The 57,350-nt window shown below is 49.5% G+C and carries 55 protein-coding genes and 1 pseudogene (2 of these 56 cut by a window edge); 29 read left to right on the top strand and 27 right to left on the bottom strand.

Annotated features, from left to right (window positions below):
- The 3 genes from AB3G37_RS13645 to AB3G37_RS13635 all read right to left on the bottom strand — a co-directional run.
- On the bottom strand, positions 1-853 hold the start of the coding sequence (locus AB3G37_RS13645) for a hydantoinase B/oxoprolinase family protein (protein WP_369788130.1). Its footprint begins 1,160 nt before the window's first position; only the first 853 of its 2,013 coding nucleotides appear in the window; it begins with the start codon at positions 851-853; the stop codon falls past the left edge of the window.
- 14 nt (positions 854-867) lie between these two features.
- Positions 868-2,919 (bottom strand): hydantoinase/oxoprolinase family protein, encoded by a 2,052-nt coding sequence (locus AB3G37_RS13640; RefSeq protein ID WP_009635503.1) that lies wholly within the window; start codon positions 2,917-2,919, stop codon positions 868-870.
- A 63-nt stretch (positions 2,920-2,982) separates the two neighbouring features.
- Positions 2,983-4,323, bottom strand: coding sequence for an FAD-binding oxidoreductase (locus tag AB3G37_RS13635; RefSeq protein ID WP_009635504.1), 1,341 nt, complete (start codon positions 4,321-4,323; stop codon positions 2,983-2,985).
- Positions 4,324-4,542: 219 nt separating this feature from the next.
- On the opposite strand from AB3G37_RS13635, the gene AB3G37_RS13630 reads away from it, so the two are divergent.
- The 9 genes from AB3G37_RS13630 (at position 4,543) to AB3G37_RS13590 (ending at position 14,774) form a co-directional block, all read left to right on the top strand.
- On the top strand, positions 4,543-5,286 hold the full coding sequence (locus AB3G37_RS13630; RefSeq protein WP_037377524.1) for an IclR family transcriptional regulator: 744 nt from the start codon (positions 4,543-4,545) through the stop codon (positions 5,284-5,286).
- Positions 5,287-5,584: 298 nt separating this feature from the next.
- Positions 5,585-6,937, top strand: a complete 1,353-nt coding sequence (locus AB3G37_RS13625; RefSeq protein ID WP_009635506.1) for an MFS transporter — start codon at positions 5,585-5,587, stop codon at positions 6,935-6,937.
- A 431-nt stretch (positions 6,938-7,368) separates the two neighbouring features.
- Positions 7,369-8,028, top strand: a complete 660-nt coding sequence (locus tag AB3G37_RS13620; protein WP_369788129.1) for a GntR family transcriptional regulator — start codon at positions 7,369-7,371, stop codon at positions 8,026-8,028.
- Positions 8,029-8,080: 52 nt separating this feature from the next.
- Positions 8,081-8,782, top strand: coding sequence for a type 1 glutamine amidotransferase (locus AB3G37_RS13615; protein WP_009635508.1), 702 nt, complete (start codon positions 8,081-8,083; stop codon positions 8,780-8,782).
- Between the two features lie 69 nt (positions 8,783-8,851).
- On the top strand, positions 8,852-9,898 hold the full coding sequence (locus AB3G37_RS13610; protein ID WP_369788128.1) for an ABC transporter substrate-binding protein: 1,047 nt from the start codon (positions 8,852-8,854) through the stop codon (positions 9,896-9,898).
- Between the two features lie 23 nt (positions 9,899-9,921).
- Positions 9,922-11,052 carry a M24 family metallopeptidase gene (locus AB3G37_RS13605; protein WP_369788127.1) on the top strand — a complete coding sequence of 377 codons (1,131 nt, stop codon included), beginning with the start codon at positions 9,922-9,924 and terminating at the stop codon, positions 11,050-11,052.
- Between the two features lie 49 nt (positions 11,053-11,101).
- Entirely contained in the window at positions 11,102-12,817 is a 1,716-nt protein-coding gene (locus tag AB3G37_RS13600; protein WP_369788126.1) for an ABC transporter permease subunit, read from the top strand.
- On the top strand, positions 12,795-13,787 hold the full coding sequence (locus tag AB3G37_RS13595; protein WP_369788125.1) for an ABC transporter ATP-binding protein: 993 nt from the start codon (positions 12,795-12,797) through the stop codon (positions 13,785-13,787). Before AB3G37_RS13600 ends, AB3G37_RS13595 begins: the two co-directional genes overlap by 23 nt.
- Before the next feature lie 57 nt (positions 13,788-13,844).
- Positions 13,845-14,774, top strand: a complete 930-nt coding sequence (locus AB3G37_RS13590; RefSeq protein ID WP_369788124.1) for a dihydrodipicolinate synthase family protein — start codon at positions 13,845-13,847, stop codon at positions 14,772-14,774.
- 164 nt (positions 14,775-14,938) lie between these two features.
- On the opposite strand, the gene AB3G37_RS13585 is transcribed toward AB3G37_RS13590, so the two are convergent.
- The gene (locus tag AB3G37_RS13585) at positions 14,939-15,484 is read right to left on the bottom strand and encodes a GNAT family N-acetyltransferase (protein ID WP_369788123.1); all 546 of its coding nucleotides are present in this window, start codon (positions 15,482-15,484) and stop codon (positions 14,939-14,941) included.
- 592 nt (positions 15,485-16,076) lie between these two features.
- On the opposite strand from AB3G37_RS13585, the gene AB3G37_RS13580 reads away from it, so the two are divergent.
- From AB3G37_RS13580 to AB3G37_RS13550, 7 genes are all read left to right on the top strand, one after another.
- Positions 16,077-17,057: a VOC family protein gene (locus AB3G37_RS13580; RefSeq protein ID WP_009635515.1), complete on the top strand. Its 981-nt coding sequence runs from the start codon at positions 16,077-16,079 to the stop codon at positions 17,055-17,057.
- 698 nt (positions 17,058-17,755) lie between these two features.
- Positions 17,756-18,478: a gluconate 2-dehydrogenase subunit 3 family protein gene (locus AB3G37_RS13575; RefSeq protein ID WP_369788122.1), complete on the top strand. Its 723-nt coding sequence runs from the start codon at positions 17,756-17,758 to the stop codon at positions 18,476-18,478.
- Positions 18,479-18,481: 3 nt separating this feature from the next.
- Entirely contained in the window at positions 18,482-20,260 is a 1,779-nt protein-coding gene (locus AB3G37_RS13570) for a GMC family oxidoreductase (protein ID WP_369788121.1), read from the top strand.
- Between the two features lie 15 nt (positions 20,261-20,275).
- Positions 20,276-21,577 carry a cytochrome c gene (locus AB3G37_RS13565; RefSeq protein ID WP_369788120.1) on the top strand — a complete coding sequence of 434 codons (1,302 nt, stop codon included), beginning with the start codon at positions 20,276-20,278 and terminating at the stop codon, positions 21,575-21,577.
- A gap of 507 nt (positions 21,578-22,084) precedes the next feature.
- Positions 22,085-22,585: a sugar dehydrogenase complex small subunit gene (locus AB3G37_RS13560; protein ID WP_369788119.1), complete on the top strand. Its 501-nt coding sequence runs from the start codon at positions 22,085-22,087 to the stop codon at positions 22,583-22,585.
- A 53-nt stretch (positions 22,586-22,638) separates the two neighbouring features.
- Positions 22,639-24,243 (top strand): GMC family oxidoreductase, encoded by a 1,605-nt coding sequence (locus AB3G37_RS13555; RefSeq protein ID WP_369788118.1) that lies wholly within the window; start codon positions 22,639-22,641, stop codon positions 24,241-24,243.
- 11 nt (positions 24,244-24,254) lie between these two features.
- Positions 24,255-25,613, top strand: a complete 1,359-nt coding sequence (locus tag AB3G37_RS13550; RefSeq protein ID WP_369788117.1) for a c-type cytochrome — start codon at positions 24,255-24,257, stop codon at positions 25,611-25,613.
- A 70-nt stretch (positions 25,614-25,683) separates the two neighbouring features.
- Here the strand turns inward: AB3G37_RS13550 and AB3G37_RS13545 are convergent, their stop codons facing one another.
- Positions 25,684-26,034 carry a DUF3147 family protein gene (locus AB3G37_RS13545; protein ID WP_369788116.1) on the bottom strand — a complete coding sequence of 117 codons (351 nt, stop codon included), beginning with the start codon at positions 26,032-26,034 and terminating at the stop codon, positions 25,684-25,686.
- A gap of 292 nt (positions 26,035-26,326) precedes the next feature.
- Between AB3G37_RS13545 and AB3G37_RS13540 the strand changes: the two genes are divergently transcribed.
- The gene (locus AB3G37_RS13540; RefSeq protein WP_369788115.1) at positions 26,327-26,935 is read left to right on the top strand and encodes a dTMP kinase; all 609 of its coding nucleotides are present in this window, start codon (positions 26,327-26,329) and stop codon (positions 26,933-26,935) included.
- A 215-nt stretch (positions 26,936-27,150) separates the two neighbouring features.
- On the opposite strand, the gene AB3G37_RS13535 is transcribed toward AB3G37_RS13540, so the two are convergent.
- The gene (locus AB3G37_RS13535; RefSeq protein WP_369788114.1) at positions 27,151-27,528 is read right to left on the bottom strand and encodes an Ldh family oxidoreductase; all 378 of its coding nucleotides are present in this window, start codon (positions 27,526-27,528) and stop codon (positions 27,151-27,153) included.
- Between AB3G37_RS13535 and AB3G37_RS13530 the strand changes: the two genes are divergently transcribed.
- From AB3G37_RS13530 to AB3G37_RS13520, 3 genes are all read left to right on the top strand, one after another.
- A complete protein-coding gene (locus tag AB3G37_RS13530; RefSeq protein WP_369788113.1) occupies positions 27,455-27,694 on the top strand; it encodes a hypothetical protein in 240 nt (79 codons plus the stop codon). The two genes, AB3G37_RS13535 and AB3G37_RS13530, sit on opposite strands and share 74 nt — an antisense overlap.
- A complete protein-coding gene (locus AB3G37_RS13525; protein ID WP_369788112.1) occupies positions 27,630-28,463 on the top strand; it encodes an amidohydrolase family protein in 834 nt (277 codons plus the stop codon). Before AB3G37_RS13530 ends, AB3G37_RS13525 begins: the two co-directional genes overlap by 65 nt.
- A gap of 206 nt (positions 28,464-28,669) precedes the next feature.
- Positions 28,670-28,909: a hypothetical protein gene (locus AB3G37_RS13520; RefSeq protein ID WP_369788111.1), complete on the top strand. Its 240-nt coding sequence runs from the start codon at positions 28,670-28,672 to the stop codon at positions 28,907-28,909.
- 229 nt (positions 28,910-29,138) lie between these two features.
- On the opposite strand, the gene AB3G37_RS13515 is transcribed toward AB3G37_RS13520, so the two are convergent.
- Positions 29,139-29,900, bottom strand: coding sequence for an SDR family NAD(P)-dependent oxidoreductase (locus AB3G37_RS13515; RefSeq protein ID WP_369788110.1), 762 nt, complete (start codon positions 29,898-29,900; stop codon positions 29,139-29,141).
- Positions 29,901-29,987: 87 nt separating this feature from the next.
- Between AB3G37_RS13515 and AB3G37_RS13510 the strand changes: the two genes are divergently transcribed.
- On the top strand, positions 29,988-30,434 hold the full coding sequence (locus AB3G37_RS13510) for a MarR family winged helix-turn-helix transcriptional regulator (protein WP_009635524.1): 447 nt from the start codon (positions 29,988-29,990) through the stop codon (positions 30,432-30,434).
- An 86-nt stretch (positions 30,435-30,520) separates the two neighbouring features.
- Here the strand turns inward: AB3G37_RS13510 and AB3G37_RS13505 are convergent, their stop codons facing one another.
- From AB3G37_RS13505 to AB3G37_RS13485, 5 genes are all read right to left on the bottom strand, one after another.
- The gene (locus AB3G37_RS13505; RefSeq protein ID WP_369788109.1) at positions 30,521-31,435 is read right to left on the bottom strand and encodes an efflux RND transporter periplasmic adaptor subunit; all 915 of its coding nucleotides are present in this window, start codon (positions 31,433-31,435) and stop codon (positions 30,521-30,523) included.
- 7 nt (positions 31,436-31,442) lie between these two features.
- Positions 31,443-31,655 carry a DUF1656 domain-containing protein gene (locus AB3G37_RS13500; RefSeq protein ID WP_009635526.1) on the bottom strand — a complete coding sequence of 71 codons (213 nt, stop codon included), beginning with the start codon at positions 31,653-31,655 and terminating at the stop codon, positions 31,443-31,445.
- A complete protein-coding gene (locus AB3G37_RS13495; protein WP_369788108.1) occupies positions 31,652-33,583 on the bottom strand; it encodes an FUSC family protein in 1,932 nt (643 codons plus the stop codon). Before AB3G37_RS13495 ends, AB3G37_RS13500 begins: the two co-directional genes overlap by 4 nt.
- Positions 33,580-34,047 (bottom strand): MarR family winged helix-turn-helix transcriptional regulator, encoded by a 468-nt coding sequence (locus AB3G37_RS13490; protein WP_369788107.1) that lies wholly within the window; start codon positions 34,045-34,047, stop codon positions 33,580-33,582. The genes AB3G37_RS13495 and AB3G37_RS13490 overlap by 4 nt, the downstream gene beginning before the upstream one ends.
- Positions 34,048-34,447: 400 nt before the next feature.
- Positions 34,448-35,350 (bottom strand): LysR family transcriptional regulator, encoded by a 903-nt coding sequence (locus tag AB3G37_RS13485; protein WP_369788106.1) that lies wholly within the window; start codon positions 35,348-35,350, stop codon positions 34,448-34,450.
- Positions 35,351-35,478: 128 nt separating this feature from the next.
- Between AB3G37_RS13485 and AB3G37_RS13480 the strand changes: the two genes are divergently transcribed.
- Positions 35,479-35,742 (top strand): DUF2798 domain-containing protein, encoded by a 264-nt coding sequence (locus AB3G37_RS13480; protein WP_369788105.1) that lies wholly within the window; start codon positions 35,479-35,481, stop codon positions 35,740-35,742.
- A 146-nt stretch (positions 35,743-35,888) separates the two neighbouring features.
- On the opposite strand, the gene AB3G37_RS13475 is transcribed toward AB3G37_RS13480, so the two are convergent.
- Positions 35,889-36,620, bottom strand: coding sequence for an SDR family oxidoreductase (locus AB3G37_RS13475; protein WP_369788104.1), 732 nt, complete (start codon positions 36,618-36,620; stop codon positions 35,889-35,891).
- 167 nt (positions 36,621-36,787) lie between these two features.
- On the opposite strand from AB3G37_RS13475, the gene AB3G37_RS13470 reads away from it, so the two are divergent.
- Positions 36,788-37,210, top strand: coding sequence for an AraC family transcriptional regulator (locus AB3G37_RS13470; RefSeq protein ID WP_369788103.1), 423 nt, complete (start codon positions 36,788-36,790; stop codon positions 37,208-37,210).
- A 328-nt stretch (positions 37,211-37,538) separates the two neighbouring features.
- On the opposite strand, the gene AB3G37_RS13465 is transcribed toward AB3G37_RS13470, so the two are convergent.
- The 7 genes from AB3G37_RS13465 to AB3G37_RS13435 form a co-directional block, all read right to left on the bottom strand.
- Complete coding sequence (locus tag AB3G37_RS13465; protein ID WP_369788102.1) at positions 37,539-38,615, bottom strand: porin; 1,077 nt, start codon at positions 38,613-38,615, stop codon at positions 37,539-37,541.
- Positions 38,616-38,722: 107 nt separating this feature from the next.
- Positions 38,723-39,379, bottom strand: a complete 657-nt coding sequence (locus AB3G37_RS13460) for a flavin reductase family protein (RefSeq protein ID WP_369788101.1) — start codon at positions 39,377-39,379, stop codon at positions 38,723-38,725.
- Position 39,380: 1 nt separating this feature from the next.
- Positions 39,381-40,805: a M24 family metallopeptidase gene (locus AB3G37_RS13455; protein WP_369788100.1), complete on the bottom strand. Its 1,425-nt coding sequence runs from the start codon at positions 40,803-40,805 to the stop codon at positions 39,381-39,383.
- Positions 40,806-40,851: 46 nt separating this feature from the next.
- Entirely contained in the window at positions 40,852-41,676 is an 825-nt protein-coding gene (locus tag AB3G37_RS13450) for an ABC transporter permease (RefSeq protein WP_369788099.1), read from the bottom strand.
- Positions 41,669-42,496 (bottom strand): ABC transporter permease, encoded by an 828-nt coding sequence (locus AB3G37_RS13445; protein WP_084983833.1) that lies wholly within the window; start codon positions 42,494-42,496, stop codon positions 41,669-41,671. Before AB3G37_RS13445 ends, AB3G37_RS13450 begins: the two co-directional genes overlap by 8 nt.
- 10 nt (positions 42,497-42,506) lie before the next feature.
- The gene (locus AB3G37_RS13440) at positions 42,507-43,556 is read right to left on the bottom strand and encodes a PotD/PotF family extracellular solute-binding protein (RefSeq protein WP_369788098.1); all 1,050 of its coding nucleotides are present in this window, start codon (positions 43,554-43,556) and stop codon (positions 42,507-42,509) included.
- Between the two features lie 25 nt (positions 43,557-43,581).
- Entirely contained in the window at positions 43,582-44,694 is a 1,113-nt protein-coding gene (locus AB3G37_RS13435) for an ABC transporter ATP-binding protein (protein WP_369788097.1), read from the bottom strand.
- A 633-nt stretch (positions 44,695-45,327) separates the two neighbouring features.
- Here AB3G37_RS13435 and AB3G37_RS13430 point away from each other — a divergent pair.
- From AB3G37_RS13430 to AB3G37_RS13415, 4 genes are all read left to right on the top strand, one after another.
- The gene (locus AB3G37_RS13430) at positions 45,328-46,431 is read left to right on the top strand and encodes a sugar phosphate isomerase/epimerase family protein (RefSeq protein WP_369788096.1); all 1,104 of its coding nucleotides are present in this window, start codon (positions 45,328-45,330) and stop codon (positions 46,429-46,431) included.
- 157 nt (positions 46,432-46,588) lie between these two features.
- A complete protein-coding gene (locus tag AB3G37_RS13425; protein WP_369788095.1) occupies positions 46,589-47,350 on the top strand; it encodes a GntR family transcriptional regulator in 762 nt (253 codons plus the stop codon).
- 164 nt (positions 47,351-47,514) lie between these two features.
- The gene (locus AB3G37_RS13420; RefSeq protein WP_369788094.1) at positions 47,515-48,579 is read left to right on the top strand and encodes a mechanosensitive ion channel family protein; all 1,065 of its coding nucleotides are present in this window, start codon (positions 47,515-47,517) and stop codon (positions 48,577-48,579) included.
- 225 nt (positions 48,580-48,804) lie between these two features.
- Positions 48,805-49,698 (top strand): LysR family transcriptional regulator, encoded by an 894-nt coding sequence (locus AB3G37_RS13415; protein WP_369788093.1) that lies wholly within the window; start codon positions 48,805-48,807, stop codon positions 49,696-49,698.
- A gap of 34 nt (positions 49,699-49,732) precedes the next feature.
- Here AB3G37_RS13415 and AB3G37_RS13410 read toward each other — a convergent pair whose 3' ends face one another.
- Together AB3G37_RS13410 and AB3G37_RS13405 are read right to left on the bottom strand one after the other, a co-directional pair.
- A complete protein-coding gene (locus AB3G37_RS13410) occupies positions 49,733-50,722 on the bottom strand; it encodes an aldo/keto reductase (protein WP_369788092.1) in 990 nt (329 codons plus the stop codon).
- Positions 50,723-50,748: 26 nt separating this feature from the next.
- Positions 50,749-51,600, bottom strand: a complete 852-nt coding sequence (locus tag AB3G37_RS13405; protein ID WP_369788091.1) for an aldo/keto reductase — start codon at positions 51,598-51,600, stop codon at positions 50,749-50,751.
- Positions 51,601-51,847: 247 nt separating this feature from the next.
- Between AB3G37_RS13405 and AB3G37_RS13400 the strand changes: the two genes are divergently transcribed.
- A complete protein-coding gene (locus AB3G37_RS13400; protein WP_369788090.1) occupies positions 51,848-52,243 on the top strand; it encodes a VOC family protein in 396 nt (131 codons plus the stop codon).
- A gap of 139 nt (positions 52,244-52,382) precedes the next feature.
- Here AB3G37_RS13400 and AB3G37_RS13395 read toward each other — a convergent pair.
- From AB3G37_RS13395 to AB3G37_RS13380, 4 genes and pseudogenes are all read right to left on the bottom strand, one after another.
- Positions 52,383-53,543 (bottom strand): annotated as a pseudogene (locus AB3G37_RS13395) (IS30 family transposase).
- Between the two features lie 208 nt (positions 53,544-53,751).
- Positions 53,752-54,372 (bottom strand): NADPH-dependent F420 reductase, encoded by a 621-nt coding sequence (locus tag AB3G37_RS13390; protein WP_369788089.1) that lies wholly within the window; start codon positions 54,370-54,372, stop codon positions 53,752-53,754.
- Between the two features lie 107 nt (positions 54,373-54,479).
- Positions 54,480-55,418, bottom strand: coding sequence for an SDR family oxidoreductase (locus tag AB3G37_RS13385; RefSeq protein ID WP_369788088.1), 939 nt, complete (start codon positions 55,416-55,418; stop codon positions 54,480-54,482).
- 35 nt (positions 55,419-55,453) lie between these two features.
- The gene (locus tag AB3G37_RS13380) at positions 55,454-56,089 is read right to left on the bottom strand and encodes an NADPH-dependent F420 reductase (RefSeq protein ID WP_369788087.1); all 636 of its coding nucleotides are present in this window, start codon (positions 56,087-56,089) and stop codon (positions 55,454-55,456) included.
- A gap of 182 nt (positions 56,090-56,271) precedes the next feature.
- Between AB3G37_RS13380 and AB3G37_RS13375 the strand changes: the two genes are divergently transcribed.
- A complete protein-coding gene (locus tag AB3G37_RS13375; protein ID WP_369788086.1) occupies positions 56,272-56,697 on the top strand; it encodes a winged helix-turn-helix transcriptional regulator in 426 nt (141 codons plus the stop codon).
- Between the two features lie 130 nt (positions 56,698-56,827).
- On the opposite strand, the gene AB3G37_RS13370 is transcribed toward AB3G37_RS13375, so the two are convergent.
- The gene (locus AB3G37_RS13370) for an IS3 family transposase (RefSeq protein ID WP_369788052.1) occupies positions 56,828-57,350 on the bottom strand (it continues 646 nt past the right edge of the window). Within the gene, positions 56,828-57,350 belong to an annotated coding region that runs on past the window's edge; the region does not span the whole gene.

Below are 57,350 nucleotides of genomic sequence, written 5' to 3'. Positions count from 1 at the left end.
CACCGGTTGGCATATTCAGCGAGGAAAGCAACTGAGGATCGCTGCCGGTATAATCCATAATCGCGCTGTCGCCGTTGATTTTCAGCGTTAGCGCCACGCGCATGGGCTTGCCGTTGACGCTGTCTTCATCGGCATATTCGGCAAAGAAATACTCGCCGTCAGGAATGGTTTGCAAGATGCTTTTGGCCTGCAGTTCGGCGTAATCGAGTAGAGCATCGATCCCCTGAGAAAACGCTTCGGCACCAAAATGTTCAATCATTTCAAGCACACGCTTTTCGCCGTTGGCCAGCATCGCTAATTGGGCGTGCATGTCACCAATATTTTGCTCAGGGGCGCGGACGTTGGCGCTCATGATATCCACCAGCCGTTGATCCAAAACGCCTTCATTAACAATTTTGGTCGGCGGGATGCGAATACCTTCCTGCTGAATCTCGGTCAATGTGCGGGACAAAGACGCCGGAACCGCGCCGCCGACATCGGTATTGTGAATGTGTCCACCCACAAAGCAGATAATTTCACCGCGATAAAATACCGGCTTCCACATCACCATGTCCGGGCTGTGGGTCGCGACGTGACCGCTATAGGCATCGTTGGTCATGGCGACGTCACCGGGTTTATAGTGGTCGATCATCGATAACACCGGGCCATAATCGAGGCCGATATACCAGGTTGCACCCAGCGTTTTCGGCGAGGCAAAAGCTTTGCCATCCAGGCTAACCAATGCGCAGGAAAAATCTTCGGTCTCTTTGACGAAAGTCGAATGCGCCGTTCTCACCAGCGTGTAAGCCATGCTTTCAGCTGCTGCCACACAGTAATTGGCAAGAATTTGCAGCGTCGATTTATCAAATGCCATAAGTCATAACTCCTTTAATTTGCCAGTGTGGTGTTGGTTAGAACCAGGTTGCCCCAGTCATCAACTTGTGCGACGAAGCCGGGAAGAATGGCGGTGGTGGTATCATCCTGCGCGATAACGGCTGGGCCAGAGACTTGTTGACGAGCAAAAAGCTGGCTGCGCTGGTAAAGAGGAACATTTAAGAAGCCATCGTCCATCCAGACATCAATCAGTCGCAGCGGTTGTGGCGTTTCTTCGCGATGCTCCAGCGGTTGCAACACCGGTTTACTCACTTCACGGCTGGCGACCAGTCGCAGCGAGACGATTTGAATGGTGGCTTTTTCGTCGAAATAACCATAAAGCCGCTGATGTTCATCATGAAATGCCTGACGGATCGCTTCCAGGCGACGTTGCTGAATATCTTCTGCTGCAAGAGGGGTTTCAATCTCAAAAGATTGGCCTTTATAGCGCATCTCCGCCGAAAATATGAAACAAGCACCGGCAGGGTCGGCATTTTCGTTGATCAACCATTCTCTGGCTACGTTTTCAAGGTTATTGAAATCTTGCTCGATAGCCGGCAGAGTTTCTTCATTCAGTACTTCAAAGGTGATTTTCACAAAATCGTTTTTGATGTCGGCGACCAGACCGCCCAACGCGCTCAGTACTCCGGGCGTCACGGGCACCAACACTTCTCTGATACTCAGCGCGCGTGCCAGATAGCAGGCCATCATCGGACCCGCGCCGCCAAACGGCATCAGCGAGAACTGGCGCGGATCGATCCCAAATCGCGAAACCAGTCGGCTTATCCCGGCGTACATGCCCGAGATAGCCACGCGAATAATTGCCTCGGCGGTTTCTTCGGGGCGTTGTCCCAGCTGAGCGGCAAGCTCGCCAATAACCCGGCGTGCTGCTGCAACATCAACGTTTACGGCGTTATAACCCAATTCCGCCTGACCCAAAATTCCCAGGCTGGCGAAGGCATCGGTGATGGTTGCACGCGAACCGCCACGACCGTAGCACACTGGGCCTGGGGTGGAGCCAGCGCTTTCCGGTCCGACTTTTAGTACGCCAAAATCGTCAACCCAGGCAATCGAGCCGCCGCCGTCGCCAATAGACGTCACGGAAACCGAGGGAATATGAATCTGATAATCGCCAATAAACTCGCCGGTATCATACTGCGGCTGGCCGTCGACAATCAGTGCCACGTCGGCGGTGGTGCCGCCAATATCCAGACTCATTACGTTCGGGCGTTGGCACATGCGCGCGACCCAGGCCGCGCCGATCACACCCGAAGCCGTACCGGAGAGGATCATCTGCACGCAGTCTTTTTTGCCGTTCTCCGCGCTCATCACGCCACCGTTGGACTTGGTGACCTTCAGACCCGCCGGAACGCCGGCATTTTTCAGCGCCACTTCCAAAGCTCCCAGATAATGAGCCACGTGTGGCTGCACATAAGCGCCAATCACCGCCGTTTGTGTCCGTTCGAATTCTCGAATGATCGGCCAGACATCGCTGGAGCAACAGACGAAGAAGCCGGGGATGGCCTGTTCGATAATGGCTTTAACCTGATATTCGTGCGCCGGATTACGGTAGGCATGCAGCAGAGATATCACCACGCCCACGCAGCCGCTTTGCTGCAATTTTTCAACGGCGTTTAACACGCTGGCGACATCAACGGCAAGGATTTCATTGCCTTGAGCATCCATGCGTGCGTCAATGCCGAATACCCGATCGCGGCTAATCAGCGACTCGGGGCGCAGTGAAAACAGGCTATACATATCCGGCGTTTTCAAGCGGCCAAGATCGAGAACATCCTCAAAATGACGAGTGGTGATCAAGCCCAGGCGAGCACCTTTCTTCTGTACAACCGCGTTCACGCCCACCGTGGTGCCATGCGTAAAGTAGGTGACATCCGCAGGGTCGATACCGTAGCGCGCAGTGAGCTGGCGCATGCCTTCCAGCACTTCCTCGCCCGGTCTGTCGGGGCGCGAAAACACTTTGAGGCTCGAAAGCTTGCCGGTCTCGTCATCAAACACAGCCAAATCGGTAAAGGAGCCGCCGATATCCACCCCAATTCTTAAACCCATAATCACCTCTGTAATAACATTCGATTAAATAAGGCCTGCACAGTCAGCGGGCAGGCAAAGTGTTCAGGACGACTTTTCTGCTCGTTTGTCAAGACTGTCGCGAATTTGGTAATAGCTGCCGAGCAGCGGCATAAACCACGTTCTGCCACGGTACAAGGCATGTCCCGGCATGGGCGTTGCGCCATAAGGGCTCAGGTGTAACGGCTGGTCATCGATTAAGTGACGAGCCAAACGATGGCCCAACCAGCTCATCATGGTGACTCCGCTACCGTTGCAACCCGCCGCGTAATAGCAGCCATCTGTGGTTTGTCCAAGGTGGGGGAGATAATCGAGGGTGACCGCGACTTTACCGCCCCAGCTGTAAGCAATTTTTACGTCACTTAACTGCGGGAAACGCTCGACCATATGGCGATGCAAAACCTCGCCAGACTGACGCAGATTTAGTGGATAAAAACGGGCACGGCCGCCAAACAGCAGGCGCGTGCCATCGGGCGAATAGCGAAAGTAGTGTGTGACACGCTGCGTTTCGGCCACGCCACGGCGCTTGGGGATCAGGCTTTTACGCAACGCCTCTGGCAGCGGTTCAGTGGCGATTTGATGGCTGGTCACGGGCACAATCTTGCGTCTTAATTCTGGGATTTCATGCCCGGTATAGCCATTTGTAGCGATCACGACTTTGCGTGCGCGACAGGTTCCACGAGCGGTATGTAGACGATAATCGACGGTAAGTTTTTCGACATTTTTCACTGCCGCATAACTGCACAAGGTCACACCGGCATTCATTACTGCGGCAAGTAGCCCGCCGTAGTAACGAGCAGGATTAAGCTGACCCGCACGTTTAATCAGTACGCCACCGGCATAAATATCAGTATCCAGCTCCTGACGGATCTCTTCACGACTGAGAATACGCGCATCGGTTTGACTAATCTCATTGAGCAGCGGCAGCTTTTTTTTCCAACTTTCTAACTGCTGGGGGATCCAGGCGGCGCTGATACGGCCATTTTGCTGATAATCACAGTCAATACCGTAGCGCTCGATCAGGGCCTCAAGAAATCGATAGCCCTCGGCAGCCTCATGCAGACGGGCTTTTTGCAAAGCTGATTCATCGGTGGTGGACTGTTTTTTTCGCACCATGCTCTTGCCAACGTTAACGCCTCCGGTGACTTGCCCGCCACTCAGCGTGCTAGCGCCTTCGCCGGGTAAACCCGCATCAAAAATAGTGACTTGATAGCCGTGGTTAGCCAGTTCGAGGGCGCAGCACAGGCCGGTATAACCCGCGCCGATAATGGCAAATTCCGTTTCTGCAGGGATTGCAGCCTGGCTTGATTCATGAGGACGCCACTGCTGCCACCAGTAGGGCGATTCACTGAAGTCTTCACTAAAAATCGTTGCTCGCTGGGCCATCGGTTATCTCGCTGGATTAATCATTCACGTCATCAAGAGAGAGAAAAGATCTCTTGTGCCATAATATGGCACGGCGTGCCATTTAAAATACATTAGCATGACATTTTTTGTACTGGCAAGAGGCAAGGACAGGTTAATTTGTGGCTGCGGCGGTGGCGCAGTGTCGCCAGTGCCAGTATTATCGGAGGTAAATTGGCAAACCAATCATAGAATGGAATAATGCAAAGTCTGCTCAAGAGCCTCAATATACTAGAGAAAGTGTCTCAGCATCAGCCGATCAGCGTAGGGGAACTCGCCCGGATAATGAAGCTGCCAAAATCTACCGTGCAACGCATCCTGTGGGCTTTTCATGAAGCAGGGTGGTTACGCCTGAGTGACGGTGACGTGCCTCGCTGGTCGGTTAGCTCGCACGTATTAACTATCAGACCGGCAGAATTAGCCAACGGCGGGCTTTCTTCAGCCTCGCGCGGGCCGATGACTGAGCTGCGTGATGCTACCAATGAAACGGTTTACGTGTCGGTTGCCGATGGTATTAACGGTATTGTGGTCATTGATCGTCTGGAAAGTCACCATGCTGTCAGGGCTGTGAGCAACGTGGGAGAGGTGTCGCCGCTGTATTCTACGGCCAATGGCCTGGCGATGATGGCCTGGATGCCCGAGGAAAAAATTGACGCGGTGATAAACGCCGGACTGAAAGCCTGGAATAGCGCAACACTGGTGGATCCCGCCGCGCTGCGTGCCGAATTAAAGGCTATTCGTGAGCGCGGTTATTCCATCAATCGCGGCTATTACCGTCCGGGTATTTTCGCCATCGGCGCGCCAATATTCGAACAGGGTGACCAGCCGGTGGGCAGTATTTGTATTTCTATGCCCGATTCTCGTTATAACTCCTCTTCGGAAAAAGCTTGGGGAGACATGATTGTTCAGGCTGCTCGTAAGATAAGCCATAGCCAGCCGCAATAGTTATTTTGGGGGTTGCGGCCCCTAATTTCATATAATCCGTTGACTGCCTCTCTCGTGATCTGAATTCAGATAATCATTATTTTTTCATCCTCCTCGCTAAATCGGTCATAAGAATGACCTATGCCTTGTCGTATTGCAGTATAAAAAATGGTCATATAACATAATTGGCACGATGTACCACAATGTGGCATAGGGCGCTTTGAGAAGGCTCTTGTTTGGCGGTAGAGCTGACATCGATACAGGTATTCCCATTAACGTATTACTGACAATGACTGCGTAGCATGGAGGTTTATAGTTTATGAATAATACCGAGATGATTTTACCCAGGGTCACACCGGCAATGCAGCGAAAGACATTGATAGGCGCAGTAGCCGGTAATATGGTCGAGTTTTTGGACTTTGCCGTTTATGGCCTGCTGGCCAGCGTTATTTCACGTATTTTCTTTCCGCAAGATGCTCCTTTTACCGCTTTACTGTCCGTTTTACTGATATACGCATCCAGTTTTCTTATCCGGCCGATTGGCGGGATAATTTTGGGGCAGTTAAGCGATCGCTGGGGACGGCGTTCGGTACTGATGATTACTATTACCGGGATGAGCATTATTACCGGCCTGACCGCATTATTACCAACCTATTCACAGGCGGGCAGCACGGCAACGATATTATTAGTGGCTTTTCGACTCGTGCAGGGATTCTTTGCCGGTGGGGAATATGCCACCGCGACGGACTATATTGTCGAGAACTCTCAGAGCCATCGCCGAGCTTTTCGTGCTTCTTTTTCGCCTGCAGGTGCTTATATCGGCACCGCTATTGCATTGGGTATTTTTGCTGCGCTTTCGCATTTTATAACCAATGTACAAATGGAGCAGTGGGGTTGGCGGGTGATGTTTGCTATCGGATTTCCTTTAGGAATGGTCGGGCTCTGGATCCGTAGAAAACTGGATGAGTCGCCAGAATTTGTGATGATTGAACATGAACGTAAAAGCAAAGGCATCAAACCACCGGGAGTAATGGATGTTATTCGCTCGCAGTGGAAAAACATGCTGGTGTTTATTTCCATTCTGATGAGCCATACGCTATCCAATTATTTAATTCTGGGATTCTTTGCAACTTACCTTAGCCGATTTATCGGGCTGGATAAATCCGATGTCGCGCTTGCCATTTTCATCTCGCAGATGGTACTTATTTTTAGCACCTTATTACACGGTTATCTGAATGATCTTATTGGCCGTAAACGGATTATGCTGATTGGCTGCGTGCTGGTAGTACCCGCTATTTTCTTCTCCTTCCTGATTGCTCAGCAGGCAACCTTATTGAGCGCAATTATTGCCACTATGATCCCGGTTTTGATTTTCCCCATGATTACGAGCGGAGTTAATATTGGTTTAGTGGATATGTTTCCTGCCGAAATGCGCGCTACCGCGGGATCAATGGCCTATAACGTTGGCACTGCGCTGTTTGGCGGAACCGCACCATTAATTGCCACCTGGCTGGTTACCACCACCGGAAATCCATTTACTGTGGTCGGCTATGTTGCCTGTGTTGCGCTGGTGTCGTTTATCTCAATCAGTCTATTTTTCCATTACAAGCCACAGCAAAAGCGGGCTACTCAACAGGACGTGGTTAATACAGGCTACGATCGAGTGGTTTAGCGCTTAAAAACTAATATAAAGCATCGATAATGTGATCTATTTTGAAAAGGGGGGCTAACGCAACCCTTAAAAAATTTACTGTTGCAGATTGATGATTTGGGTGGGCATTTTCTACCTATATGAATTACATATTATTACCGCCTCTGACATATTTAAATCGCCTGCATAACCTCAAAAAATACGCTCTCACAAGAACGGATTTTTCTGGCATCCCTTATCCGTCGCCTGCTGCAGGCGCGCGTGGGCTTATCGCAACGTGGTACTAAAATACCATAATCCAAGCCAGCAATAAGTTTTTCTTATTTCGCTGCCGTTAGTCTCTTATTCTCGGGAGTTTGCAGCATTAAACTGCAAAATTTAATCATAGACACAGGGTATACAAATAGAATACAAAAAAGGAGTGGATAAAAAACATGCAATAGGCGGCGAAAATGAAAGCAATGGAGTTGAATCCGGTCAATGACCAATCGCTGACGCAAAATGCCTTTGACGCCGTCTTGCATATGATTCAGGCGGGGGAGCTGGCCAATGGGGAGGTGGTCAGTGAGCGGCGGCTGGTGGAGAAACTGGGGCTTTCGCGCACGCCAATTCGAGAAGCGTTGGGGCGTTTAGAAGGCAGTCATTATCTGCGCCGTTCGGGCCGGACGCTGTTGGTTAATGGTGTTGAGCTGAGTGAGATTTTAGAAATCATGTCGGTGCGCATGCTGCTGGAGGCCGATGCTGCTCGCAGCGCGGCCGGCAAAATGTCGGCAGAGAAACTCACCGCAGTCCGCCAACGGCTGATGGCCATGGAAAACCCCGCGCAGGTCAGCGGCGGTTATCACTGGGAGGTCGATGACTTTTTGCATTTCAGCATCGCCGAAACCAGCGGCAACAAGTTGCTGCTGCGCCTGATAGCCGAGTTACGCACCCGCACTCGGATGTTTGGTAAAGAGACGGTGCCTTCGCGATTTGAGCCAGGGCGTAACGAGCATCTGGCAATTATCGATGCTATCGAAGCAGGAGACGGAGAGGCGGCCGCGCAGGCGATGGCAAAACACATCGAAAGTGCCCGCAACGCGATAATCCAGTCGTTTACCACCAGCCTTTAGCATTAAATTTCAGCCGCTTATCACGGTCAATTAACCAGCATCAGGAGGCCCGATGGGTCGAAAGCGTCTGCTTTATCTCCACAACGGCACATCGCAAAAGACGATAGCCCAGTTGGACGATCGTTTTGAGTCTTGGGGGATGGAGGTTGATCGTTTTTGGGCTTACCAAAACCAGTTCCCCAGCGATTTGACCGGTTATGACGGCATTTTTCTTTCCGGCAGCCCGCACGGAGCCTATGAAGATATTCCTTTTATCCTCCACGAGCATCGGCTAATCGCAGAAGCCGCAGAGCTGGGTATTCCGATGCTGGGCGTTTGTTTCGGCAGCCAAATTCTGGCCTCGGCATTATGCGGACGTGATCAAGTCTTTCGACGCCCCGCGTGTGAAATCGGTAATAAATGGCTACAGGCAACGCCTGCGGCCGCCGACGATATCATTGCCTCCGGCATTGTGCCGCAGGTGTATATGTTTGTCTGGCATAACGATGAGGTGCGCGCGACCCATCCGGATATGACCATTCTGGCTTCCAGCGACCAATGTCCTAATCAAATCTGGCGTTATAAAGACCAGCCGATTTGGGGTATTCAGGGTCATCCTGAAATTACGCTACAGCAGGCACCGCTGTGGTTTGAGCAAAATCGCGCCACCATGGAGCGCGATGGCGCGGATATCGAGCAACTGATCGCCACCGCCGACGAGGCTTCAGCCGCCAAGTCGATGCTCACTCGCTTTGTGACATTTATTTCCAGGTAATGATTTATCGTCTTGGCAGGCAATGGTCTGAATAATGACGATTTTTATCCATTTAATAAGGGAAAAGTGATGACAAGAATGCGCAATAAAATGCTTGGCATGCTCACCGTTATGGTTGCTGCGGCGCTGCCGCTAAGCGCCACAGCGGCTGAAGAAATGACTTTTGCCAGTTGGGGCGGGGCTTATCAGGATGGGATCCGCGCCGCCTGGATGAAACCTTTTACTCAGGAAACCGGTATTCAGATTACCGAGGATACCAACCCGGTAATCGCTCGTATCAAAGCGATGGTGGACACCCATCAGGTTCAGTGGGACGTGGTGACAGCCGGTGGCGCTAGCCTGATGCAGGGGGCACAAAGCGGACTTTTCGAGAAAATCACGCCCGCTATGGTCGATGAAAGTGATGTTTTACCCGCAGCGCGCAATGATTACGGTGTTCCTTCTGAAATTTTTTCAACCGTTATTGGCTATTCAACCAAGGCTTTCCCTAATGGCGGCCCAAAAACCTTCGCCGACTTTTGGGACGTGAAGAAATTCCCCGGCAAGCGCACGCTGCCGGATAAGCCGGACACCGTGCTGGAAGCGGCATTGCTGGCCGACGGCGTCGCCCCTGCCGATATCTATAAAACGCTGGATACCAAAGCCGGTATGGATCGCGCCTTGAATAAAATTCGCGAGATCAAGCCTTATGTCGCGATGTGGTGGTCGTCAGGTGCGCAGCCGGTGCAGGCGTTAGGCAGCGGTGAAGTCGTGATGGCGCTGGGTTGGAACGGTCGTTTTCAGGCCGGTATTGATAGCGGCTTGCCGATTGCCATGTCCTGGAGCCAGTCAGTGGCCCAAGTGGGCTATTTCATGATTGTCAAAGGAGCACCGGACAAGGCGCAGGCGATTAAATTCCTTAATTATATCATTCGCCCGGAAGTGCAGGCGCGGTTCAGCAAATATGTCGCTTATGGCCCCGTAACGCCAAAATCGATCCCTCTGATTGATAAGTCGCTGCAGGGCAGGCTTCCTTCAACGCCCGACCGGCTGGCCAATGCAGTATTTATGAATATCAACTGGTGGGCAGCACATTCTCTCGCCGCGGGCGAAGCCTACAACACGGCCATGCAATAAACATTTACTGAAAGGAGTTGGTCATGGTGGCAACCGATTACTGGTTTGAAAAAGTGGAATACCAGCAGCGTCTGGCGCGTGTACAGCAACAACTGGTGGAAAAAGGGTATGACGCCCTGCTGGCATTTATGCCGGAAAGCGTAACCTGGATAACAGGATTTTTCACTCGAGCTTATTCATCGTTCCAGTTTGCCATTATTCCGGCGAGCGGTGAGCCAACCTTGATTTGCCGCGACGTGGAAGCTTACTACCTCGATAGTACCTGCCTTTACGACGACCGCGTCATGTGGAGCGACAGCGATGATAAAACGGCCATTGCAGTGCAGGCTATCCGCTCTCGGCTTGGTGATTCACCGCGGCTGGCGGTGGAAATGGCCGCGTGGCCGCTGTCGGTGGCTCGTTTTAACGGCATCAAGGCGGGGTTGCCGCAGGCGTTGATGCTTGATGAAAGTCAGTGGGTCACTCAAATGCGCTTTATAAAATCACCGGCAGAAATTAGCTATCAACGCCGTGCGGCGCGGGCGGCCGAGGCTGGTATGGCTGCGGCTATCGGCTCGGCCAAAGTCGGTGTCAGCGAACGGGAAATGGCCGCCGAAATTTGTAGCGCGATGATCCGCGCAGGCAGTGATTTACCGGGGCCAGGGGTAATGTCATCAGGTGAGCGAGCTTATCATTTGCACGGTGGTTACAGCGATCGCGTGCTGGCACACGGCGATATTGTGCAGATTGAAACTACGCCCAACGTGCGGCATTACCATGCGCGTTTTATGCGCCCAATCCGCGTTGGGCACGCCAGTGAAGAGGATCAGCGCATCGTTGAGCAACTGATCGCCATTCAGGATGCGGCACTGGCAGAAGTGCGGCCCGGCGTGGCGGCCACCGTGCCTGATGCCATTTATCGTGACGGAGTGATGTCGGCGGGCTTGCGCGACACCTATACCAATAAGACCTTTTACTCGGTCGGCCTGCTGCTGGCGCCAAGCGGCGGCGAGCCACTGGAAGCCGCACCCGGCTGCAGTTGGCATTTTGCTCCGGGCATGACTTTTCATACTTACGTGTTGGCGCGCGGTTTTGGCATGTCTGAAACCATCGCAATTACCGAACAGGGTTATGAGAGATTAACTCAGTTTCCCCGTCAGTTGTTTATCAGCTAGGGCATCAGGACGACGCAGCTCACATGGCGCGAAACACCGGAGAGATAACGTGACGATATCATCTATACCCCGGCTTGACGCGGCGGGCAAAGAAAAGGGGATGCGGCGTTTTTCCCGACTGACACTGCTGGCTTTGCCGCTGTTGATTTTTCTGGCGCTGTTTTTTATCTGGCCTATTCTGGGCCTGCTTAAAGAGGGCTTTTATAGTCAGGGGACGCTATCGGCGGATAACTATTTGCGCTTGCTGAGGGTCCCTATCTACCGGGTTGTGCTGCAAAATACTTTTGTTATCGCCGCGGTCGTGACCGTTAGCTGTGTGGTTATGAGTTATCCGCTGGCTTACCTGATGGCCTCGGTCAGGCCAGCATTGTCGAAACTGCTTTTTTTCGCCGTGCTGCTGCCGTTTTGGTCCAGCGCACTGGTGCGCACTTCGGCGTGGATAGCGCTGTTGCAGCAAAATGGACCGTTGAATACGCTGCTAGTGACCACTCGCCTTATCGATCATCCCGTTGCATTTCTCTATAACTTTACCGGTGTGCTGATCGGCATGACTCATGTACTGATGCCGTTTGTCGTGCTGCCGCTGTACTCTTCTTTTCGTGCTTTGGATAAATCACTGATTCAGGCGGCTCAGGGCCTTGGCGCTGACTCTATCGGTATTTTTACCCGGATAATTTTTCCGCTGACCCGCCCTGGCGTGGTTGCGGGAGCCATCATCGTTTTTATGAACGCGGTCGGTTATTACATCACCCCCTCGTTGATGGGCGGCCCGGCGCAGCGCATGATTGCCGAGCTTATCTCCTACAACATTAGTGATGAATTGAACTGGGGCATTGCAGCTGCTTTGGCTGGGGTATTGCTGGTGACTACGCTGTTTGCTCTGTGGTTATTCAACCGACTGTTTGGGTTGGATAAATTGATGGGCGGCCAGTCGGGTAAAGGCAGTCAGATGAGCGGCGGGAGGCGAACCGGCGGTGGGCGCATGAGCGCGCTGGCGGGACTGCTTTGCGCGGTGTTCCTGCTGCTACCAATATTGGTGGTGATCCCGATGAGCTTCGGCACCAGCAGTTTCCCGACCTTTCCACCCGCGGAATATGGCATCCGCTGGTATCGAAGTTTCTTTCAGGACCCGAAATGGATGGCCGCGCTGTGGCAAAGCATCAAAATCGGCGCGATGGTCACCGTGGTGTCGATGCTGCTGGGAGCCAGCGCCGCGCTTGGCGTGTATAAGATGCGCCCAGGCCGTAAAGGCTGGCTGGAAACGCTGTTTATTATCCCCATGTCAGTCCCCGCGATTATCACTGCCGTAGCGTTGTATTACCTGTGTGGGCCGTTGGGGCTGGTGAATAACTCCGTCGCGTTAGTTATCGGCCATACGGTTCTGGCCACTCCCTACGTCTATATTACCCTGCGCGCAGCATTGCAAAGTTTTGATCCCAGCCTTGAACTGGCGGCGCTGAGTCTGGGTGCGAGCTGGGTGCAGATGTTCAGGCGTGTGATGTTGCCAGCGCTGTTGCCGGGGATTATCGGTGGCGCAGTGTTTGCGTTTATCACCTCGTTCGACGATGTGGTGATGTCACTGTTCCTGACCAATTTGCGCAATCGTACGCTGCCAAAACTGATGTATGAGGGGTTGTCAGTGGATTTCGATCCGACGGTTATTTCAGCCTCCTGTGTGCTGATCGCGGCAACCGCGCTTATTTTGATTGCTCACAGTCTGTTCGGTCGTCAAGGAGAAAAGCATGCAACAACAACAACAAGGTAAAGACGTCACCCTGACCGGCATTCGCAAATCTTACGGCGATGTTGTCGCCTTGCCGGACGTGAATTTGTCAGTGCGGCGTGGCGAATTCTGTACTCTGCTGGGCGCATCGGGATCGGGCAAAACGACCTTGCTGAAGATTATCGCCGGGTTTGAAATGCCCGATCGCGGCAGTGTGCACATCTCAGGTAAAAATGTCAGCCGTATGTCGATAGCCGATCGCAACATCGGCATGGTATTTCAGAACTACGCGCTGTTTCCGCATATGTCGGTATTTGAAAACGTGGCTTTTCCGCTGCGGATGAGGCGTCTGGCAAAGTCGGATATTGACCGTAAAGTCGCCGAGGCGTTAGAGCTGGTCAGTCTAAGAGACTTTCGCGCGAGAATGCCGGGGGAGCTTTCCGGTGGCCAGCAGCAGCGTACCGCACTGGCGCGGGCGCTGGTATTTAATCCCGATATCCTGTTGATGGATGAGCCTCTGGGGGCGCTGGACAAAAATCTGCGCCAGACCATACAGCTACAAATCAAAAAATTGCATCAAGAACTAGGGCTGACGGTGGTGTTTGTCACTCACGATCAGGAGGAGGCGATGAATCTTTCGGACACTATCGTGATTATGGAAAACGGCAGCATTGTCGCGTCTGGAACGCCCGAAGACCTGTACCGCAAACCGGGCAGCCCTTTTGTCGCCGGGTTTCTGGGGGAGTGTAATTTTATCCAGCAGGATGGCGGCAACATGCTGGGCATTCGTCCCGAGCATTTACTGGTCGGTAGCCCGAGCCGGTTCGCCGCTCAGCGTTATCGGGGAGAAATTCAGGTGGCGACTTTTTGCGGGATGCATTGGAAGCTGTTTATCGCCTCGATGGGACAAACCATTATCGCCTATGCGCCGCCGGACATTTCGCCGCTTGAGCGTATACCGGGAACCGCTGTCGACTGGGGATTTCAGCAGGCAGACGCATTGATATTTTAGCAACAAGCGCAAGCCTGATTTTCAGGCCAATGAAACAGTTTATTCAGGAAGATCACTATGAGCAGCAAACTCGACGAACAGGCACGCGGTGTCTATATCATTTCAGCCACCCCTTTTAGCGATAATGGTGAACTGGATTTAGAAAGCGCCGATCGCCTGACCGATTTTTATCTACAGCAGGGCGTTAGCGGGATTACTATCCTTGGCATGATGGGGGAAGCCCCCAAACTGACTGACGAAGAGTCGCTGCTGTTTATGCGCCGAGTGCTGGCGCGGGTCAATGGTAAAGTACCGGTAGTGGTGGGCGTCAGCCATGCGTCCCATCGTCACGTACAGCGGTTAAGCCATACCGCCATGGAGTTAGGTGCTGCCGGAGTGATGCTGGCACCGGTGGCAAATCTTAAGACTGACGACCAAATCAGCCATTATTATCTGAGCGTAGCAGAACAACTCGGTGGCGATGTACCCCTCTGCCTGCAAGATTTTCCACAATCCACCGGAGTACACACCTCTGTCGCGGTGATCCTGCGCCTTATCAAGGCGTTGCCACAGTTAGTCATGCTTAAGCATGAAGACTTGCCGGGTCTGCGCAAGCTAAGTCAGGTAAGGGCGCAAAGTGTTGCCAGGGAGCTGCGTCGTATCAGCATTCTGGTCGGGAACGGCGGCCTGTTTTTACCGCAGGAAATGCGCCGTGGCGCTGACGGGGCGATGACCGGGTTTGCCTATCCTGAAATGTTGGTGCAGGTCTGCGCATTGTTTGATGCAGGTAAGCCTGAAGAAGCCGAAGATTTGTTTGACGTTTATCTGCCGTTGTTGCGCCATGAGTTTCAATTCGGCATTGGCCTGGCATTGCGTAAAGAAACTCTGCGCCGCCGTGGCATTATCCGCAGCGCGGCGGTACGTCAACCCGGCCCGGTATTAGATAGCGACGATATGCGCGAATTAGGGCGACTCATTGACCGGCTTGAAAAGCGATTACAGGAATAACATTAATTATTTTCATGTTTCCATTATGTAGTAAGACTAAATGTAGCCCTTAAGGGGGCTTATTAATCAATAATACATTCGTAAGCACTGGAAGAAGGGCAAGTAAGAAAATAGTAGGGCTGTTAATTAATTTATATACATTAGTGACTATAACGTAAGTCAATCTACACTGATGTTTGTGGCTTAAGGTATTTCAAGTTGTCTTTATAAAATCGTTGAACCATAGTGGGGACATCAATTTCATAGTATAAGTTGGTGTCATCCTCGCTGTGGAAACGATGAGATATTTTTATTATAAACTTTAATGCTTTAGCATTATCTTTACGTGCGTCCACAATGACTGTTTTAATTCCTTTATCATTCATCGCCTGGCACATTAATAAAATGCTCTCAATGGCGGAGCTTAACGTTTTTTTATCTGTCAGGATCCAACTGCCACACTGGGCAATACTTTCAATATTATCAACGTTATAGGCTCTAATGGTGCCAACAGGCGTTGCTGTATCTAATCTAACAATCAGAAAGTAATATTCTTTACCAGATATTTCTCTTTCTTTATAACTTTCAAGCCAACGTTTTTGTTCCAGAGGGTTATTATCGACTTGGCTAAGAAACTTAATGCTGGAAGGTAACACTCTGATACTATGTACAAACTCATAATCCGCTATTGAAACAAGGCATAGCTTTACTGATTTTCCAATATATTCCATGATGTTATCCTATGATTGAAATAATTGTGCATGACATTATTCCGCTTTTTCTGAAAAGTAATATCACGCCATAAAAATGACAATGAAAGCTTTCAGGGCTTGATTATGGAATGTAGCACTAAAGCTTTCTTTTAAAGGATAGATGGAATGTATGTTTATGGTAAATTATTTGTAATTCCCGCATGAAATATAAGATTTTGACTTGGTAGCAGGGTTTGTCATACTTTTTAATAATGGATTAAATTTATTAAAGTATATTTTTACTCTATTTGATTTGGATGGTTTGAAATTAATGGGTTAGGCAGCTATGGTCATAATGTGTATTTAAATTCTTGTCTCACTTACCCGCCTAGGCGGGTTTTCTTTTTTATATAATAATTACGCTTGGTAATTAAAAATTAGATCGCTGAGCTGGGTTTTTTATTGGCTACAAATCTTAAATAATCAATATGTTAGTCGGATTACGTTATAAATAGAAATCATAGCTCTATCAGTTTAATCTAACTGACCTGCACAGCAACAGCCGGTTAACCTGTCTCTAAATTAGTATGACAACTTTGTGCCTACATAAATAACAAACAGGAAGACCACTATGACAAGCCAACTTCCAGAACCTTGTTTTGACATTGCGCATCTGGCTCACGTTGAGATGTTTACCGACAAATTCGAAGAGAGCCTCGATTTCTTCGTTAATGTCTATGGCCTGACCGTGTCAGATCAAAATGAGAATCATGCGTGGCTGCGTGCCTGGGATGACTATGAGTTTCATACTTTAAAGCTTACGCGCCATCACACCACAGGCGTTGGGCACATTGCCTATCGAGCATCTTCCGAAGCGGCACTTATGCGCCGTGTAGCTGCGATTGAAGCCAGTAAATATGAAGTTATTGGATGGATTGACGGTGAACAGGGGCATGGTAGAGCCTTTCGCTTTTCCGATCCTTTTGGCCATGTTTTTGAGATTTATTATGATACCGTGCGCTATCAGGCCGAGGCGAGTGAACGCCCGTCGCTCAAAAATCTGGCGCAGCGCTATCATGGCCGTGGAGCCTCTCCGCGCCGACTGGATCATCTTAATCTGCTCGCTTCAGACGTGGGTGAATTCAAAAACTTTATGGAAACCTGCCTCGGCTCGCGTGTTACCGAGATGATTCAGCTGGATAATGGCCGTATAGGTGGTTGCTGGTTTACCATTAATAATAAAACTTATGATTTGGCCTGCACCGAAGAACACGGCGGCGGGAACGGACGTTTGCATCACGTCACCTACGCTACCGACTCCCGTGAAGACATTCTTCGCGCTGCAGATATCTTTTTGGAAAACGGTGTACACATTGAGACTGGCCCGCATAAGCATGCGATTCAGGGCACCTTTTTCCTCTATGTCTGGGAGCCTGCCGGTAACCGCGTCGAGTTGGCAAACTCAGGCGCTCGACTGATTCTGGCCCCAGACTGGCAAACGGTAGTGTGGACAGAAACTGAGCGTAAGAAAGGGCAGGCCTGGGGATTAAAGACTATCGAAACTTTCCATACCCACGGCACGCCGCCCGTGCCTAAGCACCTGAAAGAGTAAGGCAGCTATTTTTCTTGTGGCCAGCGCCGTTTTAAAACGCGCTGGCCAGATAATGAATAAGTAAACTTTACTGTTATCAAGGTCAATATTTGCATATCTCATAATATAAATCTCTGATTTAATTTAGATTCTTGTTATTAAAACCGAATGCGCTATAAACATATCCCCCCCAAATTCGTTGCATCTTAAATAGCCCACTAATTTCTTTACTAAAGCCTATCAATTCATCCGTAGCTATTACTTTACTGCATCAACTTGTATTTCCTCCCAATTTCTTTACACACCGATCTTCTTAAATTTAAAAATGGCATTGAAATGTATTTAAGCCTAATCAACATGAAATACTCGCCGAGTATCCACGTTAAGCGGCAGCTCGCAGCAAATTCGACTGAATTTTATGCTTTAACCGAAAGTTAAGCTTTCGTCACGGCATCCCGCAGATATAAGCAAAATGAATAAAGAGCACTATTTGAAAATAACATTTATTTTCAACCTCTTGATACGATTTAACATCATTCTGTATACATAAAATAAACCATAATAGAAATTTTTATTAACATATTTAACTCTTAAGTTACTTTAATGTAACAGTGTTAACGGCTATTTTATAGGCACACAACCGTTAGCATTAAAACTATTACAACAGAAACTATTGTGCCTGGACTTTCTCTCGGCACGCTTGCATTGGAAATGTCGTCATGGAAAAAAAAATAGAAACACAGGTGCCGTCCCGAAGGCGCTTCTTGCAGAAAACCTTGTCACTTATCCCTCTCGCAGCGGCGGGAGGAAGCAGTATTGTGGCGCTCTCGGCCCCTGCTGCCGAGTCGCAAGGCGTCTCCGATCATTACGTTCCCACCTATTTCAATAACGATGAATGGCGCTTTATTTTGGCCGCCTGCGATCGTTTGATCCCCTCTGACAGCAATGGCCCCGGTGCCGTCAGTGAAGGCGTACCCGTTTTTATCGACAAACAAATGGAGCTGCCTTACGGCTTCGGCCACCTGTGGTACATGCACCCGCCATTTGCCAGCGCAATTCCCGAACTGGGTTACCAGTCCAGCCTTGTCCCACGAGAAACCTATCGGCAGGGCATCAAAGCAATTAATCAGCACTGTCAGCAGCAGTTTCAGCAGCCGTTTGCGAGTCTTGGCCATGAGCAGCAGGACGCAATACTGCACGATCTCGATGCTGGCAAACTGACCTTTGATAACGTGCCCGGCAAGCTGTTGTTTGAGCAGCTTTTGGAAAATACCAAGGAAGGCTACCTCGCCGATCCGCTGCACGGCGGTAACCAGACGCTCGCCTCCTGGAAAATGATTGGATTCCCCGGCGCTCGCGCCGATTACCAGGATCAAATGAACCTTCCAAACCAGCCTTATCCGCTGGGACCGGTGAGTATTTCAGGCAAACGGAGCGTTTAAAAAATGGCAGCAATTAAAAAAGATCCCGTTGATATGGTGATCGTTGGATTCGGCTGGACCGGATCTCTGATGGCCATGGAACTGGCGAACAGTGGGCTGCGTATTCTCGCCCTCGAGCGTGGTGAACAACGCGATACCTATCCTGATTTTGCCTACCCTCGTAATACCGATGAGCTGACCTATGGCATTCGCCTCAAGCTTTTCCAGAATGCGTCAAGAGAAACTGTCACCGTCCGTCATGCCACGGCGGATACTGCCATGCCTTATCGCCGCTTTGGTTCCTTCCTGCCGGGTGATGGAGTAGGTGGGGCAGGCGTGCACTGGAATGGGATGTTGTGGCGGCCTTTAGAGGCGGATCTTAAAATGCGCAGCACGGTTACTGAACGTTATGGCAAATCCTTTATTCCGCCAGATATGACAGTGCAGGATTACCCTTTCACTTACGCCGAAATGGAACCCTATTTCGATAAGTTCGAGAAGATCTGCGGAGCCTCGGGCAATGCTGGCAACATTAACGGTGAGAAGATCGAGGGCGGCAACCCATTCGAAGCGCCGCGTAAAAATGCTTATCCTACCAAAGCACAGAAGCGTCAATATGGTGGCGATCTTTTTGCGCAGGCTGCTCAAGGACTCGGTTATCACCCGTTTACCTTGCCGGCCGCCATTTGTACCGAGTCCTACAGCAATCCTTACGGCGTGCAGCTTGGCGTTTGTAACTACTGCGGTTTCTGTGAACGTTTCGGTTGCTTTAACTACTCCAAAGCTTCTCCGCAAACTACGGTGCTACCGGCACTTTATCAGCACAAGAATTTTGAACTGCGCACTCAGGCCCAGGTAATCCGCGTCAATACTGACTCCACAGGTAAAAAAGCCACTGGCGTGACTTATATTGATGCGCAAGGACAGGAAATTGAACAGCCCGCATCCATCGTAGTGCTGAGTACTTTCCAACTGAATAACGTCCGCCTGCTGCTGCTGTCAAAAATCGGCAAGCCTTACGATCCGCTAACCGGTGAAGGGGTGGTAGGAAAAAACTATGCCTATCAGATGAACGGTGGAATTAAGCTCTTCTTTAATAAACAGAAAATCTTCAACCCGTTTGCGGCAACTGGCGCAACTGGCGTGTTCATGGATGATTTTAACTCGGAAAACTTTGACCACGGCAGCCTGGGCTTTGTCGGCGGGGCAACTATTTCTGCCACCACGACCGGCGGTCGCCCAATTCAGCAAATGAGTACGCCAAGTAGCGCGCCTCGTTGGGGCTCGGGCTGGAAATCGGCGATTAAAGACAACTATTTGCACAACATGGGTGTCGGATCGTCCGGTTCAGTCATGCCTTACAAGCAGTGTTATCTCGATCTCGATCCCACTTATCGCGATGTGCACGGCCAGCCTCTGCTGCGCATGACGTTCGACTGGCAGCAGAACGAACTGAAGATGACCAACTTTATCAAAGAGAAAGCCGAAGGGATCGTTAAAGCCATGGCGCCGGATCACTACGATGTTGGCTTTATGGGAATGAATGCACATTACGATGTGCGCCCTTATCAGTCCACGCACACCACCGGTGGCGCCATCATGGGCGACAACCCGAAAAATAGCGTGGTCAATAAGTACCTGCAAAGCTGGGATGTGCCAAACGTGTTTGTGCTGGGAGCCTGTTGTTTCCCACAGAACCTGGCCTATAACCCGACCGGGATCGTGGGGGCCACAGCACTGTTTGCAGCCAATGCGATTCGTACACAGTATCTGGGGAATCCCGGACCGCTGGTTCAGGCTTAACAGGGAAGAGAAAACATGATCAAGCATTCTGGATTGTTAGCTTCCTTGCTGTTTGCTGGCCTGGCGTCAGCGTCTGCAACTGCAGCCGATTCTTCGATAAGTAAAGGGCATTATCTGGCTCAGGCCGGCGACTGTGCGGCTTGCCACACCGCAGCGGGCGGCGCTGATTTTGCCGGTGGACTGAAAATGCTCACCCCGATAGGGGCTATTTACTCCACTAACATCACGCCTGACAAACAGAGCGGCATTGGGGATTACACCTATGACGATTTTGCGAAAGCGGTGCGTGGCGGTGTGGCGAAAGACGGCCATCATCTCTATCCGGCCATGCCTTACACCTCATTTTCCAAGATCAGCGATGAGGATATGCATGCGCTGTACGACTATTTCATGAATGAAGTGCCTGCGGTCAATCAAACCAACCGCGACAGCGATATTCCGTGGCCACTGAACATGCGCTGGCCGCTGATTTTTTGGAATCTGGCATTCCATGACAAACAGCAATATAAGCCGGACAGTACCCAAAGCGCGCAGTGGAACCGTGGCGCTTACCTTATACAAGGGCTGGAACATTGCGGTACTTGTCATACACCTCGTGGTATTGGTTTCCAGGAAAAAGCCTTGGATCAGAAGGATGCCGCTTTCCTGACCGGCGGAACGCTGGAAGGCTGGCACGCCCCGGATCTCACGGGTAATGTCAAAGAAGGGATTGGCAGTTGGTCGCAAAAGGATATTGTCAGCTTCTTGCAGTCAGGCTGGACGACTCACAGTGCCGCTTTCGGGTCGATGACAGACGTCATCGAGCACAGCACTCAACATCTTAGCGATGAAGATGTGAATGCAATAGCGGTTTACCTTAAAAGCATCAAGTCTTCCGACCCTCAGGCTGTGGCACCCAAAGATGATGACAGTACTCAGGCCGCGTTGGTTAAAGGTGACATGAGCATGCCCGGTGCTCAGGTTTATATGGATAACTGCGCCGCCTGCCACCGCACTGATGGCCAAGGCTACAGCAAAACCTTCCCGGCGCTGGCGCACAACTCAGCCTTGTTGGGCGACGATCCATCATCGTTGATCAGCATTATATTGCGCGGGGGCAAAGCGGCGGTGACGCAAAAAGCGGTAACCGGTTTAACGATGCCTGACTTCGGCTGGCGTCTTGACGATCAGCAGGTCGCAGATCTGTCAACGTTTATTCGCAGTAGCTGGGGTAATAATGCGTCTGGGGTGAAAGCCAGCCAGGTGAAGGAGTTGCGCAAAACAGTTTCGACCGTTGAACGTAAGAACCCGGATAAGCAGCAAAACGCTCAACAATAGCCTGCCATTGCATTAACCAAAAGGCAGTTGTCTTATTTTCAGCCGCCTCATTTCACCGTGGGGCGGTTTTTTTATTCTTAATGTCCTTGAGCAACGTCTATCAATCCAATCAAACAATACTAAACGTAAAAATTAATGTCATTTGAATTCAATGGAAAGGTGTCATACAGATATTAAAAATCTATTACACCTCTTTTTTGGGGAATTAAGTAATGAAACCCGTAATTAATACTAAACACATATATAACAATATTATAGGAATTGATTTTTCTGTTGATAACGGCAATAAGTTGTCACTTTAAGGGGCTTTTTTACGTAGTAAAACCATTGATGGAAACACTCATTTAACATTTACAAACGCTAATACAACATTATTATCGATTATCTTACATTTCATTATTATCACTAAGGTTATTGACAGACCCTATTCGCCTCAGAATGGACCTCAGAAATCCATCGCGAGGGTGGTTTTATTTGAGCAATTTTTAAGCCTAGGAATCGATAGTAATGAACGTGCCAGTTCTTTTTTCACGAAGGCGTGTGTTGCAGGGGATGGGGGTGTTAGCTGCATCAACAATGCTTCCATCAAGTATTTTGCCTGCATTTGCCACCTCATCCAGTGTTGCAGACTTTGTCCGCGTTTCAGCGATGTTGACGGGCCGAGAGAAATTCTCTCAGGAATTCAGTGGGGCTTTACTTGCAGCATTCACCAAAATCGATAGCACCTTTGCGGATAAATTGGCCCGACTGCGTGCCTATATTGATGCGAATGCACTAAAAGGTTCTGACTTGATTGCAAAACTGCATGCCGACAGTTCACTTTCAGATATTCAAGAATTACCGGGAAATATCCTGACCGGCTGGTATCTCGGCATTGTCGGGAGCGGCGACAAAGCCATTTGTGTGGCTTATACCCAAGCGCTGGCCAATGTGGAGGTGGCGCATGTGCTTCGCCCACCTTCCTATGCCTATGGTGCCTATGGTAGTTGGGCATCCAAACCGGCCTGAGCCGCGAGTCAATTCGCATTTCCCCTTAAATTTACCCAGAAGAAGTGACACAAATGTCTGATACTATTTCAACCGATGTCGTCGTTATCGGTTCCGGCGTTGTTGGCGCGTTGACTGCAAGAAAACTAGCACTGGCAGGCCGGCAAGTATTAATGCTTGAAGCAGGACCACGTATTCAGCGGGATGATATTGTTACCAATTTTCGTCATTCGGCTCGCAAAGACGATTTTATCGCCCCTTATCCAAACTCTACATTCGCCCCTTTCCCTGATTATAAACCTGAAGATAATGGCTACCTTGATCAGGTGGGTCCAAACCCTTACAAACCTGAATATCTGAGAGTTGTGGGTGGCACTAGCTGGCATTGGGCAGCGCAGGCATGGCGATTACTGCCAAACGATTTCCGCCTGAAGTCTCAATATGGTGTTGGTCGTGACTGGCCAATTGGCTATGAAGACCTTGAACCTTATTATTATGAGGCTGAATTATTGTGGGGCGTTTCCGGTCCTGCCGAGATGGCCAAATATTCACCGCGCAAGCAGGATTTTCCTTTACCTCCGGTGACACCATCTTATTTAGAGCGGAGAGTCAGTGAGCGCCTCTCACCTCAATACGAAGTCCTGACCAATACCACAGGGCGAAACTCTTTACCCTATGATGGGCGTCCTCAATGTTGCGGTAACAACAACTGTATGCCTATCTGTCCTATCGATGCGCAATATCATGGCGGAATAGCCGCCGATGCAGCAGAGAAAGCGGGCGTCAAATTGATGACCCAGGCCGTGGTTTATAAGCTTGAACATAATCAACATGGCAAGATTACCGCGCTTCATTATTACGATTGGAATAAAGTTTCTCACCGCGTTGAGGCCGAAGTTTTCATTTTGGCCGCCAACGCCATAGAAATTCCTAAAATTCTGTTTTTGTCAGCGGATGATAAAAATCCCAACGGATTGTGTAATAACCATGATCAACTGGGGCGTAATCTTATGGACCATCCGTCCAATTCGGCGACGTTCTATGTCGATGAACCTCTTTGGCCGGGAAGAGGCCCAATGAGCCCATCCTCAATTCAGCAACTGCGCGACGGGGCATTCCGCTCTGAGTCTGCTGCATTTCGCATCGATATTTCCAACTCTTCGCGCGTGGCGGGTGTTACTGCCACAGCAATTAAAGAAGGGCTGATGGGGCAAGCGCTGGATGAAGCAATCCTCTACCGCTCTTCACACGAATTGAGTATCAAGAACGTTTTGGAACAGCTTCCAGACCCTAAAAACAGAACGATGCTGAGTACTCGTAAAAAAGATGCATTGGGTTTACCTACCCCCGCGTTCTCTTACTCCTATGATGCGTACATAGAGCGAGGCATGCAGCATTCCTTAAATGTTTATGCGGATATTGCCAAAATGTTAGGGGCAAGTAATGTGCGTTACTCTACGCCGGGCGTTTACAGCAATAACCAGCATATTACCGGTACTCTCGCCATGGGATTTGATGAAAAAACATCGGTCACAAACCATGTTGGTAAAGCCTGGGAATACGACAATCTTTATATGGTGTCCACGGGTGTTATGCCGACTGTCGCAACGGCTAATTCAACACTGACAGCATGTGCATTGGGTTTACGCACTGCTGACGCCATTCTTGGCAAAATTTGAGGATCGCAAATATGAACAAGATGCTTTTCTCTAAAATTTCAGGAATGGCTGTTGGATTACTTTTAAGCGTGCCGGCATTCGCTCAGCAGGCACAAGAAAGTTCCCTGATTGAAAAGGGCCAGTATCTGGCCGTTGCGGGAGACTGTGGTGCATGTCATACCGCCGCTGGCGGCAAGGCGTTCGCTGGCGGTTTTGCAGTCGATACCCCGATTGGCAGGATTTACTCGACCAATATAACGCCTTCAAAAATTGCGGGCATCGGCAATTACACGCTTGAAGATTTTGAAAAGGCTGTGCGCAAAGGCGTGCGTAAAGACGGCTCAAATCTATATCCTGCAATGCCTTACACGTCATATTCGAAGATCAATGATCAAGATATGCGGGCCTTATATGCCTACTTTATGCAGCGCGTGATACCGGTTGATGATAAAGCTCCAGAAACTTCGCTGCCATTCCCTTTTAATGTGCGTCTGTCCATGGCAGGTTGGAATTTGCTGTTTGCCGATGCAAAACCTTATGTTGCAGATAACTCAAAATCAGCTGAATGGAACAGAGGTGCCTATCTTGTTCAAGGACTGGCTCACTGTTCTACCTGCCATACGCCACGTAACCCCCTGATGGCAGAGGAAAAAGGTAAGGATTTGGCGGGGGCATCATTAGGGACGTGGTTTGCACCAAACATCACATCCGACAACCAAGCGGGTATTGGAAATTGGTCTGAAAAGGATCTGACTTCCTACTTGACTACGGGGCGTTCCGATAACGGTTCTCAGGCTGGTGGCCCGATGCTGGAAGCTATTGATAAAAGCTTCAGCAAATTATCACCTGATGATGTCAAAGCCATTGCAACGTATATCAGGCAAATCAGCCCTCAGAGTATCAATCCGACATCCGAAGTGGCTGTTAATCCTCGGCCAGAAATCTCTGAAATTGCGATTATGAACGGTTCCGCTTCTGAAGGCGCCAGGCTTTATGAAGCACACTGCGCGACTTGCCACCAGACCTCAGGTCAGGGCGGAAATGGATTGCCCGCGCTGTACAATAATGCGGCATTACGACGTCCAGTGGCTGATAACGCGGTGATGGCCATTTTAGATGGGCTGACACCTTCATCTGGACAGGCGATGCCCGCTTTTAATAACACATTAGACAGTCAGCAAGTGGCTACGTTGACCAACTATTTGTTCAAAACGTTTGGTGATTCAAAAGTCCAAACGACACCAGAACGCGTTAAATTACTGAGAGAAGGAGGATCGCCTTCACCACTTATTGCCATCGCCAAGTACGGTATGATTGCAGGAGGGGTGATTATTATATTGCTTGTTTTAGGCGCGGTGATTTTCTTTTCACGCAGAAAACGGATGAAGTAAACTTTCTTGCTTTAAATAAATGGCTGCTGCAAAGCGGCCATTTTTAGATAATAACAGGGCATTACAGCTATCACATGAGGTTAAGACCAAAGCGGCGAAGCACGAGGGCATAACCCCAGAAAATCACCACCGTCATAAGGCAGGAGGCGAGCAGCGCGACCCAAAATCCCCACCGCTGAAAAATGACAGGAAAGCAGAGAAACATGGGAAGTGTCGGGATCACGTACCAAAACGTGTACCATGCATGACTCGCTATCTTCTCTTGCGTCTGTCCCTCGAGTTTCATCCATATCAGTACCAAAATAGTCACCAACGGTAACGCAGCCAACAGGCCACCGATTCGGTCACTTCGTTTTGCCACCTCGGAGATAAGCACGACCATCCCGGCAGTCACCGCGTATTTCACAATCAACCAGATCATTTCATTCCTCTTATCCTGATACTGGTAGTTAATTTAACATCCATGGTGTGTAACTCCAACGCCGGTAAGGTTTGCTATGCGGTGCCTCGTACCCTAGGTTTTTAGACCCGAGAGTTAGAAATATTGCTAGAATGTTCATCATTATCTATTCATAAAAGTACCCCTTCGATTCGCGCTGATGCGCCAAGCGGCTCCATCGAACGAAGAGGGGGAGTGGTTCATACGAAGGAAGTAAGATGCTTTTGCCAGAGTTCAGATTTAAAAAAACCGTATATCAATCGTCATTTGAAGAATGAAACGCCCGCTGTTTGTTTCTCTTGATGGGCCCAAGGGCGCTGGCAAAACCACACTGTTGGAGGCCATGACGAAAGTACTAAGGGCTGACAACAAGAAAGTGATCCGGCTTTGCGAGAAAAAAAGCGACCCCTTTAGGGGGGAAACAATGTCCCTTGTTAATCGGCTCGCCAGAAACCCCTGCCTGGATTTGGAATGGCAGGTTTGTGAACGCTTAGCTGAAAGCCGTGCCTGGATCACCCTGAACGTGCTGACTAAACAGCCACCGGACAGCATTATCTTGATGGATCGCTGGTACCCGTCGGATGCCGCGTTTCGCCGGATGGTGCCATTTGCAGAGATTTTACAGCTTAACATTGAACGAAACGTGCGAACGCCAGACCTGCATGTCGGGGTCGTTACTGCGCCTGATATTTCATGGGCGAGGGCCGCAGCCCGACCGCGCGGGCTAAGCAGTACAGTGATTCACAAGCTTGAAGAACAGGTTGCTTGTACCAAGGCGTTCGAGCAAGAAATTGTAAATAATGGCTGGGTTTTATGCCGTAATGAAGGAATGATTGAAGACGCGACGATGCAGGTGATTTCTGAGATCTACAGATTGCTTTGATACCTTGGACATCGGCTTTGCGGCAAAGATTATGACGCTTGACAGTGTTAATTACGGCAAGCTTACCCTTCCGCAGGGTTAATTGGTGAGAAGCAACTCATTCGGCAGTGCAGATGAGCGCCTCTAAAAAAACTTCCATTATCTTGGTTTTTAGAGCTGAAATGTCATAACAAATTAATGGTTAACCTACATAACTCACCAACAAGTTGCATAAATTAAACGTCTAAAGCCAATATGTCGTCGTAAAGCTGTTTGCTGATGGTTATACCGTTAGCTATAGCGAGTTTTCTGTTGGTAAATCTACGCATCGAGGGCAATCTTGCACCCTGATAAGTTATTGCCCTGAATAATCGTTCTGCTTTATCGCGACCACTTTCAAGATCTCCACCCATAAATTTTGCAGGATCAAAGGCAATAATCAGCTCTCCACCCATAGGTGAGGAACCGGTTTTATCATCGAAATCCATTGATTCCTGACTGGTAAAATCATTGATTAAAGCGCCCGCCAACAGCTCAACCATGGTTGATAAAGCTGAGCCTTTGTGCCCGCCAAAAGTCATCATTGCACCTTTAAGCACTTCTTCCGGATCCATATTTTCTTTCTTTGGTGCTGAAATAGTCAGTATCGCCGCGGCAGAGTCGCGCAATCCCGAAGAGCAGATTGCAAAGGCGACAAAGCTGGTGGTTTATCGCATTGCGCTGTTTTATATACTGTCTATCTCGCTACGACAATCGCGAGCCAGAAGTCTGTCAATGTAGCCAGCACATAGGTGCCATTGGCCGTATCGTTGACGGTGTAGACGCAGTCAGGAAAGCGGTTCGTGAAGAAATGCGCAGCGGAGCACATCAGATAAAGATCATGGCCTCCGGCGGTGTAGGTTCACCCACCGACCCAATCGGAAACTTGCAGTTCTCGATTGATGAAATCAAGGCGATTGTAGAAACAGCTGAATCGCATCAGACTTATGTGATGGCCCACGCTTACACGGCAAAAGCCATTGAACGTATTGTACGCCTCGGTGTTCGAACTATTGAACATGGCAACCTGGTTGATGATACCGCGGCTGCAGTTATGGCTGAATATGGTGCCTATGTCGTTCCTACTCTGGTGATATACGATGCCATGAGCAAGGTGGGTAAAGAAGTCGGAGTACCCGACGCCGCGCTGGTTAAAAATGAGGTTGTGCGTCTACAGGGCCTTGAGGCGCTAAAAATATTGAAGAAACACGGCGTCAAAATGGGGCTGGGAACAGACCTGTTAGGTGAAATGCATAAGTATCAAAGCGACGAACTACGCATACGTGCCGAAGTTCTGGGAAATGCCGAGACTTTATGCCAGGCAACACTCATCGGTGCCGAGATTATCAATATGCAAGGTAAGTTGGGTGTAGTGGCAGAAAACGCCATCGCCGACTTACTCATTCTGGAAGAGAATCCGCTTCAAAACATTCAGATCCTAAGCGGGCAGGGCGAAGGGATTTTAGGGATTATCAAAGATGGGCACTGGGAAAAGAACACACTAAATTAAGAAAAAAGTGCGTACATTGTGTACGCAAATCTTTCAATATCATCTTGTAAAGGTTCAAGTAACCAACTAGGCCTGCTTAAGAGCAAAGACAATCTGTTCTTCAATGAATCGTGAGTTTTACTTTGGCATAATCTTTCTTCAGGGGAGCATTTATCTTGACGGGATTCTGTTTCTGAGTGGAGCAGGATTTTGGGGTAGGGTCACCATTGGAAGAAACCGTGGTTCCAGATGGCGATAGTTTAAAGTCGACGGGAACCTACGGAGTTACCACTGTCTTGAGACCTAATAATGCAAACAAGCTTAGAATGGTGGGCGTACTGACAAGGGATTTATACGGCAGAATGGGCATGGGGGCGATGTACGTAAGTAGTGGAATTAGAGACGGTGGCGGAAGCATAGATTTTGAGGAGGAACTTCGCAGATTTGACAATGACGAAGATAATTAATTGATTTTTTAATGATTAGGAAAATGGAGCGTTTATTTTTTCCATTTCCCTAATCTTCTTAAAGCCATTAGCTAATGGGCTGCATTTATCACCCCTGTAATTATGTTTCTGCATGGATAATTTTTTGAGGCAGCTTTACAGCAACAGTGAGAAAAATATTATACCCGCCCTTTTAGCGGGCGCAGAAGGTACCTGATGGGGTTTTCTGCGCCGTTAATGCCTTCGTCTATTACTGAGCTAACATGCCTGCATCAACCAGATGCTCAGCACCGGTAATATAGGATGACTCAGTTGAGGCTAAAAATAATACGAGATTCGTTACTTCACTTGCTTCGGCAAGACGACCTAAAGGGATGAGAGCAAGTGCGTCACCGCCGGTTTCATTAGTACCTTCCACCATCATAGGCGTCTTGATGAAGCCTGGGTGTACAGAATTAACGCGAATGTTTTCAGGGCCGTATTCAATAGCAGTGGCTTTAGTCATGCCACGCACCGCGAACTTACTCCCGACATAGGCCAGGCTTGGAAATCCGTAGTTGGCGGCAATCCCGGCAATGGATGAGATATTAACAATTGAGCCATGTCCCGCTTTCTGCATAGACGGAATAACGGCCTTCATACCCAGATAAACCGCGGTCTGGTTAATGTCACACACTTTCTTGAAGGCTTTCTCATCAATTTCAGCCGTTTTTGCAATTGGACCCAATATGCCCGCATTATTGACCAGAATAGTGATATTCCCGAATGCGGCTTCAGTCTGTTTTACCACTGCTTCCCACTCGTCTGAATGGGTGACGTCATGTTGTATAAATAAAGCATTGCGACCAAGTTCGTCGGCTAGTCCCGAACATTTGCTATTAAGGTCAGTGAGCACAACTTTAGCCCCTTCATCAATAAAGCGGCGGGCATGCGATTCTCCCATACCCTGTGCAGCGCCGGTAATAATCGCAACCTGTCCATTTAGTCTTCCCATCGTTTTGTCCTCTTTCATATGTCATGCTTGTAGGAGATATGATGTATCGCAGTGGTTAAAACCACTTAACTATTTCTTAAAATTAGATGACGAGTCAACTAAATTATGTCGCATAAAATGACCGATGACTGGCAGACTGCCTTAATCTGGATGGTGTTGCCTGCCGGCAGGGCATGGCAACGCACTGCTGGCGAGGCACTTGAGCAATCGGGGTTGCCACTTTCCGCCTCGGCAGCACTTCTCATCATTGCAAGGCTGGGGAATGGTATCAGACAGAAAGATGTTGCTGAGGAGGCTGCAATTGATCCTGCTGCGATAGCAAGATCGGTTATCCAGCTGGAAAATCAGGGCCTGTTATTGCGTAAAGCCGATTCAACCGATGCGCGGGCAAAAACGCTACATCTTACTCAAGAAGGGCAGGCTGTAGCATCAACGCTCGAAAAAACGCTGGAGTCAGTGCGGAAAAAAATTCTGGCAGGTATCAGTGATCAGGACGGGAAAACGGCTGTCCGTGTTCTTTCTCATTTGGAGTCGGCTTCAAGAAAAGCGTAATGTTATCATTGGGTAAGTTAAGGCCGTCGGCTTAAGACGGCTTAGTCACATAGGCATGGCTTATAGGTTTAATTAAAAGTAGCGATTTAAAAACTGAAAAAATTAAATATGTTATGCATACCTGGAGAGGAAGTTTCTTTCATCGATACGGAAACCGTTCTGCCCGCAATGAGGGCAAATCCTTTTGGGACCGTATCAATAGCGATCCGCACCGGTATTCGTTGAGCAAGACGAATCCAACTGAATGTTGGGTTAACGTTTGCCAGCATATCCGTACCTTCTGCCGATCTATCACTGTCGACGACTCCGGCAGAAAGCCCTTCAACATGCCCTGTCAAAATGCTGTTCTCCCCCATGACACGGATAATGACTTTATCCCCGTCCTTTACGTGCTGTAATTTGGTTTCTTCGAAATAGCCTGACACATAGAAACTACTACTATCAACCAGAGCCAGGATCCCCTGTCCGTCATTGGCATAATAACCCGGTCTAACGGAAAAGTTAGTGATTATCCCGCTTACCGGAGCATATAAATCTGCGTGATGAAGGTTAATTAATGCTAGTTTTTGGTCAGCAAGAGCCTGATCAAAGTTAGCTTTTGCAGAGGCGAATGCATCGCTTCGATTATCTCGATCCTGAGCGGAGACTGCATTTCTGATAGCCTGATAACGTTGATTTTCTCGATTTGCAGAAACGAGTTGAACTCGCGCCTTTTCAACGGCCGCATTTGCCTGGTCTACAGCGTTTTCAAAGCGCGATTTATCGAGGCTTAGCAAAAGCTGGCCTGCCTTTACCTGCTGGTTATCTTTGACATAAACTTTATCAATTATGCCAGCAACATCGGTTGCCAACGGAACCACATCTGCACGAATTTTCCCATCACGTGTTTGAGGATAATAAGTATAATAATTATAAAAATTTAGCATAAAAATAGCTGCAACTATAGCAACAAGTGTAGTTATGAATATGCGCAAGACTTTTTTCAAACGCTGCTGAAACATTATATCCTCAGGGTGTGGTTATGTAATTTAACAGTACGAATAACAATCCGGCGATAACTAAAAAAAAGCAAGAGTCAAATAGTGGTCGTTGGGCGATTAATGAATAGAACCCTGTAATATCAAAAAGCTTAGAAATTAAAATCCTTATGATGAACGCACTGATTAGACATAAAAGTAACGGGGAGATGAAAATCCCGTCGATATTTATTTCCCCAATCATTTTTCATTCCCTCCAGACTGTGAATATGAAAATAGGAGCGTCCTGGCTCGTATCAAAAGCATGATTAAGGAAAACTCTTTATGCAGTCGGGCTTCGTCTATAGCATGCTCAAAGGATGTTTTTAAAGGCTTGGTTAATTCTCTCGACATGTCAAATACCAAGAGCTGCTTAATCAGGATATCGTAATCAGGCAAGTTTTTAATTTTAGCCGCTTCTTTTTTTAATTTTAAAAAAGTCACACCTAAATTAACTAACTTCATAATTCCTTCGTTCTTTACTGTTTCATTTAAAAATGCAGGAGTTGCAGTCGCTTTTGACATTGCATTTTCATAAAAATTAGCAACGTCATTTACCTTAATCTTCAAATCAGGCTGCATGACTTTCTTGATATCATGTTCCATCGTCCTGCTAAGTGAACGTTGTCTGACAAAATTTTGAAAAACTGCCGATGAGAGTAGGGCAACATAGACACCCAAAAGTGTTCCTGCCGTGGTCTCCAGGTAATAACCCATATCATAAGGATGGTATTGAGCCTGAAAATTAACATTACTCAAAGACAACGCCATCGCTAGCGTTGCCATTGGATTCGTATATGCCCACATGGCTAATGGAATAATAAAGATGGCCATTATAATTAAAAAACTAATATAGTCATTGGCAAGGGGCTGAAGTACGTAACTTAACAGCGCACCCAACACCATTGAAATAATCACAAAACGGCCAAAAATTCCGATAGTAAACGACGGATTATCCGTGCCGCCAAACATTGCAATCGCCACCACACCGAGCAAAACCATGCTTGGTCCCTGCTGCCATCCCGTCGCATACCAGAAACCGATCAGCGACGCGTAGGTGCAGATAATTCCGCCAAACATCTTTAATGCTTTTGGAAAATCGGCCGCTGGCGTAAATACTTTGATTTGCATCATCTGCCTATCCAGTCGTTCCGGGAGGCTGACCTGATTTTCAACAAAATCTGCTAGCTGTCCAACTTCTTGCCACAAGGATTGCCACTGTGTGATTACATCAATAAATTCAGCAAGATGAATGCGCTCGGATTGAGACATGTTTTCAGCTGAAGCCGCTAATTTCGCATTCAGGTCACGGTTATAATCTGTCGATTTGATCTGCAACACTGCTGCATTGACATACTCTGAGATTCGCTCACTTAAGGCGTTAGGCATCGTGTCAATGGAACTTTTGGCTGAAGACACAAGAGGAATAATTTGCAAGATGCGATGCTGAATTGCTATAGCTGCCTGGCGCATTTTCTTATTCACTGAATAGTCATAACCCAGCGTTCTCATCATTTGATTGAATGATGCCAGGTCATTTAAGATTCGGAGATGCTCATGCCTCATCTCCGGATTATCTTTCCCTGTCAGGCTAGCCTCCTGCCATTTTTCCAAGTGACGGATCCAGCTTTTTAAACGTGTATGCAGCGTTTTTTCCTGAGAAGAAGGAAATATCATACTGTCGATTAACGTGACAGATAAAACGCCCAAACATATTTCACTGACACGGGCAACAACGATGCTGAAGGTATTATCCGGTTGAGCAATCGTCGCTGTGGTGATCAACATCATCGTCAATGCGCCTAATTGGAAGAAATATGCCCGTTGTGTGCGATCAAGAAAAGACATGCCGAGCATAATCGAAGAAATCAGGCCGATGACAACGACTAAAATAATAGGGCTATTGATGAAGAGCCCACTCACGATCAATGTCACCATGCCTGCCGTAAAGGTCCCGCCAAATCGGTACAGGGCTCTGGCCCTCACAGCGCCGCTAATCGGGTTGCTCACAACACAGCAACTCACCATTGCCCAATAGGGATTTTCTAACCCCATTTTGACCGCGAGCGCATAGGCAATCATTGCTGATATAAACATTTTTAAGGCAAAAAGTGTTTTACGGGTGGTGATCATTTTTTTTCATGAATGTGTTCTTGCAGGAAATTCGACGCGCGCGCTTCTAACAGGCGCAATACCCTGGTTGCATTTTCAATATCTTCAACCGAGACATCTTCCATCAGTTGGACGCGCAGCTTATTGGCTGAAGATTCGATTTCATCGGCCAGTTTTTTACCCGCAGGCAAGATACAGATTGTTTTGAATCTTCTGTCCCTGGAAAGCTCACGGCGCTCGAGGTACTCAGCCTCCGTTCCCTGGTCCAGAATGCGCACCATAGCGCCAGGATTCATCCCTATCTCTTCCGCCAGATCCCGCTGATTAATACCCTGAGCATTCCGATTCACGATCACAACGAGATTGGCTAAAGACATGGAGATACCGCTATTGGCAAAGATTTGCGTTGCTGCTTGTCTCCAAACTCTTTTCACAGGCTGTAAAGAATTGGTTAATGCGAAGAGTGCAGCAGACTTATCAGACATTTTATGATCCTCATTGAGTGAAATAAGTTTAAATAGCAATGTTTGCTTTAGCAACTATTATTTGAGGGCTGTATTAATCGTTGTTATGTATATAACACAAGCAATTGATTTTATTTATTAATATCGTAGGGGAATGCGTTGAATGAGGTAATACCCCGAGACTTTTGGGTGCCTATGACCTGCACACGTTGCTCAAGACAATACAATGTAGGTCTGTTTTCCAAGTGAACCCGGATAGGTCGAAAATTTCAAAATAGGGAATGATAATTTCCTATTTAAGTTCGACAATGGCGGCGTTCATTGTCAGGGGATGAGTGACGGGACTTTCCCGGGACTATCGAGGCGTTGGCCATTTTACTCAGGCAATACTGCAGTTTTGGTCCCTCAAAGCGGTCTTGTCTTAAATCGCATTTTCTAAAAATTCAATAAATCTTCGGACCTTTGAATTAAGTGCCGAACGTTCTGTGACACAGGCATAAATATTCATCGGCAGGGACTCAATGCTGCTCTCATCACTGTGACCTGACCAGCACAAAGGTCTTAGCAGGCCACTGTCTATCAACGGCTGAGCAACAAAGCTTGCCAGACGGGCAATGCCGCCCCCGTTTACGGCTATTTTTGCAATAATATCAATATCATCGCTGATAAAGCCGGGGTTGAGTTTCGCATTGACAGGCCGTCCGTTGACCCTAAAAGCCCAGGGTAAAAATCGTCTGTCTGTTGGATAGCGGAAAACCAGGCAGGCATGCTGGCTAAGTTCTTCTGGTGTCTGAGGCGTGCCAGCACGGTCAAGGTAAGCAGGAGCCGCGCAGAATATAAAGGGTAACGAAGCGATTTTTCTGGCGATAAGTTGTTCATTCAGTTGTGCCTCGATGCGGATACTGACATCGACGCCTTCCAGGCGATGATCGACGTCGCGATCGGTACTGATCAGTTCAATATCAATATCGGGGAAAGACGCTTTGAAAGCTGGCATAAGTGGAGCCAGAACGTACCGACCAAACGCGGCTGTGGTAGCGATACAAAGAGGTCCCTGCGGTTTGGTTTCATTTGCTGCAGCCTGCGAGGCAAGGTCGATATCATTTGGAATGTGACGGACTTTCTCGAAATACCGTTTACCATTTTCAGTTAAGGTCATGCTGCGGGTGGTACGCGAGAGCAGTCGCACGCCCAAATGGGCTTCAAGACGGGAAAGACTCTGGCTTACTGCTGCCGGACTCATCCCTTTGGCACGTGCCGCCGCTGCAATACTGCCGTTTTCCACCACGCGGATAAAAGTGCTAATCAGCCCTAAAACGTCCATATTATCCTCAATACAGAATTCGTCACTTTTACTTAATAATGATTAAAGCATAACCGCTCTACAACCATTCTCATAAGCTTGTTAAGTTAGCCGCAGTTTCGTTTACCTTTGTTAAACAGGATATTCCAATGACTGATGCTACCACAAAAAATACCCTAAAAACCCGCCTTCCAACACACACGGCACCCTACATATTTGCTCTTTATATGGCGATCATTATGGCGTTCCTGATGAGTCTGATCATCACTTTAGCCGAATTTGGAATGGGCGCTCATTACATGACAAATGTGATGAATGCTTACCAAGTCGCCATGCCAGCGGCTTTCTTTTGCATACTGATTGTCCGTCCTGTGGTTATCCGGCTCGTAGGATTGACCGTTCACGGTCACTGAGACATTCAGCATGCCCATTATTGCCGCCCATCGCATCTCGCTAAAAGCTGCCCCTGGTTCTGATACTGGCAAATAAGTGCCAACAGGCGGACGTTGCCAAGTCCGCGCTGTTTTACTTAGGAGTGAGTGAACCGGTCATTAAAGCGTTATTCCCGATAGCTCCCACCATAAGCCTCAGGCACTAAATCGCTCTGTGCTTCACCACTTTCAATAAGCTTGAGGATCATTTGGGCGACTCGTTCAGGAGAATGCATAACAACGGCGCTCTTATTATCCTGCTCTTTTGCCTGATTATGCTCTGTTTGCAACGTCTGATAAAATTCAGTGGCCGTCATGAAAGGATGTAGAGTGGACACTGTTATCCCTGCGCTGGCGAGTTCCAGGCGAGCAACAGCAGAGAGCATATTCAAACCAGCTTTGGTGCTGGTGTAGGCAGCCGAACCTGGATAGGTTGCCAACGTTGCCCCTGAACTGATGTTGATAATGGTGCCCGCAGCCTGTTTTACCATCGATGGAACAACGGCCTGCATCATTGTCAGTGGTGCAATCAGGTTAAGTTCAAGCAGTGCCCGAAAGTCAGGGATGTTAATCTCCTCAACTGCGGCGTTCATCCCTTGCCCAGCATTATTAATTAACACATCAATTCGTCCGAAGCGGTCAATGACTGCCTGAACTGCCAGATTAATCTGGTCAGGATCGGTTACATCGCACTCTACCGCCAGCGCATTTCCCAACTCTGCGGCTAACGACTCAATGCGCGCTTTACGACGCGCCAGCAGAACGACTCGCGCCCCTCTTTTCGCTGCCGCACTGGCAGTCGCTGCACCAATTCCTGACGAAGCGCCGGTTATCAGTATTACTGCATCTTTTATTTTCATGCATATTGCCTCTGCTCGGATAACCAATACATTTTTGTGATTTACAAGCAGTCGCCTGATGGATAAAAGCATAAAGCACACTCACTAGGGTATGCTGTCACAATGCTGTCTAAAATTTGCCTAATTGTGTTTTTTTTCGTCGATGGACGCCACTAGAGAATGATGAGATGAGTTACACACTCAGACTGATGAGAGATTTTGTGCAGAAACATTGTGCAGGCGAGCTGACGCAGACACTCACACCGCGGACAGACCTATACCGAATCTCTAAGCCTGTGGTTTTACCGCCGGAAATTTATCCGCCCTTTATTAGTTTAATTTTGCAAGGTGAAAAACAACTGCAAATCGGCGAGCGGATAATTAGTTATTCAGCCGGGCAGGTGTTTATGGCGGCCATCGATCTGCCAGCTATGGGAAAAATAACGGTTGCAAGCGACACTACTCCCTATTTGGCTGTGCGTCTGACGCTGGATTTCACACTGCTCAGCGAGTTACTCCATGCAATGCCTCCCGCAATCGATGCCCCATTGACCGAAAGCATATCCGTCAATTTCGCTGATGAGGCTTTACTTGATGCCTGTTACCCGTGAATACGCGCGTATGTTTGGTAACCCTCCGGCAAGGGACATCAGAAACCAGGTAGGTTGATAGTCTGAATCTTTTTTACATTTTCTTCGTTTGAAAACTAAACATTTAACCGTTCTCTTTTATTTGAATTTGACTATCTACAACCGTATTTGATGGTGTTTTTTAGCGCTGATAAATGCTGAAATTCCGCTGTTCGTTAAAAAATTTCGATAGTAAGGAGCCCAATTAAGAACCCGGCCCAATTCACCTTCCTGCCTGTAGCCGTCACAGGCCCCTGAGCTATGGCTCAGAGTATGCCTGATAAACGTATTAAGCAGGAAGGTGACAGGATTAAAACTGATAAACCAGCCCCACGGCCAGGATGTCATTAGTCGATAGCCCTAACGTATTATTATCCTTGAGCAGGTTAATGCGATATTCACTGAATAATGACATGTTTTTATTAAAGTAATAATAGCCGCCGACGGAGGCATATTTGAAGATGTCGGCATTGCCAATATTCTCAATATCTTTGCCTTTAGATGAAACATATCCTAATGAAGGACGTAAACCATTGAGAAATTGATACTGAGCCACCACTTCTATATTTTGTGCCTTGTTGGCAAAGCCACCGTTAATTGGCGTTGCGTTCAACGTTTGACCGAATACCGCGGCCAGATAGATTTGGTTAGCATCATATTTTATAGAGGTTGCCCAGTTCTGCGCTTTTTTACCCTCACCGAGTGATAACTCATTTTGCGCGGTGGTGCGGTCGAAGCTGGCATAGGCGCCCACCAGGCTGATGCCCGAATCGAAAGCGTAAGAGGCAGAGACGGCAAAGCCATCGCCGTTTGAGCGCGTCACCACGTCCGCGCTGCCGGTGCGATCGTTTTTGCCCTCATACTGCGCGGCAACGCTCAGGCCATCAACCAGCCCGAAGAATCCCTTGTTACGCCAAGTCAGTAGCCCAGAAGAGCGCCCGGCCACAAAAACGTCATTGTAGGCCGAGTCGCCGCCAAAGTACGGCAGCATGTCGGTATTGCCGAGCACGTCATACACCAGACCAAAGTTACGGCCATAGTCAATAGAGCCCCACTTGTCATACTTAAGCCCGGCAAAGCCGAGACGGGTCGCATTGCCGTTTTGAGCATCGCTTCCTCCCTCGGTATTATGCAGGCTAAATTGATATGACCAGGTACCATAACCAGTCAATTTATTGCTTATTTTTGTTTGACCGCTAAAACCGCCCTGAATATTTGACGACTTGTCACCGTTATTATTATCGTCACCCGAAAACGCGTGCGAGACTTTAATTGTGTCGTTTAAATTTAATTGGTTGCCGTCTTTGTTATATATTTCTACCGCCTGAGTGGGGCACAGGCTATCCAGCAGTAGCAGAGTGGCCACCGCTAATAAACGCTTCATCATTGAGTATTTACCCTGTCTGGAATAATTATTGCCCCCCTGACTGCGGGGGTGTTATTAATAAATTAAAAGTGAATTAGGTCATTATTGGGCAGTGGCGTTAATTAGTCTTATTTCGTCAATTGTCTTTCCTCCCACTGATCTTGAGTTAGCGTTTTAACATCAAACTGATCTCGCGTTCTGCAATAGGTATTGCCTCCCATTCTTCCAACCGCATCCATCAGCTGCTGATCGATATGCAGATTTTCGGGATCCACCGCGTCACTGCGCACATAGACTCCGACGACTTCACCTAAAATAATTTCACGCGCTGCCCCGACCTGAAGAATAGTGTGGCGACGGCATTCCAGCGCGGCGGGTGCGGCAAGAATGCGCGGACTGCGCACCTTTTCCCCCGGCACGGTTTCCAGCCCTGCGGCTTCAAGCTCATCGACCTCGGGGCCAAACTTGATGGCGCAAACTTCCATCTGGCTGACCAGGGCATCGTCGACGATATGCACGGTAAACTCACCGGTCTCACGAATATTGCGCGCCGTGTCCTTGAAGCGCATATCAGAGTAATTTTCTACCCCAATCGCGACTATTGCCGGATCGTGGGTCAGAACATTAAAAAAACTAAAAGGACCGGCATTGGGTAAACCTTCTTTGCTGAGCGTGGTGACCAGCGCGATTGGGCGAGGGATCACCGTGCCAATCAGAATTTTATAGCGCTCGCGCTCGGTTAAGGACGCAAAATCAAAATAGGTATGTGCGGTTGGCTTAGTCATATCAGGCTCCGGTGCGAATACGGTGTGTTTCAAGCGGCGTGTGGTGGCTGAGGTTCTCGAATCCGTCGGCGGTTACCACATAGCAGTCGCCGATGTTGCATCCGGCCGCCAGCGGCTCCAGCCATTGGGTGTGCAGCACAAAGACCATGCCTTCTTCCAGACGATCGTAGTTATGGGAAGAAATGTTAAAGCTGTTTTGCCCGCCCGCCATGCCGACAGAATGGCCAAGATTCGGGTTGTGCGGGCCGTGAGTTGCCGGATAAACGTGCATTAGTTTTCTGCCCTGAGCTTCCCAGTCAATGTCTTTGACATACTGGCGCGGAATAAGCCTTGCCGAGCCGTCGTCTTCAGGCGCCCAGTTATAAGGCATGGTGCGGGCCTCGGGCGAGGTCAGCATGCCGCGTGCGATCATCGGCTCAAAGGCGGCGTTATTAATGTCGCGCATCAACGCACCCGGCTTAATCAATTTTTCGGCCCGCTTCACGCCCTCGGTACAGGCGGCCAGCACCTCTTCCTGATGCGAGGTGATTTCCCCGATGGCAATCATGCGGGCAGTCTGTGCGGTATAGCCGCGCCAGGTGACGTTGGAGATATACAGGTTAATCAGGTCACCCGGCCTGACAACGTGGCCATAGGGCTTGCCGCAGTGGGTACCAAATTCGTTAATCCCAATCTGGTAGCCGTCACCGGTTTCGCCACCGAAGGCCATTTGTGCGGCGGTAAAGGCGGCAAAGATTTCGTGGTCGGTCACGCCCGGTTTGGCAACGTGATAGGCCGCCTGAGTGCCAATGCTAATCAGCTGTGCGGCGGCGCGATGCATCGCGATTTCTCGCGCTGAGCGAACTTTTTGCAGCCGATCGAGAATGCCGTTGTCAGCAACGAATTTGCACTTCGGTGCCAGCGCATTCAGCGCAGCCCAGAAGGTCAGAGAAGTTCTATCGCCAATTTGAGCAATCTGCGCATTGGCTAATCCTGAACGTGCCAGAATTTCAGCACACTTCTCAGCCGTTTTAATCACCGAATCGCCGGGGCGGTCGGCATATTCACGGCCAATAGGACCAATCTGCCAGATTTCGTCAACCAACAGCGGCTCGCCACCCGGCGGCAGCAGAACGGACTGGGTAAAAAATGAAAGCAGAGTCAGAGGTTTATCCGAGTCGGTCGGCACGATCAGCACACCTTCACGCATCCAGTCGCAAATATAGCGCAGGTAGGCATTAGAGGCGTGGAACCAGCCGACGCTGCCCGCATGCACAATCATCGCGTCGTGTCCTGCTTCGACGGCCTGGCGTCTGATGCGGCGCAGGCGCTCCTCGAACTCCTCCAGCGGCAGCGGCAAAGGGGCCGAGAATTCGAAATCTGGCTGAAAATCGGCCAGCAGCGAGCCGATGCGATAACCTGCGGCAGGGGTCGCGTGAGTATTCATGGGTTGTTCCTTTTAAATCGGATAATAAGAGGTTTTACGTTAACTTTTATGGCTGTTGTCGCGCGGGCGACAGCACGCGTCGCGCAACCAGCAGTCCAAGCAGTGTCACGGCGATTAATATTCCGGCAATCGCCGCCACGCGAGGGTCGAGCGATTCTTCAATCAGCGCAAACATGCGCAGCGGCAGCACCGTGGTGCGGGCATCGGCAAGGAACAGCGAGACCGTGACGTTGTCCAGCGACTGAATAAACACCAGGAAGGCCCCGGCGAGGATCCCCGGCGTCAGCAGCGGCAGCGTTACGCGACGCAGCGTCATAAACCAGCTGGCGCCCATGGTGGTAGAGGCCTCCGCCAAAGAAGGATTCATGCCCTGAGCCACCACTGAAACGGCGCGATACATCAGCGGGCCAAACACCACAACATGGCCGATCACCGTTAACCCAAGTGAAGGCTGAAAGCCGATAAAGTTGGCGACGATCAGCGCGGCCAGACCATAGACCAGGCTCGGCAGCACCAGCGGTGCCAGAAGCAACGGCTCAATGGCGTTGACGCTGCGGCGCTTCATGCGGGTCATGCCGATGGTGGCGGGCACAGCAAACAGCAGCGAGCCGAATACCGCCCATCCGGCAATTTTCAGCGAGTTCCAGGCCGCAATATGCTCGGTGCCTGACCTGACAGGGTCGAGCAGCGCTTCATACCAGCGCAGAGAAAATCCCTGTGGCGGATACTTCAAGGTTTGCCCCGAGGTGAACGACATCATCAATGCGATAACGATCGGCGCAACCAGATAGATGACGCACAGCGTGCCAAAGCCGTAAACAAAGATCTTGTAAAGCACGGCCGGGATAGGGTTTTCACGATGATTAGGCATGGCCGACCAGTCTCCTGTGGCGTGAAATCATGGTCAGTGCGACCAGTAAACAGCCGGTAGTCAGCAGCAACACCACGGCAATAGCGGAGGCTAGCGGCCAGTCAAACAGCGTGCCGACTTCGCGATAAATCAGCTGCGGCACGTAGACGTTACGCGCTCCGCCAATCACCGCCTGAGTGACAAACGAACTGCTGGTGCTGGCAAACACCAGGATCCAGCCGGCCAGCAGGCCCGGCAGCATCAGCGGCAGCAGCACGGTAGTCAGGATTCGCCACGATCCCGCCCCGGAGACCTGAGCGGCCTCCGTGAGCTGAAAAGGTGTGCGCGAAAGCACGGCAATCAGCGGCAGGATGATTAGCGGCAGATCAATCTGGCACATGGCCATCACCAGTCCGAGTTCGGTAAACATCAGGCTGGTAGGCGTCCCGGTAATACCCAGCGAGAATAACGCTTCGCTGATGGGACCCTGACGACCGAGGATCACTATCCAGGCAAAGGTGCGAACCACGTTGCTGGTCAGCATCGGAATGAGGGTCAGGAAAACTAAAACCTGACGCACATTTTTACCACTGTGCCAGTACAGCAGAGCAATAGGTACGCCGAGCACGGTGGTACCGATCACCGTTTCTATGCCAAGGCGGGCGGTATTGATCAGGACGCGAAAGTTAAAATCGTCGCCAAAAAATTGCCCATAGTGGCCGAGGGTTGCGCCACTCGGACCGGCAAAGCTGTAACCAACCAGCACTGCCAGAGGGGTGACAAAAAACACGATGGAAAGTACCAGCATCGGGATGACATAAGGAAAACCGCTCTGCTTCATCTCTATTTCCTCAACCGGCAACCAGCGTGTCGAACTGGCGGATCCAGCTATCGCGATTTTTGTTAATCGACGCCCAGTCGGGGTAAACCAGCGTCTTAATCTGGTCACGAGTGACATAGGCCGCAATCGCAGGGGAGAGTGCCACCGTTTGATTGGTAGGGAACATGTCGGTTGGCGGCAGCATCAGCTGCTGCTGCACGCTTTGCGAAATGGCCGCATCCATATAGGCATAAGCGGCACCGAGGTTAGTCGATCCCTTGGTTAAATGGATATTGACCGGCGCGGCCGGTGAGCCGGTTTGTGGATGAACAAATTCGGCATTCATTCCCAGGCTTTTCAGGCGGGCAACGTTGTTGGTGCTGCACATGAAGACGGCAATTTCACCCTGCTGGAACAGCGTCATCTGGTGATTGGTGCTGTCAACGATGCCCTTGAGCTGGTCGGGGTGTTTTTTAAACAAATCAAACACCGCCTGCATATCGTCCGGGCCCTTACCATAAATTTTGGCAATCTCGGTATAGGCCATCACCGCGGTATTCGACTCAAAACCGGTCCAGGAAACCAACCCTTTATAGGCCGGATTCTCAAACAGATCGCGGTAGCCTTTAGGCCGTGGAACCAGATCCGGGTTGTAGGCGATACCGTTGACTTCAACCGTGACCGTTGGGCCATATTCGCTTTGGAAAGAGCGATCCAGTAACGACCAGTTCTTGAGTCGGCTTGGGTCAATTTTCTGGATCAGGTTGTTTTGTATCGCTACGGTGGTTTGCCCCGGCGACATTAGCAGCGTGTCGTAAGGTGGGTGGCCCGGGCTGGCCATCGTTTTGGCTAACTGATCTTGCGCCATCACCGGGGCTATGGTCAGGCCAAAGCCTTCTTTCTGCAGCATCGGGGTCAGGATGTTGCGATACGCATCTTCCCAGTTGCCCGGAAATGCCGCGGCAATCGCACTGCTCTGAGCCGCAGCAGCGGCGCGCAGGGAAAACGGCAGCATGGTTGACGCTGCAACGCCTGCAACCAAATAACCGAACCGACGACGACTGATTTCAAAGTCCTTCATTATGTCTACCTCTGAGAGTCTGTTATTAGCGGGTAAATTCCGGTTCAGCCGGAAAAACGTGGCACCGTGCGGTGTCAATTTCAGCAAAAAGTTGTGTTCCCGGTGCGGGAATATAGGTTGCAGGTCCGCGCAGCTCGGAAGCCCGCAGGCTGGTGCCATCCTCAAGCGCCAGGTCATGCACCAGCGACGGGCCGAGCGGGACCGAGACGGTCATGCGCACCGGCTGGGCACTCTCACTGTGCTGGGTGGAAAGGCGAACCTCTTCAGGGCGGAAGGTCAGTGTCACCTTTGAGCCCGGCGTGAAATTCACCCGGCGCGGCAAACGCAGCGTCTTGTTATCGGCCAGGTTGATCAAAGTACTGCCATTTTCTATCTGGCCTACCGTGCCGTACAGCATGTTGGTCTGCCCAATAAAGGTATTGACGAACAAGGTCTTAGGCTTGTCGTAGACCGCCATTGGGGTATCAATCTGTTCAACCTGACCTTTATTCATCAGCACCAGACGGTTAGCCAGGCTCTGCGCCTCTTCCTGATCGTGGGTAACAATCAGCGTGGTGATGCCCAGCGTTTTCTGCAGGTGCAGCAGTTCTACCTGCAGGTCAAAACGCAGTGCGCGGTCTAGTGCGCCAAAAGGTTCATCAAGCAGCAAAAGTGAAGGGCGTCCAGCAATGGCCCTGGCTACGGCCACGCGCTGCTGTTGACCACCGGACAGCTCGCGCGGCAGCCGGTTGCCAAAGTCATCCAGCCTGACCAGTGCCAGCATTTCCTTGACTCGCTGTTTGCGTTCCGCGCGGGAAATTTGCTGGCAGGCCAGGGGATAAGCAATATTTTCCGCCACGGTCAGATGTGGAAATAACGCATAGTTTTGGAACACCATGCCGATCCCGCGCGCTCTGGCAGACATCACTGCAAGGTTTTGACCACCGAGATCGATCTGACCGGCCTTGGGCTGTATCAGGCCGGCAATAGCGCGCAGTACGGTCGACTTTCCGCAACCGCTTGGGCCAAGCAGGGCAACGATTTCACCCGCCTCTATATGGAACGACACATCACTAATCGCGTTTTTCCCGCCGTAGCTGTGGGTAAGCCCCTGAACGTTAAGGCGTTTCTTTTGCGCGTTATTTTGCATATCTGGCATATAGCTTCCTGATTCAAAGTCGTATTCAAGGACCGTAATTGACTCATCACCTCACTCGCGAGTGCGACCGGAGCTGAGTGTTTTAGTCATGCTGAGTCATGAGAATCAGTTAGCAAACCACATGCCAAGATAAAAAAAGGCGCGAAGTATATTTGTAATCAACTGAATTTTAAGTCTTTTAATTAAATTAAAATATCCGAATATTTGTTTTTATTAATATAATAATAAACATTCGAATGTTTTAATGAGGCAAACTTTCGCCATTTTGGTGCGTTACTGTTTTCATTTTGGTGCAATAACTTCTGAAAAAATGCCATTTTAAGCATTGGAACAGGTAGGGGAGAAAACGCCCAAAGATAATCGTTGATAGGTAATCAGCTGTTTTTTAATGAGTTTATTCCGATCTGCGTTTTAGGGGAGTTTTAAAGCGATGCTGAGGGTGAGATTGCAATGGCTTTAAGTTATAGTCATTGTAACTTTCGAAAGTTTTTTCGAAAGTTAATTATAATATTTTTGTTTTAAATAAATCATTTAAAATCATGGTGTTATTTTTAGTTTGCTAACATTTAAGGTAAGCATGGCACGCGGATTGCACAAGCCGTTACGTCATTCACTATCATATTGGAGCCAGTAATGAGATTAGGCATTGATGGATTAAAACTACCGGAAGTAAAACAGCGCGGCCCATTGGCCAGCCTGAACCATGTAAAAGCACTCGGCCTGGGCGGCATCTTCTTTAGTTCTATTTTGGATATGAGTCCGACCCTGGACCTGGGCCAGCTGCGAGAAATACGCGCCAGGGCAGATGAGCTGGGGCTGTATCTGGAAAGCGGGTTGGGCAAGATTAACCCTTATTGCAGCGCTGAGGCTCCTGAGCTGCGGGCGATTGGGGATGGCGATATCATCGCCGGCCTCACGCGAATGATGGAGGCCAGCGCGGCGATAGGCTGTCGCGAGCTTTGGGTCTCGCCGGGGAATTTTAAACCCGCCTTTCGCGGGCGGCTGGCGGTTGACCGGTTCCGCACCGACGTCACCTGGGACGAACAGCTGCTGGCGACCGAGAAAGTTCTCAGGAAACTCGCCCCGGCGGCGCGCGCAATGGGCATACACATGAATATCGAAACGCATGATGAAATCACCTCGTTCGAGATTTTGCGCCTGATTGAGGCGGTAGGCCAAGACTGTGTCGGCGTGGTGCTCGACACGGCAAACATGCTGCAACGCGGTGAGAGCCCGGTGTTGGCTACCCAACGCCTTGCGCCTTTCGTTCGTCAAACGCATATTAAGGACGCCTATGTCGCAAGGGCAGCCGGTGGCTTTGATTTCCAGCCGCGCCCCTGTGGTGAAGGCATTGTTGATTTTGCTGCCATTTTGCCTATTCTTGCGGCGGTTAATCCGACACTGAATTTGTCGTTGGAAATAGCGCAATCCACCGTGGATAACCCGCGTCGTGCCTACCCAAGGCAGTGCATCCAGCTCGACGATCCGCTATGGCGTGCCGGACATCCTGATTTTACCGCTGACGAAGAACAGACTTACCTGTCGATGATCGATGCTTTTGAACTGAGAGTTGAGTCTGGGGAGATTGCAGACTGGGAAACCTATGAAAGGGATAATTACGGTTATCCAGGCTATCAGCGTCAGCCCTATGGTTATCAGGAAAACGTCAATGCCATAAAAAAATCGGCGCAGCATATTCAACAGATTTGTCACGACCACGGCATTATTTTGTCTTGATCGAAAACGCTTACCGGCAAAGCGGAATGACCGAGTCAACGCGCCAGACGGCTGACATGCGCATTTAATGCCGCTATCAAGGTTTGCGAATCAATATTATTATCGAGATAATAAATACAGTCTAGCAGTCTGGCATGTGTCGAAAAAGAGGTTCGTTTTGGAAAAAACAATAAAAAAATCGCGCGGTCCGAGCGCAAAAGTCGCCGCGACCGCCGCCAATAAAGTGGCCAGCAGCGCTGACAGCAATGATGACGTCTCTGAGCGTATTCGCGCAACGTTGGCCGCGGCGATTGGGGAAGGGGCGCTGACTCCGGGCACTAAAATATTGGAAGAGGCGATTGCCGAACACTTTGGCGTCAGTCGAACAGTAGTCCGAGGCGCCTTGGGGGTGTTGGAAAGCGACCACCTGCTGGAGCGAAAACGCAACCGCGGCACCTTTGTTGCCGAGCCCAGCATTGAGCAGGCTAAAAACCTGTTTGAGGCGCGCCGCAGGATAGAAGCTCTGCTTTTGGAGTTCGTTATTGCGCGGGCGACGCCCGAGCAGCTCGATGCACTCGAAAGCCTGGCTGACGAAGAGGAGCAGACTCACCATCACGGCGATGAAAAATCCAAAACGGTGCTTTCCGGCAAGTTTCATATCGTTTTAGCCGAGCTGGCGGGGAATCCGGTATTGACCGAGATGCTGGCAAAGATTGTGGCTCGACTTTCGCTGGTTATGTCACTGTATGAGGAAAAAAGGAAAGACGATTGCGGAGCCGACCATCATCGCATGATCGTTGCCGCCCTAAAGGCCAAAGACCTGATCAAGGCACGTGAGTTAATGGATTATCATTTGGCCGATATTGAAGGGCGGGTGAGACTGACCGAGGGACATGGTGACAGAAATTCGTTTTTATCGGTGCTAGAAAACTTTTCATAGTGGCAAATACAGCCAGCAATAAAAAACTGTTCCCACCCGTTGCTGGCCGCACGCCGGTGAAATTTATAAGTTCGGCATGGCAGGTCACCAAGAAGCTAACGGTGACTGAACTTTTATGACTATTCTTACAGCTTAAAGTTGTTGGCTGGATAGCAGGAGAAAGCATGCCATTAATATTCGGTGAGTTAGCGAGCGCCCCATCATGGGTGCCCGCTTTATTGCTGGTCACACTCTCATTCTTCGTAGGGTTTCTGGCCCGATTTATCCTTCTCAGGTTCATTCGCTACTGGCAGAACCGTGACAGAAAGCTGTTTAAATCACTTGAAAAGCATCTCCGTGGATCAATGTTTCTTTTTATTCCCTTACTGTTAATCAATGTCGGGGTTAATTATATTAACGTTGAGCCAGACTCTCTTGCCTTTATCACAACAACCATCAATATATTTATTATTTTATCATTTTGCTCGGTGTTGATTCGATTGACAAACGTGGCGCAGGATATGCTTTTCATCCGCTATGACATCAATCTTTCTAATAATCTACGTGCCCGTAAAATTCGCACTCAGATAATCTATGTAAAAAAGGTCGCGATTGTCGTTCTGGTATTATTCTGTCTTTCCCTGGTGCTATTGAGTTTTCCCGGAGTGAGAAAATTCGGTACTACTATCCTCGCTGGTGCCGGAGTTGCCGGAATAATCATTGGTTTTGCCCTTCAGAAATCGCTGGTTAACCTGTTTGCCGGGATTCAGATAGCCTTTACGCAGCCAATAAAAATTGATGATGCCGTGGTGGTTGAAAATGAATGGGGCTGGATTGAGGAGATAAACCTGACCTATGTGGTGGTGCGCATCTGGGACCTGCGTCGACTGGTCCTGCCGATCACCTACTTTACGGAAAATGCCTTCCAAAACTGGACGCGTAATAACGCACAAATATTGGGCTCGGTTTTTCTGTACCTTGATTATTCCATGCCGTTAAAACCTCTGCGTACTCATTTTGAAAAAGTACTCAGTGAAACAAAACTCTGGGATCAACAGACCCAGGTGCTGCAGGTTACCGATACTACCGATAAAACCATGACCATCAGATTATTGATGACCGCACAGAATTCGCCTACCGCTTGGGATCTGCGTTGCCACGTGCGGGAAAAAATGATTGAGTTTATACAACAAAATTATCCGCAGAGCCTTCCTCACGTAAGAGCGACACTGACCGGTTCCGGTAAGTGACGAGCTATACTCCCGGTTACCTCGCGGTATCACTATGTTGTCCATTCATTCCGGATGCCTCTCGCCAGATGTATAGGGTAAGACTACTCCGGCGATGATAAAAAGCGACGTAAAGAGCATTGCAGGAGAATAGGTAAGTTATACAGGACTCGGTGGACATTACTACGTGGCTGATTCAGGCAGTTATATGAAATGGTGAGGTTTTACAATAAAAGGAAATCGCCGATGCTCAAAGAAAACTTCAACGAACTGCAAATCTTTCTTGTGGTGGCAAGGGAGCGAAGTTTTACCAAAGCAGCGGGCAAACTGGGTGTTTCTCAGTCTGCACTCAGCCATGCGATAAAATCACTGGAGGAAAGGCTGAATATCCGCCTTCTCACCCGCACTACCCGAAGCGTTGCCCCTACAGAAGCCGGTGAGAAAATTATTGCCTGCCTTGAACCCCGTATTGCCGATCTTGAACAGGAGCTGGAATCGCTTATTCAACTGAATGGTACAGCCTCCGGCAATATCCGTTTATCTGCCGGGGAGCATGCCGCGCGAAGTGTGGTTTGGCCGAAGTTAAAACCCTTCCTCAGGGAATATCCGGAAATCAATCTCGAATTGGTGGTTGATAACGGCTTTGTCGATATTGTTGAAGGGCGTTTTGATGCCGGGATCCGACTGGGCGAAAGCGTAGATAAGGATATGATCGCGGTGAGGATTGGACCGGAAATGCGCATGGCTGTGGTGGGTGCACCGTCCTATTTCGCCGCAAACCCCGCGCCCGAAACGCCGCACGAGCTACAAAATCATCGGTGCATTAATATGCGCCTGCCGACTGCCGGTGGACTTTATCATTGGGAGTTTGAAAAAGAAGGGAAACCGTTACGGGTAAGAGTAGAAGGGCAGGTAACGTTTAATCTGCAGACGGAAAGGATTGATGCTGCTTTATCCGGTTTTGGCATTGCCTGTATACCTGAGGATAGGGTTCAGGATTATATAAAGTCAGGAGAGCTTATTCAGGTTCTGCAGGACTGGTGCCAGTCTTTCCCCGGATATTATCTTTACTACCCGAGCCGTAAGCAGCATCCGCCCGCTTTTGCGCTGATGATCGATGCACTTCGCTACCAGGAATAACGGGTCCGCCATTTGCTTCGGACCCGTCCGGGTATTAACGGCCTACGCGAGCCTGGTGCTCAGGAGAGTAACGTTCGCCGACAATTTTAATCGTTTCAAGCGCCTGGGTTATCTGCCGTGAATCATCCTGTGAAAGAATAATTTCGATAGCGCCCAGGTTTTCCTCCAGCCGGTGTAGTTTGGTGGTACCGGGGATCGGAACAATCCACGGCTTTTGTGCCAGTAACCATGCCAGAGCGATTTGCGCAGACGTTACGTCTTTCTCGGCTGCCAGTTCACCCAATAACGAGACCAGCTTTTCATTGGCTTCAATCGCCTGTTCGGCAAAGCGCGGCACCTGGCTTCGGTAATCATCTTTGCCAAACGTCGTTCCTGGTTTAATCGAACCCGTCAGGAAGCCTTTGCCTAATGGGCTGAAGGGAACGAAACCAATGCCCAGTTCCTCCAGTAACGGCAGGATCTCCTGCTCAGGTTCGCGCCACCACATGGAGTATTCGCTTTGCAGGGCTGTGACCGGGTGCACCGCATGGGCACGACGAATGGTCTGCGCACCCGCTTCGGACAGACCGAAATGTTTGACTTTGCCTTCCGCGATCAGGTCTTTCACTGTACCCGCAACATCTTCAATCGGGACATCCGGGTCGACACGATGTTGATACAGCAGATCAATGACATCAGTCTTAAGGCGGCGTAAAGACCCTTCAACGGCTTCACGGATATGCTCCGGGCGGCTGTTTAGAATCTGCTGCTTGTTGTCCGCACCGAAGGTAAATCCAAACTTGGTGGCGATGACCACGCGGTCACGAAACGGTTTTAAGGCCTCACCGACAACTTCTTCATTAAGAAAGGGGCCATATACTTCGGCGGTATCGAAGAAGGTGACGCCACGTTCAACCGCAGCGCGAATGAGCTCGATAGCCTGACGGGTATCGGTCGCCGGGCCGTAGCCGTGGCTTAAGCCCATGCAACCAAGTCCGAGAGCTGATACTTCAAGTCCGGATTTACCCAGATAACGTTTTTGCATTGAATGAATACCTCTTTTATTGCGACTTAAACATCAAGTTTGCGGCCAGTCAGCCATTCCACCATCGCCGGGTCGCGATGAGAGAAGAAGGCGCTGGTTGCGGTGTCGAGTGCAGCAATCTGCAACATATCTTCAGAACTGAGTTCAAAATCGAGAATGTTGATATTCTCTTCCATGCGCTCTTTTCGCACCGATTTAGCCAGCGAAACGATGCCTCGCTGGAAGATCCAACGCAGCACAATCTGGCTCACGTTTTTGCCGTATTTCTGACCAATCGCGGTTAATAGGGAATGCTGGAACAGACCATTTCTACCCTCGGCAAACGGTGCCCATGCTTCCGGCTGAATGCCACGGCTTTGATTCCATGGAACCGCATGCAGTTGCTGGTTGAAGGGGTTAACTTCAATCTGGTTTACCGCAGGGGTGACGTTGTTGAAGGCGATAAGATCGGCAAGCCTGTCAGGCTGGAAGTTGCTGACGCCAATGGCGCGAATTTTACCTGCCTGCTGCAATTCTTCCATGGCACGCCATGCCCCATGGACATCGCCGTAAGGCTGGTGAATAAGGTACAGGTCAACGTAGTCCAGCTGCAATCGATTCAGAGAGCGTTCGAACTGTGCTTTCGCGCCTTCATAATTTGTATCCTGTAGCCACAGTTTGGTGGTTACAAAGAGTTCGTCACGGGCGATACCGCTTTGTTTCAGTGCGTTCCCGACCTGGGTTTCATTCTGGTAAGACGCGGCGGTATCGATCAGGCGGTATCCCGTATCGATGGCATCAATAACGGCACGCTCGCATTCTGCGGCATCCGTCATCTGAAACACACCAAAGCCCAGCAGAGGCATTTCAATACCGTTGTTCAGTTTCACAGTTTGCATGACGTTATCCTTCAGCTGTTGTGTAGGAAAGCATAACGCAGAGTAATTTATTCGATTAGATGGGGTAATTAGCTAGGGTTTATTAGATGTATTCATTAATTAGAAAAGTTGTTGGTCGGCATTGTGCCAGGAGCGGAAGTAGCTAACAAAGTTGTTTAGGTTTGGACGTATCAAAATTGTGCTGAGAGGCTATCAGGCGATGTCTTTGAGGGATGTTATGGTTAATACTAATAAAAAGGAGGTACTTATGGCATTGCAGCATATGAGGATAGCCAGACCTGTCAGCGCACTTAGCAAAAGCTGTGAAATGTACTGTAAAGGGCTGGGATTAGAAAAAATCGGTGAGTTTACAGATCACGATGGATTCAGCGGATACATGTTAGGGCTGGAAGGTTTACCTTGGCACCTTGAATTCACTCAGTGTCATGCTCATCCAGTGTTACCTTCGCCTTCTAATGAGGATCTCTTGGTTCTATATGTTCCTGAGAAAGACAGTTGGCTAACCACCTGCACAAATATGGATCATGCTGGCTTCGCCAGAGTTAAATCATTTAATCCCTACTGGGACAGGAAGGGCGTGACCTTCCAGGATATGGATGGGTATAGGGTTGTTATTCAGAACATGCACTGGGGCAAGCTCTGAGTTCAGTTTGTGGACGGGGGTTATATTTAATGTTGCCCAAAGCGAGTTACCTGCTCGCCATTGATTACTACTTGGTCATCGTAGTAATCCCTTTATCAGCTGTGAGCAAAATTGCGAACTTCCGCTTCTCGCTGTGAGTTCAACCGATGGAAGCAACACACTGATTGAACCGCTCTGCGGGTGATTCATAGTCTAGCGTTTTTCTCGGCCTCTCATTGAGCTGTCTGGCAACACTGTTTAGTCTTTGCTGGCAGTGAACCGATAAGTCAGTTCCTTTTGGAAAATACTGTCTGAGCAATCTGTTCGTATTTTCATTTGAGCCGCGTTGCCAGGGAGATTGAGGATCACAGAAATAAACCTGGATGTCTGTGGCTACAGTAAACCGGTTGTGGCTGGTCATTTCAGACCCCCGATCCCATGTTAGTGTTTTATAAAGCTCAACGGGTAATTCTCGAGCTTGTTTGATGAGTGCAGATATAACCGTTATGGTCTTGTTGTCTCTGATTTTAGCCAGCATAACAAAGCGGGAATGGCGTTCTACGAGAGTGACAATATAAGAGTTTTTCGAGCCCTGGATCAGATCGCCTTCCCAGTGACCTGGTATGGCTCTGTCTGCGGCTTCAGGTGGCCTTTCTCTGATAGGTATCGCATCCGGGATTGACCCTAATCCTTTCCCTTTAAGCGATGACGTTCTGGATCTACGCACAACTCTTCCGCTTCTGAGGCATTGCTGTAGTTCTTTTTTTTATGCTCCCCGGGTTTGTATAAAAAGCGTTTTATAAATCGTTTCGTGTGACACATGCATTTCCTGATTATCCGGATAACAGCGTTTCAGCCAACCGGCGATTTGTTCCGGCGACCAGTCCTGATGCATCTTTTCTGCAATGAATTTACACAATGCGGGGCATTCAATTAGCTTGCAAGGTTTTGGTCTCAGGGCACGGTCCCACGCTTCCTTATCAGCTTTTGCAGCACGGTAATGTTTTGCACCTCCATGCCTTTTAATCTCGCGGCTAATAGTTGAAGGGGCTCTTGATAATCTGTTGGCGATGTCCCTGATGCTACGTTTTGCTACCAGCCTTCTGGAAATTTCCTCTCTTTCATCAAGTGAAAGAGCGAGCCGGTGCCGCTTTCGGACAGGAGGACGATACCCACCAGTCTGGTGGATAGTCGGCATAATAGAAGAATGAAATCTGTCGAACATTCTGGCGATATCATGTAGAGAATCACCTTGCTTATATCTGTCCCAGATAATCGCCTTTTGTTCCGGCGTGTAGTAAATGCGAGTTCTTCGTTTCATGGCAACGTCCCCCTTTATTTAAGGATAGCGTTGCATCGACCCGTTGAACTCACAGCCAGAAGCGGTCGTTGATAGATTAAAAAAACTACCGCAATAGAATCTGCAAGCTGACGACCCTCTTAGAGTTGGGAGAGATAGCCGAACTTTCCAAAATTAGATTTTTCAGTATTCGGAACCCTGTGCCCGCTAAGGGCACAGTTTAACCGCCTCACGCGGGGTTAACCTTAAAGGCAATATCGAAAGTGCCTGCGCCATTTCTGGCAATGCTGATAAGCAGCAGGCCCACCGCCTCAAGAGTCCGAGCCATATGCAGGCCGCCAACATCAAGCGGGCTTAGCCCAAGACTGGTAATGAAAGTGGAAACGCTTACTTTAGCTTCCAGGCCGTCGGCTGCAATAAAGGCATCCAGATGAGTACCTCGGGCAAGTACGTGGCTAAAGACAGTATTAAACGCCTTAACAACATGTGAGCCTGCGGGGGCTAGCATGGAGATTTCCTGCGCCCCAGAACTTCCTGCGGGTGCGACAAGTTTTGTTGCGTCAGCAGAAATGGGATTAGTAATATCAATGATCACTTTTCCTTTTAGCGCCTCCCCAAAGTCGGTCATTACTGATACGGCACTGGCGTAGGGAATGGCGAGTATGACAATATTGCCCGCAGGAGTAGTGCCATATGTTCCTGCTGTAGCGGCAGCCCCGACCTGTTCAGCCAATGCCCGCGCCTTTGCGGCATCACGGCTCATTATCTCAACTGAGTGCCCGGCTTTTGCCGAAAGGCTGGCAAGTGCGGCCGCCATTCCTCCAGACCCGATTATGCTGATAATACTCATGTATATTTTCCTTATGAGCAGAGTTGCCCATGATTTTTAAACGTATTTCCTGACTCAATAACGGCTTATATCCGTTAAGTCCTTGCTATCTGCTTCAGGCTATACAATCAACTACGCGGGAAATAATGTCCGTTGTCTAAATCCGTGAGCAGGCCTGGTTGCGTAGGTTTCCAGCCGAGAGTCTGGCGGGTTACACGGTTAGATGCAGGGAGGTTGAGAGTGACCAGGTTGGCGAAGAAGCCAAAATATCCTGGTATCATCAGTACATCGATCGGAATGCTGACAGCAGGCAGCCCCAAACGAATCGCAATGGCTTCTGCAATCTCGCGAAACGCAATCCCCTCGCTTTCTATCCCATGCCAGGATCTGCCAGCCGGCCCTTTCTCTAATGCAAGGCGAAACAGGGCGGCGAGGTCGCGAACGTGTACGGCTGGCCACAGGTTGGCACCGTCCCCGGGATAGCCCACAATGTTCTTCTCTTTTGCAACAGCGATCAGCATAGGTAGAAAACCGGTGTCGGTCTTGCTATGCGCAATGGTTGGGATCCTCACGACAGAAGACCTGACGCCTCGTTCTGCCAAACCAATAACGGTAGATTCGACAATGTTTCGAATTCTCAGGGTTGATTTATATTCATCGCTAGCAGGCAGGGCCGGGTCAGTCTCAGTGGCAGGCCGGTGTAGATTTTCCCAACCGGGAGATGCAATACTTCCAGATACGACCAGAGGCTTGCCAGTTCCTTCCAGAGCTTCCCCGTATGCCAACATGATCTCAACCTCGGCGGCGGCCACGGCTGCGAGGCCACCAGAGGGAAGTAAATCCTGCCTGTGCGCGACGTGAATAATACCGTCAGCATTTGCAGCCACGGCTTTGAGTCCATCGAGATCTTCAATATTACCGCGATGCACCTGGGCACCGAGTGCAGATAGCTTAGCCGCAGATTTATCCGATCGTGCCAGGCTGGTCACTTGATGGCCGTTAGCGATGAGTTCGCGGATAATATACGGGCCGATGTGTCCGGTCCCGCCGGTCACTAAAACTTTCATATAACGATCCTTAGAATATTTATTTAAAACGCGTGCTATGGGTTTAATTTCACACCAAGTGAGAACCGAGTGTGTTTAAAGGAATGGGTAACGAGGCCGAGTGCTAACAAACAGACATGCTCAAGCATTTTGGACATAATCAGGGGCCCGCAGTCCATTGGGTGGAGGCCAAGGCTCTCGATAAAATCTGCTACCTGAGACTTTTCCTGCAAATCGTCTCCGGCGATCAATATGTCCAACGGGGTGCCATTGGCTGCACCGATAGCCAGGACGTGTGAAAACTGGGTGTTGAAAGCCTTGACGATTTTTGTAGTAGTCGGGGCAACTTTGGCGATCTCCTGTGTGCCTGAACTCCCCGTTGGCGTAACAAAGCACGTTAAATCAGGGCTTACGGGGTTGGTGATGTCGACCAAGATTTTGTCTGCCAGTGCTTCTCCAAACTGTCTCACTACATCAAGCGCGCCGGCGTAAGGAACCGCCAGAATGACGATATTTCCGGCCGGTACGTCGCCGAAAATGCCTGTTGTCGCTCCTGCACCAATGCTCTCAACCAGCTCATGAGCTTTCAGGGCGTTACGGCTCATTACCACCACGTTATGCCCAGCTCGTGCGGAAAGATGAGCGATAGCCGCCGCCATGCTACCTGAGCCGATGATACTCACTGTACTCATGTTGAGGATCCTTACCCTAAGGGCCGTTCAGATAACAAACAGACAATGCGACTCGTTCATCGCGATTAGTGATAGTCATGCTGCAAAATTTACTTTCAAAAAGCAAGTGAATTTAAAAACTATTACTTGTTAAAAGCAAGTGATGTTACACTTCTGAGATGAGCAAAATATGTGGAGAAGACATGCGTTCTCACTGTGCAGTGAACTACGGCTTGGAAATTTTTGGGGACAAATGGTCGCTATTGATCATCCGCGATATCATTTTTGTGGGTAAAAAGACGTATGGTGAATTCAAAAAATCAGAAGAGGGAATTGCGACAAATGTCCTTGCTTCCCGGCTGTCCTCCCTTGAGTTACAAGGTATTCTTTCAAAATACCCCAGCCCCGAGGACAAACGTAAAGACATCTACTCTTTAACCGAAAAAGGCCTCGAACTTATTCCTATCGTACTTAATATTATCCTGTGGAGCGCGAAGCATGATTCTGAGTCGTATGTGCTCGGTCGTAAGGAATTTATTGGTCGATTGAACCGAAACCCAGTGAAGGTTGGGGAAGAGGTTAAAACTCTGGTCCGCAATGGCGGATGTCTTTTTCCTGAGAGCGGATAATGAGAAGAGCAATCGGGCAATAGTTCATCCAGGAAGGTCATCTAAATACTCTATACTCATGACAAGCGCCCTCAAAGTCCAGGCCACATACCGCCATCAAGCCTCAAATTAGCTCCGGTGATTGTAGTGGTCAACAAAAACTGGCCACCGCGTTAGAGTTTTTCCAGTATCGGTTTTCCGATTCGTTTGGTGGTAACCCACCATTATATTCGTGCGGTCTTAGTACACTGTAATATCCAACGATATAGTCCGTTATGGCGTGAGCTGCATCGCTGAAGCTTACGTAACCCGTCACCGGCACCCATTCGTTCTTCAGACTCCTGAAGAAGCGCTCCATTGGGCTGTTATCCCAGCAGTTTCCGCGCCGGCTCATACTCTGTCTGATCCTGTATCGCCACAGTAACTGCCGGAACTGCCTGCTTGTATAATGACTACCCTGGTCGCTGTGGAACATCACCCCGACGGGCTTACCGCGAGTTTCCCATGCCATTTCCAGCGCTTTCATGGTGAGTCTGCTGTCCGGCGAGAACGACATTGCCCAACCCACTGGTTTTCTTGCGAACAGGTCGAGAACAACGGCGAGGTACGCCCAGCGTTTACCTGTCCAGATATAGGTCACATCACCGCACCACACCTGGTTGGGCTCCGTTACG

The organism is Rouxiella sp. WC2420 (assembly GCF_041200025.1).
Lineage (GTDB): Bacteria > Pseudomonadota > Gammaproteobacteria > Enterobacterales > Enterobacteriaceae > Rouxiella.
Note: the sequence above shows the minus strand (reverse complement) of the source record. Positions and strands in the feature narration are given on the sequence as shown.

Bases quoted from the DNA above. Each gene is read 5' to 3' on its own strand.
- AB3G37_RS13500 (WP_009635526.1), bottom strand. From the start codon at position 31,655: ATGATTGGGGAAATAAATATCGACGGGATTTTCATCTCCCCGTTACTT.
- AB3G37_RS13450 (WP_369788099.1), bottom strand. From the start codon at position 41,676: ATGCCTAATCATCGTGAAAACCCTATCCCGGCCGTGCTTTACAAGATC.
- AB3G37_RS13405 (WP_369788091.1), bottom strand. From the start codon at position 51,600: ATGCAAACTGTGAAACTGAACAACGGTATTGAAATGCCTCTGCTGGGC.
- AB3G37_RS13560 (WP_369788119.1), top strand. From the start codon at position 22,085: ATGAACGTGCCAGTTCTTTTTTCACGAAGGCGTGTGTTGCAGGGGATG.
- AB3G37_RS13530 (WP_369788113.1), top strand. From the start codon at position 27,455: ATGGTTGATAAAGCTGAGCCTTTGTGCCCGCCAAAAGTCATCATTGCA.
- AB3G37_RS13550 (WP_369788117.1), top strand. From the start codon at position 24,255: ATGAACAAGATGCTTTTCTCTAAAATTTCAGGAATGGCTGTTGGATTA.
- AB3G37_RS13575 (WP_369788122.1), top strand. From the start codon at position 17,756: ATGGAAAAAAAAATAGAAACACAGGTGCCGTCCCGAAGGCGCTTCTTG.
- AB3G37_RS13615 (WP_009635508.1), top strand. From the start codon at position 8,081: ATGGGTCGAAAGCGTCTGCTTTATCTCCACAACGGCACATCGCAAAAG.
- AB3G37_RS13400 (WP_369788090.1), top strand. From the start codon at position 51,848: ATGGCATTGCAGCATATGAGGATAGCCAGACCTGTCAGCGCACTTAGC.
- AB3G37_RS13595 (WP_369788125.1), top strand. From the start codon at position 12,795: ATGCAACAACAACAACAAGGTAAAGACGTCACCCTGACCGGCATTCGC.
- AB3G37_RS13480 (WP_369788105.1), top strand. From the start codon at position 35,479: ATGACTGATGCTACCACAAAAAATACCCTAAAAACCCGCCTTCCAACA.
- AB3G37_RS13390 (WP_369788089.1), bottom strand. From the start codon at position 54,372: ATGAGTATTATCAGCATAATCGGGTCTGGAGGAATGGCGGCCGCACTT.
- AB3G37_RS13605 (WP_369788127.1), top strand. From the start codon at position 9,922: ATGGTGGCAACCGATTACTGGTTTGAAAAAGTGGAATACCAGCAGCGT.
- AB3G37_RS13540 (WP_369788115.1), top strand. From the start codon at position 26,327: ATGAAACGCCCGCTGTTTGTTTCTCTTGATGGGCCCAAGGGCGCTGGC.
- AB3G37_RS13495 (WP_369788108.1), bottom strand. From the start codon at position 33,583: ATGATCACCACCCGTAAAACACTTTTTGCCTTAAAAATGTTTATATCA.
- AB3G37_RS13565 (WP_369788120.1), top strand. From the start codon at position 20,276: ATGATCAAGCATTCTGGATTGTTAGCTTCCTTGCTGTTTGCTGGCCTG.
- AB3G37_RS13635 (WP_009635504.1), bottom strand. From the start codon at position 4,323: ATGGCCCAGCGAGCAACGATTTTTAGTGAAGACTTCAGTGAATCGCCC.
- AB3G37_RS13430 (WP_369788096.1), top strand. From the start codon at position 45,328: ATGAGATTAGGCATTGATGGATTAAAACTACCGGAAGTAAAACAGCGC.
- AB3G37_RS13505 (WP_369788109.1), bottom strand. From the start codon at position 31,435: ATGTTTCAGCAGCGTTTGAAAAAAGTCTTGCGCATATTCATAACTACA.
- AB3G37_RS13375 (WP_369788086.1), top strand. From the start codon at position 56,272: ATGCGTTCTCACTGTGCAGTGAACTACGGCTTGGAAATTTTTGGGGAC.
- AB3G37_RS13415 (WP_369788093.1), top strand. From the start codon at position 48,805: ATGCTCAAAGAAAACTTCAACGAACTGCAAATCTTTCTTGTGGTGGCA.
- AB3G37_RS13475 (WP_369788104.1), bottom strand. From the start codon at position 36,620: ATGAAAATAAAAGATGCAGTAATACTGATAACCGGCGCTTCGTCAGGA.
- AB3G37_RS13570 (WP_369788121.1), top strand. From the start codon at position 18,482: ATGGCAGCAATTAAAAAAGATCCCGTTGATATGGTGATCGTTGGATTC.
- AB3G37_RS13380 (WP_369788087.1), bottom strand. From the start codon at position 56,089: ATGAGTACAGTGAGTATCATCGGCTCAGGTAGCATGGCGGCGGCTATC.
- AB3G37_RS13640 (WP_009635503.1), bottom strand. From the start codon at position 2,919: ATGGGTTTAAGAATTGGGGTGGATATCGGCGGCTCCTTTACCGATTTG.
- AB3G37_RS13435 (WP_369788097.1), bottom strand. From the start codon at position 44,694: ATGCCAGATATGCAAAATAACGCGCAAAAGAAACGCCTTAACGTTCAG.
- AB3G37_RS13440 (WP_369788098.1), bottom strand. From the start codon at position 43,556: ATGAAGGACTTTGAAATCAGTCGTCGTCGGTTCGGTTATTTGGTTGCA.
- AB3G37_RS13455 (WP_369788100.1), bottom strand. From the start codon at position 40,805: ATGAATACTCACGCGACCCCTGCCGCAGGTTATCGCATCGGCTCGCTG.
- AB3G37_RS13385 (WP_369788088.1), bottom strand. From the start codon at position 55,418: ATGAAAGTTTTAGTGACCGGCGGGACCGGACACATCGGCCCGTATATT.
- AB3G37_RS13620 (WP_369788129.1), top strand. From the start codon at position 7,369: ATGAAAGCAATGGAGTTGAATCCGGTCAATGACCAATCGCTGACGCAA.
- AB3G37_RS13580 (WP_009635515.1), top strand. From the start codon at position 16,077: ATGACAAGCCAACTTCCAGAACCTTGTTTTGACATTGCGCATCTGGCT.
- AB3G37_RS13510 (WP_009635524.1), top strand. From the start codon at position 29,988: ATGTCGCATAAAATGACCGATGACTGGCAGACTGCCTTAATCTGGATG.
- AB3G37_RS13460 (WP_369788101.1), bottom strand. From the start codon at position 39,379: ATGACTAAGCCAACCGCACATACCTATTTTGATTTTGCGTCCTTAACC.
- AB3G37_RS13590 (WP_369788124.1), top strand. From the start codon at position 13,845: ATGAGCAGCAAACTCGACGAACAGGCACGCGGTGTCTATATCATTTCA.
- AB3G37_RS13470 (WP_369788103.1), top strand. From the start codon at position 36,788: ATGAGTTACACACTCAGACTGATGAGAGATTTTGTGCAGAAACATTGT.
- AB3G37_RS13545 (WP_369788116.1), bottom strand. From the start codon at position 26,034: ATGATCTGGTTGATTGTGAAATACGCGGTGACTGCCGGGATGGTCGTG.
- AB3G37_RS13465 (WP_369788102.1), bottom strand. From the start codon at position 38,615: ATGATGAAGCGTTTATTAGCGGTGGCCACTCTGCTACTGCTGGATAGC.
- AB3G37_RS13625 (WP_009635506.1), top strand. From the start codon at position 5,585: ATGAATAATACCGAGATGATTTTACCCAGGGTCACACCGGCAATGCAG.
- AB3G37_RS13515 (WP_369788110.1), bottom strand. From the start codon at position 29,900: ATGAAAGAGGACAAAACGATGGGAAGACTAAATGGACAGGTTGCGATT.
- AB3G37_RS13535 (WP_369788114.1), bottom strand. From the start codon at position 27,528: ATGGATCCGGAAGAAGTGCTTAAAGGTGCAATGATGACTTTTGGCGGG.
- AB3G37_RS13485 (WP_369788106.1), bottom strand. From the start codon at position 35,350: ATGGACGTTTTAGGGCTGATTAGCACTTTTATCCGCGTGGTGGAAAAC.
- AB3G37_RS13585 (WP_369788123.1), bottom strand. From the start codon at position 15,484: ATGGAATATATTGGAAAATCAGTAAAGCTATGCCTTGTTTCAATAGCG.
- AB3G37_RS13490 (WP_369788107.1), bottom strand. From the start codon at position 34,047: ATGTCTGATAAGTCTGCTGCACTCTTCGCATTAACCAATTCTTTACAG.
- AB3G37_RS13445 (WP_084983833.1), bottom strand. From the start codon at position 42,496: ATGAAGCAGAGCGGTTTTCCTTATGTCATCCCGATGCTGGTACTTTCC.
- AB3G37_RS13410 (WP_369788092.1), bottom strand. From the start codon at position 50,722: ATGCAAAAACGTTATCTGGGTAAATCCGGACTTGAAGTATCAGCTCTC.
- AB3G37_RS13420 (WP_369788094.1), top strand. From the start codon at position 47,515: ATGCCATTAATATTCGGTGAGTTAGCGAGCGCCCCATCATGGGTGCCC.
- AB3G37_RS13610 (WP_369788128.1), top strand. From the start codon at position 8,852: ATGACAAGAATGCGCAATAAAATGCTTGGCATGCTCACCGTTATGGTT.
- AB3G37_RS13630 (WP_037377524.1), top strand. From the start codon at position 4,543: ATGCAAAGTCTGCTCAAGAGCCTCAATATACTAGAGAAAGTGTCTCAG.
- AB3G37_RS13555 (WP_369788118.1), top strand. From the start codon at position 22,639: ATGTCTGATACTATTTCAACCGATGTCGTCGTTATCGGTTCCGGCGTT.